This window comes from Reyranella sp., from assembly GCF_965249915.1.
Classification (GTDB): Bacteria; Pseudomonadota; Alphaproteobacteria; order Reyranellales; family Reyranellaceae; genus Reyranella.
The window spans coordinates 1,222,502-1,279,441 of sequence record NZ_OZ252257.1 but is presented as its reverse complement, the minus strand read 5'-3'; the positions used below and the strand labels follow the sequence as shown (position 1 = coordinate 1,279,441).

Sequence of the window (56,940 nt, the reverse complement as noted above, 5' to 3'; positions counted from 1 at the left end):
GCCAGGTTGCTGGGGGCCGGCTAGCGCTTTTCGAGTTTGCGCAGTTCCTGGAAGACGCGGTTCGCGGCGATCTCCACGCCTTTGTCCGTCCAGTGGGCATCGCTGCGGCGATAGGCGCCGCGCACGCCCTCGAAGTCCTTGCGCAAATCGACGTAGCGGATCGACGTGCTGGCCAAGGCTTCCAGCAGCCGGTCCTGTCGGTAATCGGCGATCACGTTGAAGGCATAGAAGCGCGGCCAAGGCTTCCAGTAGGCGACATAGTCGGGATCGACGCTGCCCGGCGGCACGATGAACAGGACCAGCGGCACGCCGCGCTCGCGGGCCGCACGATCCATCGCCGTCAGCCACGACAAGGTGGCCTGTATGTCGACGTCCTTCACCAGACGCGCCGCCTGTTCCCTGGTCGTGGCCTCGAAGTAGGGAGACTTCTCGACCTCGGCCTTGGTCATGAGGTTCAGGAGCCAGCCCTGCAGCGACTCGTCGTCCGCCTTCCCCGACGCGTAGGCCTGCCAGAAGGCATCGCTGTCCCGGCCGAAGATGGCCATGATCTGCTGCTCGGTCAGGTCTGGGTAGTAGTAGCGCCTGACGTGACGGGCGAGCGCTGGCGTACGCTCCGCCGGCGGCAGGCGGGCGATCTTCGTCAGCGTGTCGAACTCTTGCGGCACCGGCTTGTTGGTCGTCAGCATCTCCGACAGGCGCAGGCGGTTGACCAGGACCCAATTGGCGTTCGGCATGATGCTGCCGAGGACCGAACCGCCCGGGGCCTCGCTGACCAGATCGGGCAGGATACCCTGACCATAGCCCTGCCCGTCGAAGACGAAGTCGTTGCCCGAGAAAAAGAACACGGCGAGCGCGTCGGGCGACAGGGCGAAGGCCACGTCGCGCAGGCGGTAGTAGTAGCTGCGCGGACCGGTGGCTGAGATGCCGAGGTTGATCATCTCGGCCTTCGGCTGGCCGGCCTCGATGAAGCGTCGCTCGACCTCTCCCGGCACGGTGAGGCGCGTGAGCTGGAACTCGAGATAGCTGTCGCCGATGAAGACACCGCGGAAGCCGCCACCCGCCGGCTTGGCGATGCTGCGTTCCTTGTCGCGCATACCCCATGAATTGTGCGGCTCGAAAACCCAGGGTTTGTCGGCCAGACCGGCGAACTCGCTCGACTGCACGGTGCCCGGCGGAGTCGAGCGCAGCGCCCGCGCGGGCCACGACGGCGCCTCGAACGAGGCCAGCACCTCGAGGCCAGCCAGCGTGATCCCGGTCAGGATCAGGCCAAATACGATCGCGTAGATGCGCTTGCGGCCGTTCTCAGTCATTGCCCGGCGTAATATAGGGCGAATTCGATACGGTCCAGCGAGCGGGTCGTTCCTGCCGGAAGATCTGCCGGAGATGGACTTCGTCCGGCCCGTCGGCAATGCGCAGCATGCGCGCAACCGCAAAGGCACGATGGACCGGCGCATCGTCGCTACCGCCCATCGCGCCGAACAGCTGCATCGCCCGATCGGCAATGCGCTGGGCCATTTCCGGCACCGCGACCTTCACCATCGAGACGTCGCGCCAGGCGGCCTGATGCCCGTCGCTGTCCAGCCGCTCGGCCGTGCGCAACACCAGCAGGCGGGCCTGCTCGATCTCGATCCGGGAGCGTGCGATCGCCTGCTGAGTGGAATCGTAGTCGATCACCGCCCGACCGAACGTCCGGCGCTCGGCGGCACGTGCCATCATGAGCTCGACCAGGACCTCGCAGGAACCGATCGCGCGCATGCAGTGATGCAGCCGCGCCGGTCCCAGCCGCACCTGCGCCGCCGCAAAGCCCTCGCCTTCCTCGCCCAGCAGATTCTCCGCCGGTACGCGCACATCCTTGAAGTCCAGTTCGGCGATGGGCGCGATACTGTCCTCCCAGCCGAGGAAGCGCAGCTCGCGCACGATCGTGAGACCGGGCGTCGGCATCGGTACGATCACACAGGAATGCCGGCCGGTGCGCGGCGCGTCCGGTTGCGACACGCCCATCACGATCACGAAGGCACAGTCGGGATGGGCGCCGCCCGTGATGTACCACTTGCGGCCGTTCACGACCCAGTCGCCACCGTCGCGCCGCAGGGTCGTGGCAATGTTGGTCGCGTCCGACGAAGCGACGTCGGGCTCCGTCATGCCGAACGCCGAGCGGATGCGACCGTCCAGCAACGGCTCGAGCCAGCGCTTCTTCTGCTCCGCGTTGGCCGCGTGCTGCAGCATGATCATGTTGGGCACGTCGGGTGCCTGGGCGTTGAACACTTCAGGCGCCCAGGGCAGCCGGCCGGTGATCTCCGCAATCGGCGCATAGGCGCGATTACTCATCCGGTCCGGCAGGCCGAGGTTCCACAGGCCGGCAGCGCGCGCCTTGGCCTGCAGTTCGGCCATGAACGGAGGCGTGCCCTTCCCCGCCGAGGCATGAGCCGCCCATTCGCGATGGCGCGGCAGGATCTCGCTGTCGAAGAAGCGCTCGACGGCAGCCAGCAGGTCGGCGGTCATTTCATCTGGTTGGTGAGAAGGGCCGCGATGCCGCCCTGGTCCTTGCCGTACTTGAGCAAGGCCGAGCGTCCACCGGCGGCATAGGCGGCGACCGCGCCGAGCAGGCGCTTGAGCTGGTCGGGGCTCGACCGGTCGAACCTGCAGTAGGCTCCGCGCGTCAGCTTGGCGATCTGGGGGAACAGGCGCGACGCCGTACGGTCCTGGCCTTCCTGGAACACGAACACCGGCAGGCCGAGCAGCCCCAGCTGGCCGGCATCGTGGCCGACCGCATCGACATCCTCCTCGCAGCAGTCGCCGACGAAGACGACGGCATCGAGGCGGCTCTCGCGGCGCTGCTCACCGGCGTAGCGCAGCAGACGCGCGATCTGGGTGCGGCCGGCCGCGCAGCGCACGCTGCTCATCAGACGCGCGAGTTCGCGGCCGTCCGACGTCCACTTGCTGACTTTGAACTCCTCGAAGCCGCGATAGAAGGCGAGCCGGACATCGAGGCCGCCCAGCGCATCGGCGGCCACGAACATCTCGCCCTGGATGGCGCAGGCATGATCCCAGGTCGGTTCGCGGCTCGCCGTCGCATCCATCGCGAACAGCAGCCGGCCCCGTCCGCCCGGCCGGTGATCGACCGGCAGCTTGCCGACCTCGCGCACGAACGCATCGACCGCATTCGCACCTGCGGTAGACGGGACGTTGCGATCTCCGGCGCGATCCTCGGCCATGTCCTTTGACCCTCTGCGATGCGTTCAATATGGTGCAGCCGCGCGTTCGCGCCAACATTGAAGCATGACCGGAAACGCCCCCACCTTCGCCACGCTGCTGCTGCGGGTCTTCGTTCCGTTCGCGCTCGCCTATTTCCTCTCCTACATCTTCCGCGGCGTGAACGCGGTGATCTTTCCGTATCTCGAACGGGACGTCGGAATCAGCGCGGGCGACCTCGGCCTCCTCACCTCGGCCTTCTTCCTGTTCTTCGCCGGCTGCCAGCCGATCCTCGGCGTCATGCTCGACCGCTACGGGCCGCGCCGCGTACAGGCGCTGCTGCTGGCGATGGCGGCGATTGGCTCGGCCCTCTTCGGTCTGAGCCTTTCGCTCGGCGAGCTGATCGTGGCGCGCGTGCTGATCGGCTTGGGCTTCGCCGGCGGGCTGATGGCCGCCATCAAGGCGATCACGCTCTGGTATCCACCCGAGCGCTGGGGCCTGATCACCGGCTTCCACATGATGGCGGGCGGACTGGGCGCAATGGCCGCAACGCTGCCGATCCAGTGGTCGCTCTCGGTCATCAGCTGGCAGGGCCTGTTCTTCTGGCTGGCCGGGGTCTGCCTCGTCGTCTCCGCGATCCTGTTCACCGTCGTGCCGGAGCGCGGCGCGCCGGCGGCACCAGGAACGCTGCGCGACCAGTTCCGCATCACCGGCATCGTGCTGACCAATGGCTTCTTCTGGCGCATCCAGCCGCTGCTCACCTTCCAGCAGATGGCGTTCATCGCCGCGATCACCCTGTGGATCGGCCCGTGGCTGCGCGATGTCGGCGGCTTCGCCAGCAACGAGACCCGCGCCGACATCCAGCTCTACACCACGGCCGTGATGACCGCGGGCTTTGCCCTGAGCGGCGTACTGTCCGGTGCCTTCCGCCGCATCGGCATCAGCGACTTCGCCTCGGCCAACCTCGTCAGCGCGCTCTTCACCCTGGTCTGCGCCTGGCTGGCGTTCCTGCCCTCTTTCTATCCCGTCGTGGCCTGGCTGCTGTTCGGCTTCCTCGGCGCCTATCCGATCCAGTACATGCCGCTGCTGGCGCGCTCCTTCCCGCCGCAATATGCCGGGCGGGTCAGCACCAGCTCCAATCTCGTGGTCTTCACGGTGATCTTCGGCGGCCAATGGGCGATCGGCAAGGTCGTCGACCTGTGGCCGCGCACCGCCACGGGCTACTCGCCGGACGGCTATGCCTGGTCGTTCGGCCTGCTGTTCATTCTGCAGGCGGCGGGGCTTCTATGGCTTCTTCTGTCGCGGGCACGTCCACTTCTGCAGGAGCGACCCCCGGCAGGTTGAGCGAGGCCACGAGGTCGCGCACTTCCTGACGCGCCGCGACGTGGCTCAGGGTCAGGGACGGCCCACTGCCGCCGCTGCCGCGCTTCAGGTCGAGCAGCGTCAGACCGCTCAGGAAGAGTTCCTTGTAGATCACGCGCTCGCTCAGGCCCGCGGCGACCCGGAAGCCGATCCGCTTGGCCAGCGCCTCGATCACGTTGCCCATGTCGCGCTTGTTGCGCGCCGCCAGCGACGACAGGCGGTTGCGCATCACGATCCAGTCGACCGGCCGGCCGCCCTCGATGGCGCGAATCTGCCGTTGCTTCCACACCGCCTCGGCATAGATCGACGGCCGCACGATCTTGAGCGTGTCGGGATCGACGCGCGCCAGCAGATCGAGATCGATGAAGCTGTCGTTCAGCGGCGTCAGCAGCGTGTCGGCCCAGGTGTGGGCCAGCCGGCTGAGATGGGTGTCGCTGCCCGGCGTGTCGATGATCACGAAGTCGGCCGCCCCGACCGCCGGTTCGAGCGCGGCCGCCAGCCGCGCACGCTCGTCGGCCTCGGCCTCGCGGCGATCGTTCAGCGACGAGATCATCACCGGCGTGTGCAGCGGCATCGGCAGCTCGACGCCGTTCTTCTTCACATAGGCCGCGCGGTTCTCGATATAGCGGCTGAGCGTTCCCTGCCGCGCATCGAGATCGAGCGTCGCGACGCGCGCGCCGTCCCGCATCAGCGAGACGGCGATGTGCAGCGCCGTCGTCGACTTGCCCGAGCCGCCCTTCTCGTTGCCGATGACGAGAACATGGCCGCGGCCCTCGATCCGAGGGGCCTGCGTCTGGGCGATGCTCGGATTGGGCGCTGGTTGGAATGCCTCGCTCACGCGACCTTGCGGATCCAGACGGCGGTGTCGTGGAACACCGCACCACCATTGGGCCAGCCGGGATCGGCCGAGGTCAGCGCATTGATGCCGATGCCGGTCTCGAAGTTGCGGTTGGGCCAGATGCCCTCGACCACGACGACACCCTTCTGCTGGCCTGCGCGGGGCTTGGCATTCACGACGGTCTTGCCGCGCTCGTTGCCGATCTCCAGCCGCTCGCCCTCGACGATGCCCATGGCGATGCAGTCGTCGGGATTCATCAGCGCGGTCGGCCGGACCTCGCGCTTCTGCGAACTCGGCGTCTCGGTGAAGGTCGAATTGAGGAAGGTGCGCGCCGGCGCCGCGACCAGCCGGAACGGCTTGTCGTCGGTGGCATTCTCGATCACGTCGAAATGGTCGGGCAGCACCGGCATTTCCTTGCCACGCGGTCCATAGGCTGCCCAGTCCGGCTTGAAGCGAAACTTCTTGTCGGGCCAGGCGAAGCCATCGAGGAAGTGCGACGTCTCGAAGCCCAGGTGGAAATCCTGGCCGCCCTTCTGCCAGTTGGTCTCGGCGTCCCACATGCCCGAGACCTTCAGCGTCTCGTCCATGATCTCCCACGGTGTCATGTCGAAGCCGCGATGCTTGGCACCCAGGCGCTTTGCGAGTTCAGCAATCACGAAGTGGTTCTCGCGGCACTCGCCCGGCGCGTCAATCACGGCTTTGGCCACCTGGAAGAAAGTGTGGCCGCTGGCTGTGTAAAAGTCGTCGTGCTCGAGGAACATGGTGGCCGGCAGGACGATGTCGGCGAAGGCCGCCGTCTCCGTCATGAACTGCTCGTGCACGCAGACGAACAGGTCGTCGCGCTTGAACCCCTTGTGCACCAGTTCGAGTTCCGGACAGACCATCGCCGGGTTGGTGTTCTGGATCAGCATGCCGGTGACCGGCGGACCGTTCTTCAGCGCCACGGGATCGTTGGTGAGGATCGGGCCCAGGCGCGACTGGTCGAGATCGCGGATCGACGGATCGGCCATGTCGAGTCCCTCGATCAGCGTCTTGTCGATCGGATACATGCCGGTGTGGCCGTAGAGCGCGCCGCCGCCCTTGTACTGCCAGGCACCGGTCACCGCCGGCAGGCAGGTCACGGCATGCATGTTGGCCGCGCCGTTGCGGCTGCGGCTGAAGCCGTGATGGCAGCGGATGAACGACGCCTTGCTCTGTCCGTAGAGGCGCGCGAAGGACACGATCTCTTCGACGGAGAGGCCGGTGATCTTCGACGCCCATTCCGGCGTGCGCGTCGCCACATGCGCAGCCAGTTCGTCCGGCGCGTCGGTGTATTTCCGGAGATAGTCCCAGTCGGCATAGCCCTCCTTGAAGAGGACATGCATCACGCCGACCGCCAGCGCGCCATCGGTGCCGGGACGCACGGCGAGATGGATGTCGGCCTGGTCGGCCGTTCCGGTGCGATAGGGATCGACGACGACGAGCTTGGCGCCGCGCTTCTTAGCCTTCATCGCATGGGTCATCACGTTGACCTGGGTGTTCACCGGGTTGCCGCCCCAGATCACAACCAGCTCGGCATGCTCGTCGATCTCGCGCACGTCGGCACCGCGCTTGGCCCCGACGCCCGCAATCCAGCCGGTGTCGGACAGGGTCACGCAGATGGTCGAGAACCAGCGCGAGTATTTCATCGCGTTGCGCAGGCGGTTGATGCCGTCGCGCTGCACCAGGCCCATGGTGCCGGCATAGTAATAAGGCCAGATCGTCTCGCTGCCGTGCTGGCGCGCCTTGGCGATGAACTGCTCGGCCACGATGTCGAGCGCGTCGGACCATGAGATTTCGGCGAACTGCTTCGAGCCTTTCGGCCCGACCCGGCGTAGCGGCTTCATCAACCGGTCGGGATGGTGGATGCGCTCGGCGTAGCGCGCGACCTTTTCGCAGATCACGCCCGCCGTATAGTCGTTTCGCATCGAGCCGCGGACACGGCCGATCTTCGTGTTGTCCAGCCGTTCGACGTCGAGCGCGCAGGTGCTCGTGCAATCATGTGGACAGACCGACGGTACGGTGGTCGCGCCCGACTCCCCGCTCCGGGCGCGGGCGATCGGCGGGTAGGCATGATCGTCGGGGGACATCTGGACGCTCCACGAGAAGTACCGCAGCATACAGACCGGTCACCGCCCGTGAAAGCGGCCTCAGGGAGTGGAAAGTCAGCGTGTTTTCTCAGGATCGGGTCTCCGTGGGCGCCGTTCGGCGCGCCATCGCTGCCGATGCTGAGGGCATCGTCCGACTTTTCCCCAGCTTGCCGCCTGTCGCCTCGACCAGCGATACGCGCGCGATCTTCGTGATCGACGGCGAGACCGCGCCGCTCGGCGCCGTGCTGCTTGAGCAGGCCCCGGACCACCTTGCCGTCGGCCCCCTGGCGACCGCGTCCGGTGGCGAACCTCAAGTGGCGCGCGCGCTGATCGGCTTCGCCGAGATGGCCGCCCGCTCGATCGGCTTGCGCGAGGTGCGGCTTGCCGCTGACAGCGTCCCGTCCGACCTCGCCGCGTCGCTCGGCTACCGCGACGGCGTGAAACGCATCCGGACCGGCAAGCTCGCCGCGATGACCGATTATCTCGAGGCACTGGGCGTGCCGCTGTGGCGCGACGGGGCGGCGCCGTTCGATCTCACGCTCTACTATCGCGGCGTCTGGGCGGCGATGGCCTTGCTTCTCGGATTCGGCAGCATCACGCTCGCCGTCTTCGGTCCCGGCGAGGTGACCCTGGTGCATGTGCTCGGCCCCGCCCTGCTCTGCCTGGCCGCCTCCGCCTTCGCCTTCGTGCAGGTCTGTCTCATCGCGATCGCGGCCCGGCGGCGAGCTCCCGTCGCGATTGCCGTCGGCATCTTCGTCGCCGCCGCGCTGTCGATCGCCGGCATCGGCGGCCTGTTCTACGAGCGGGCCGTGCCCTCGATCGGCGAATTGTGGGCGATCTATTCCGGCGACGAGGCGCTCGACACGCTCGCCGTCACGGTGAGTCCCGATGGCACGGCGCTCAACGTCGAGGGCGCCTATGGCACCGGCAGCGCCGACGCGGTGCGGCGAGCGCTGGACAAGCATCCAGGTGTCCGCCGCGTCGTCCTGGCCGGTCCCGGCGGGCGCATCGGCACCGCCTTCGAGATCAACCGCATGATCCGCAACCGCCGGCTGGCGACGCGCGTCGAGAGCGGCTGCGCCTCCGCCTGCACCATCGCCTTCCTCGGCGGCAACGATCGCTCGATCTCGGCCGGCGGACGCCTGGGCTTCCATCAGGGCAGCTTTCCCGGCCTGGGGCCCAACGACCTCTACGAGAGCAACCGAGACATGCGGCGCTTCCTGGTCGCGAGCGGCGTCACGCCCGAGTTCGCGCAGCGCGTGATCGACACGCCGCCGAACGAGATCTGGACGCCGACGCCGCAGGAGCTGCTGGCCGGCCGCGTCGTGCAACGCATCACTCGCTAACGAAGGTCACCGGGCATGATCCCTCGCGGTCTCGGCTACGACGACGCCATGCGGCAGTTCCGCTGGCCCACGCCCCAGCGCTTCAACATCGGTCGCGCCGTCTGCGAACGCCATGCGCCCGACACGCTGGCGATGATCGTCGAGAACGCCGACGGCTCGGTGCGCAACTGGACCTTCGGCCAGCTCCTGGCCGCCAGTTCGCGGCTGGCCAACGCGCTGGTCGCACGCGGCATCAACAGAGGTGACCGCGTCGCGGTGTTCCTGAGCCAGGGCGCCGAGCTCACGATCTGCCATCTCGCCGGCTATCGCATGGGCGCCGTCGTGCTGCCGCTGTTCACCCTGTTCGGCGAGGAGGCGATCGAATACCGCCTGGCCAACGCCGAGGCCTCGGCCATCGTCACGGACATGAGCCAGCTTCCGAAGCTGCTGGCCGTGCGCGACCGCCTGCCCCATCTGAAGACGATCATCGTGATCGGCGCCGGCGCGCATGGCAGCGCGTTCCTGGACTGGGACCGGCTGCTCGGCGCCGCCTCCGACCGCTTCGCCACGGTCGACACGGCGGCCGAGGATCCGGCGCTGCTGATCTACACGTCGGGCACGACCGGCCAACCCAAGGGCGCGCTGCACGCGCATCGCATGATGCTGGGCTGCATACCCGCCGTGGAACAGTGGCTGGGTCACTGGCCGCGCGGCAACGAGGTGATGTGGACGCCGGCCGAATGGGCGTGGATCGCCGGCCTCTACGACGCGCTGTTCCCCGCCTGGTACTACGGCACGCCGGTGCTGGCCCACCGCTTCGCCAAGTTCGATCCGGAACGCGCCTTCGCCATGCTGGCCAAGCACCGTGTCGGCGTGAGCTTCATCCCGCCGACCGCGCTCAAGATGATGCGCCAGGTCCACAGGCCGCAGGACCGGTGGACCTACGACATCCGCGCGATCTCGACCGGCGGCGAAGCCATGGGCGAGGAGCTGCTGAGCTGGGGCCGCGACACGTTCGGCACGACGATCTCGGAGGGCTACGGCCAGACCGAAATGAACCTGATGCTGCTCAACTCACCCGACTGGTTCGAGGTCCGCCCCGGCTCCTGCGGCCGCGCCTGCCCCGGTCGCAAGGTGGCGGTCGTCGATGGCGACGGCAACGTCCTGCCGCCCGGCCAGGAAGGCCAGATCGCCGGCTGGCGGCACGATCCCATCGTGATGCTGGAATACTGGCGCAATCCGGAGGCTACCGAGCGCAAATATGCCGGCGACTGGCTGCTGACCGGCGACCTCGGCACCATCGACGAGGACGGCTACGTCTTCTTCAAGAGCCGCGACGACGACGTGATCACCTCGGGCGGCTACCGGATCGGCCCCGGCGAGATCGAGGAATGCCTGATGAAGCATCCCGCGGTGGCGATGGTCGGCGTCGTGGGCGTGCCCGACCGGGTCCGGACCGAGATCGTGAAGGCTTTCGTGCAGCTCAGGCCCGAGATCGCGCCCACCGAATCGCTCAAGACCGATCTGGCGAATTTCGTGAAGACCCGGCTGGCGGCGCACGAATATCCGCGGGAGGTCGAATTCGTGCCGGAACTGCCGCTGACCACGACCGGCAAGATCCTGCGCCGCGAACTCAGGCGCCTGGATGCCGAAAGCGGCGACGTCGTACGACTTCGTTAGGTCAGGAGCGTCTGGACGCTTTCAGCAAGGCTGTTCAGGAGTGTGGCCAAGCCGATCAGGGCTGCCGGCCACCACGAAAAGAGTCGGGTCGCAGGGTCGTTGGAAAACATGGTCTCTTCAGATCCAAATGAAGTTCGGAATATGGATTAAATATAGCCGTCACTTCATTGAATTTCAACGATTTTGCCCCTCCTGTTAAAGTGCGATATCAGCTTGCAGCCGCCGAGACGTTGAACTGCAGCTCCGCCAGCCGCGCATAGAGGCCGCCGCGGCGCACCAGCTCGGCATGGGGGCCGACATCAACCACCCGTCCGTGATCGAGGACGACGATGCGATCGGCCTTCTGCACCGTGGCGAGGCGATGGGCGATCACCAGGGTCGTGCGGTTGCGCATCACCCGGTCCAGGGCCTGCTGGACCGCCAGCTCGCTCTCGGCATCGAGGGCACTCGTCGCCTCGTCGAGCAGCAGCACGGCGGGGTCGCAGAGCAGCGCCCGCGCAATGGCGATGCGCTGGCGCTGGCCGCCCGAGAGGCGCACGCCGCGTGCCCCGAGGTCGGTTGCAAAGCCGTGCGGCAGGGCCTCGATGAACGCCAGCGCCGAGGCCGCCTCGGCCGCCGCCCGTACCTCGGCATCGCTGGCGTCGGGGCGTCCGTAGCGGATGTTCTCCGTGACCGACGTGCTGAACAGGGTCGGGTCCTGCGGGACGACGGCCAGCGACCGCCGCAGGTCGCCCAGCGCGAGGTCCCTTATGTCGATACCGTCGAGACGGATCGTGCCCTTCTCCGGATCGTAGAAACGCAGCAGCAGGTTGAAGGCGGTCGTCTTGCCCGCGCCCGAGGGACCGACGATGGCCACCGTCTCGCCGGGCACGATCGTGAGGTCGAAGCCATCGAGGGCGAGCGCATCGGTGCGCGTCGGATAGCGAAACGAGACCTGCTCGAAGGACACCGCGCCCTGCACCGGCCTCGGCAAGGACCTGGGATGGGCCGGCTCGGCGATCGACGGCGCTTCGGCGCGCAGTTCGGCCAGCCGCTCGGCCGCGCCGGACGCGCGCTGCAGGTCGCCGATGGTCTCGCTGATCGCGCCGCCCGAACTGGCGACCAGGACCGCGTAGAAGACGAAGGCCGAGAGATCGCCGGCGCTGATGCGGCCGGTCAGCACGTCGTGGCCGCCCATCCACAGCAGGAAGCCGACGGCCGAAAAGACGATGAAGATGACCAGCGTGGTCATGATCGCCCGGCGCGACACCCGCCGTGTGGCGGCGACGAAGGCCCGCTCGGTCGCCTCGCCGAAGCGCTGCGCGGCCCGGTCCTCCTGGGCGAAGGCCTGGACCGTGCGTACCCCGTCCAGGGTCTCGGCACCCTCCGAGACCATCTCGCCCATGCGGGCCTGCGCCTCGCGCGAAAGCGCCCTCACCTTCCGGCCGAATACGACGATGGGCACGACGGTCAACGGCACGACCGCCAGCGTCCACAAGGCGAGCTTCGGGTTCGTCACCACCAGCATGACTACGCCGCCGAGGCACATCAGCGTGTTGCGCAGCGCCACCGAGGCCGAAGAACCGATCACCTGCTCGATGAGCTGGGCGTCGGCCGAAATCCGGCTCATGACGTCGCCCGAGCGCTTGATCTCGAACCAGGCCGGCCCCAGCCGCACCACATGGTCGAAGAGATCGCGGCGCAGGTCGCTCACCACCCGCTCGCCCAGCCAGGAGACCAGATAGAAGCGCGCACCCGAGGCGATGGCCAGCACCACAGCCACGGCCAGCAGCGAGGCCAGGGCATAGTTGAGGATGTCCGGCCGGCCCTGGGCGAAGCCGCGGTCGATGAGGGCGCGCAGGCAGGCGCCGAAGGCCAGCACCGTTCCCGCCGCCACCAGCAGCGACAGGAGGGCCAGGATCGTGCGCCCGCGATAGGGCCTCAGATAGGGCCCGAGGAGAGCAAGGCCGCCGAACCGGTTCATGATGCCTGCCAGTTCAGCTCGACGCCCAGTTCGGTCGCGAGAATGACCAGAAGCCCGTCGCCGCCCCGCGTGTCCTGCCACTGTCCCGACGTCGCATCGAACGCGTAATGCCGGGCGCCGCTCACCGGCGAACTGAGCCATATCTGCCGGGTGGGCGCATGTTTGTTGACGATCCAGGTGCCCGCATCACCCTCGACCGTAAGGATCCCCCCCTGGAGTTCGGCATCGACATGGTCTGCCAACGCCTCCTCGAGAGTCGCGAGCAGGCTGTCGGCAAGGGTTTCGAAGGCTGAATCGCTCATGGCGGCCGGTCTACAAGCCATGGGAGGGCCGTACAACCAGCTTGTCGCCGCGCCCCGGGGACTGTATACCCCCGCCCCTGTTGCGCCGGCCGGTCGGAATCGGCCCTGAAGCGCTGGAGAGAGATCATGCAAGAGAAGATTCACCCCGACTATCACACGATCACCGTGGTGATGACCGACGGTACGACCTTCGAGACGAAGTCGACCTGGGGCAAGGAAGGCGCCAGCATGCGCCTCGACATCGATCCGAAGACGCATCCGGCCTGGACCGGCGTGCGCCAGAGCATCGATCGCGGCGGCCGCGTGCAGCGCTTCCGCAATCGCTTCGGCATGATCGGCAGCGACAAGACCGACACGCCCAAGGAAGCCGCCAAGCCCGAAACCGAGAAGTAAGTCCGCTTCTTCTTTCGGCGCTTCTGCTACATTACGGCCGCGATACCCTTCGGGAGGCGGCGTAGTGAAATCTGTCAGAGTTGTTTGTGCTCACGATTGTCCCGACATGTGCTCTCTCATCGCACATGTCGACAACGGTAAGGTCGTGCGCATCCAGGGTGACCCCGACCAGCCGTACACGGCCGGTTTCGCCTGCGGCAAGGTCAACCGCGACAGCGACCTGGTAAACTCTTCCGAGCGCATCGCCACGCCGCTGCGCCGCACCGGGCCCAAGGGCTCGGGCCAGTTCGAGCCCATCACCTGGGACGAGGCGCTCGATGAGATCTCGCAGCGCTGGAAGTCGATCATTGCCGAGAGCGGTCCGCTCGCGATCCTGGGCTACGCCTACTCCGCCCATCAGGGCCTGATGAACCGCGGCCTGGTGAACGGCCTGTTCCACGCGCTCGGCACGTCGCGGCTTCAGGCCGGGACGGTCTGCGACACGTGCTGCGAGACCGCCTGGGAAATGACGGTCGGCCCGGTGGGCGGCGCCGATCCAGAGTCGGTCATCTATTCCGACCTGATGATCTCCTGGGGCGCCGACCTCGCCGCCACCAACGTGCATTTCTGGGCCCTGGCCGAGAGCCAGCGCAAGAAGACCGGCATGCCGATCGTGGTGATCGACCCGCGCCGCACGCGCAGCGCCCGCGCCGCCGACCTCTACCTGCCCATCCGGATCGGCACCGACGCCGCCCTGGCGCTCGGCGTCATGCACATCCTGGTGCGCGACGGTCTCGCTAACCTCGACTACATCGACGTTCACACGCTGGGCTTCGACAAGGTCGAACGCGAGGTGCTGCCGAAGTTCACGCCGACGCGCACGGCGGAGATCACCGGCCTCCCCGTCTCCGACATCGAGAAGCTCGCGGCACTGTACGGCAACGCCAAGGCCGCGCTGATCCGCCTCGGCGAGGGCATGACCCGCCTCACCCATGGCGGCCAGGCCTTGCGCACCGTGGCGCTGCTGCCGGGCGTGACCGGCCACTACGGCGTCAAGGGCGGCGGCGCGCTGCTGCTGACGGCCGCCTCGTGCGATCTCAACTATGCCGCCGTGCGCAAGCCCTCCGGGCCCGCGACGGCGCGCATGATCAATCACCTGCGCCTCGGCGAGGAGCTCCTCAACATGCAGGACCCGCCGCTCCGCGCGCTGTTCGTCGCTGCCAACAATCCCGTCGTCACCTGCCCCGAAGTGCACAAGGTGCAGAAGGGCCTGATGCGCGAGGACCTGTTCACAGTCGTGCACGACCCGTTCATGACCGACACCGCGCGTTACGCCGACATCGTGCTGCCGGCCGCGAACTATCTTGAGACCGACGATCTCTACCGCGCCTACGGCGCCTACTGGATGCAGTGGGGCCAGAAGGCGGTCGAGCCGGCGGGCGAGGCCCGCTCCAACTTCCACGTCGCGCAGGCGCTGGCGCAGCGCATGGGCGTCACCGACGCGATCTTCAGCCTGTCGCCGCGAGAGGCCGCCGAGGAGTTCTTCAAGGGCTCGACGGGCCCGGCCTCGAAGGTCGACCGCAACGAGCTGTTCGCCGGCGTGCCGCTCAACATCAAGCACGACTGGGACGGCCAGCCCTTCAAGACGCCGTCGGGCAAGCTCGAATTCTATTCCGAGCAGCTGGCCAAACAGGGCCTGCCGCCGATGCCCGATTGGGAGCCCGATCCGATCGAAGCCGAGGAAGCCTCCCGGTGGCCGCTGCGCCTGCTCACGGCGCCCGGATACTTCCAGGCCCACACGGCATTTTCCGGCGTCGGCTTCCTGCGCGAGCGCGAGGGCAAGCCGTTCTGCATCCTGCACCCCGACGAGGCGGCCAAGCGCGGCCTCAAGGACGGCGACCCCGTGCGCCTGTTCAATGACCGCGGCGAGATCGGCCTGGTCCTCAAGGTTGCCGACGAGGTCCAGCCGGGCGTCCTGCTCGTGCCGGGCCAGCGCCCCGTGGGCGAGGCCGTGTCGGGCACGATCAACATGCTCTGCTCGGACCGCTACACCGACATGGGCGAAGGCGCGACCTACCAGAGCACCTGGCTCGAGGTCGCGCCCTGGAAGGATGCGGTCGCGGCCTGACGAAGGCCCGACCTCCCGCTAAGACACCTGAGAGATCCCTCGCCCCGCTCCAGGGCGGGGGTTCCCCCGCCCGCGATGACAGCAGTCGTCGGATCGGCGCACTGCGCATATCCAGCACTATTGTCATGCCGAGCGGAGCGAGGGACCTTTCCGTTCCCTCAGGCCGTGGCCGCTTGAACGAACCGGTGCTGCGTGCGCTCGCGCTTGGTAAGCTTCGGCAGGGCCTGTTCGACGATCAGAGCCTTGAAGTGCGGCGTCTCCTGGTGGGAGGCGAAACCCGCCTCGTCGCGGAACACTTCGTAGAAGAAGAATTTCTCGGGTTCCGCGATCGAGCGGTGGATCTGGAAGGCCTGGACCCAGGGCTCGCGCTGGGCCTGGGGCAGGTACTCGCGGACGATGGCCGCGACGGCATCGGCCTCGGACGGTCTGGCCTCCCAGAACGCCGTGACGATGAGCCCGTCTTTCAGGGCGTGAAGGTCGACCATGTGGTTTCTCCCGTGCGGTTGATGGGAGAGCGTTCTAGGCCTTCGCCCAAAGCCGTCGCTTCGGCCAGCGTCGAAGCGACTACTTCACCATCTCCGGCGCCGCGACCTTGATGCGCCCCGTCCGGCGCGCCTTGTCGAGCGCGTCGTAGTCCTCCTCCGTCTGCTTTGAATAGGCCATGGCGAACTTGCCGATCGCTTCGTCAAGCGTGTCGCTGTTGCCGCAATAGCCGGCGATCATCGCCGGATTGCCTGACTTCGCATGGGCCAACGCAAGCGCCCAGCCGCACAGTCCGCAATATTCGAGGAAGCCGTCGAGGGTGCTCGTGTCGCTCTCGTTGAACTTCAGGCTGCCCTTCATGTCGGCGAGCTGGCGAACGTAGAAGTCCTTTCCGTCGACCTGTCCCCAGCCGAGGAAGATGTCGGGCGACCCTTGCGCGAGGCGCTGCCCGACGACGACGCGCCGTCCCTGATTCTCGAACCTGAGCTTCTGGTCGACATAGGGCGCGATGACCGATGTCTGCGCCTGCTTCACCTGCAGGAACAGCGGATCGTCCGAATCGACGCCCTGCAGCAGAACGACCCAGCACCCGGTCCCGACGCTGCCGACGCCCACGACCTTTCGCGCCGAATCAACGATCCGATAGCGTGACAGCAGCACGCGCCGGTCGATCGGCAGCGACTGGATATAGGCCTGCAACATGTTGTCGAGAGCGACATTGGTCGGCGTACCCGCCGCCGTTTCCGTCTCGCGCACGATCAGCGGCACTTCCTCGATGATGCGATGCTCGCCGCCGACCTCCTCGGTCAGCTTCTCCAGCACGGCGACATGGCTCTTGGTCCGCGCCTTGTCCATCAGCCGCTCGGCACCGCGCCGCGCCCGCGGTGACAGCGTGTCGAGCACGGCACGCTCGTCGATTCGGTCGTACCAGATCTCCAGGTAACCCATCTCGGCGTAGCGGCGCATGCGCTTGCGGTACGACCGCACGATGGCCCGCGCCGCCCCCTCCGCCGCCACGCGGTCGCCGCCCATGAAGCGCACGGCGACGGCCGCGCTGGCGGCGAGGCGCTTCAGGTCCCATTCCCAGGGGCCGGGATGGACCTCGTCGAAATCGTTGATGGCGAAGATCAGATTGCGCTCCGCCGAAGCGAACACGCCGAAATTCGAGACATGCATGTCGCCGCAGGCGCCGACCGCCATGCCGGTGACGGGCGTGGTCGAGAGGTCGGCCGCCATCACCGCCGCCGAGCCGCGCAGGAAGGCGAAGGGCGACGCCAGCATGCGGGCGAAGCGCACCGGCACCAGCTTCTGCACCCGGCTCTCGTTCTGCGCCTCGAGGATGGCGACCGGATCCGGCCGGTTCGCCGCCTTTTCGAAGGTGGCATGCGAGGTGCGCGGCACCTTGGCCCGGACCGCCTTGCCCGCCTGCAGCCGCTCGGCAACCGTTGCCCGGGGCGCCACGAAGCTTTCGAGCAACGTCATGTCGTCGATCGCCGTGTTCATGCGTTCGAACGTACGATCGATATTCGTGTTGATCTTCACCACTGTCATCTGACCACCCTGCTCCCCGCCGGCCATTCAACGTCGCGCCTTCGCGGCGGTCAAAGAAATTGACGGCGGTGGCGCCTCATTCAGTTTGTCTGCGTTTACCGGCCCTTCGATCTCTTCAGAGTGCCCATACCGTCCTGATCGAGATTCTCCAGGGTGACCTGGGAAGCTCTTCCGTCCGGACCGATTTGAAAGGTAACGGCGGCCATCCAGCCCGGACTTTCCGCGAACGGGGCATAGAGGAAGAGGTCGCGATTGAAATGCTTCAAGGGAAAGCGCTTGCCGGCCGGTCCCAGCGCCAGCGACAGCACGCCGCCGGCCTCCGAGACACGGACGTCGCCGACATAGTCGTTGCTGTAGAAGCCGGTATAGGCGCCGAGCGGCATCGGTGGCGCCGGCGGCACCGGCGGAGATGCGTAGGGCACCATCGCCGTCTTCTGCGCAACGGCTCCGAATTGCGCATCGTAGATCTCGTTCCAATGCGCGATCCAGTCGCGTGACGGCCTTCCGGTGAACACTTCGTCGAGAAACGTCGCGGCCAGCCCTTCCGGAACGCCGGTCGGGAACGCGTTGCTCAGGATCACGATGCCGAGCTTTTCCGTCGGTAGCAGATGCACGAGCGTGCGGGCGCCGGCGCTGAAGGCACCGGCATGGCTCCATTCGACGCCGCGGTCGCGGAAGTCGACGTTCCAGCCCATGCCGTAGAAGCCGACCATGCCGGTCTTCGGATCGACGTTGCGGATGATGTTCGGCAGGCGCGTCTGTTCGAGCGCGGCCTCCTTGATCAGCGGCCGGCCGGCATAGCGGCCATTGCCGAGTTCCAGTCGCAGCCACTGGACCATGTCCTTGGCGCTGGAACTCACGCCGCCCGCCGGGGCCTGCGCGTCGGCGTTGCGCTTGACCAGCGGCGTCCACTTGCCGTCGATCCGTACATGAAGCGACGAACGATTGGGCTGGAGAACGAAATCCTTGGCCCGCGAGCTGGTCGACTGCATCCCGAGAGGCCGATAGACCTTCTCTTCCGCCAGCTCCTCCCAGCTCTTGCCCGTCGGCCGGGTGGCGGCGATCGCGCCCGCGGTGAATCCGAAATTGCTGTAGGCGTAGTCGGCCCGGAAACTGCCGCCGGGCCGCGTGTAGCGGATACGCTTCAGTATCTCCTCGCGGCTGAAGCCCAGATCCTCGATGTCGTTGCCGGCACTGGCCGCCAGGCCGCTGCGATGCGAGAGCAGGTCGCGGATCGTGACCTGGGCCGTCGGATAGGATTCGGGGAGCGCGAAATTCGGATCGAGATCGCGGATGCGCGTATCCCATGTCACGACGCCGTCGCTGACCAGGGCCGCCACGACGGTCGCGGCCAGCGGCTTGGAAACCGAGGCCACCTGAAAGACCGTGTCCGCCCCGACCGTCTCGGCTTGCCCGGCCTCGCGAACACCGAAGCCTTCGAGGAAGACGACCTCGTCGCGATAGACGATGCCGATCGAAAGGCCGGGGACTTCGCCCTTCGCCACGACCTGCCGCGCCAGCTCCCGAAGCTTGGGAAGGGCGGCGTTCAGTTTCTCCCTGGTGACCGTCTGGGCCTGGACCGCGACGGGCGCGAGGCAGGTCAGGATCAGTGCCGCGAGCAGCCGTATCATTTCATGTTCCCTTGGAAGTGCCCTGCTTCTTATCACCGGCGCGGCGGGCCAGCAGCGCCAGACGCCCGCCGACGACGGCCGCGACGAAGGCCACCGGGACGAAAGCCGCCGGCACCCAGAAGGCCGCGCTCGCCAAGCCAGGCGTCGTGAGCCCCCGCGACAGCCCTGCCAGTGTCGCCACGATCCCCGCCGCGGCGGCGCCCAGCGCAAAGCCGGTCTGCTGTACGGTCGCCACCGCGGAGGCGGCCAGATCGCCCTCACCCGGCCTCGCCCCGCCCATCAGTCTCTGAACGCCGAAACCCCAGCACGCGCCGATGCCGAGACCGACCAGGGCGATCAGGACCGGCAGGACGAGGACCGGCTGCGTCGTCATCAGCAGCGCCACGCCGGCCAAGCCCACCGCCATCGCAAACGGACCCGCGACGAGCATGCGTCCCGCCGACCGCAACGACCAGCCGGAGACGACGATCGACGAGACGGTCCAGCCCATCGAGGCCCCCGCCACCGTATAGCCAGCGGCCAGCGGATCGAAACCATGCAGGCTCTGCAGGAAGATCGGCACGAAGATCGACAGCGGACTGTAGGCAATCGACACCAGCAGCGCGAACCACATGGCAACGCCGGTCATGGAGCCGAGCGAGAAGGCATCGCTCGGGAACAGCGGTGCCTTGGAGCGACGATCCAGCAGGATCATCCCGACCAGCAACGCGACGGCCGTGAGGAACAGGCCCGCCTTGGTGAGCGGCAGGGAAACGACGCTGGCCGTCGACATGACCGCGATGGCCAGACAGATCAGCACGACGCGCCCGCCGGGGATTGCCCGCACCGGTCCGCCCTTCGCCGCCCGCGCCCGCGGCAACGCCCGTGCGGCGACGACCGCCAGCAACGCCGCAAGCACGGTCACGGCATAGAAGGCGCCGCGCCAGTTTCCCCAGGTCGCGAACGCTCCGCCCACCATGGGGCCGACCAGCACCGCCATGCTCCAGGCGCCGGACAGCAGCGCCGCCACCCTCGGCCACATCGGCTCGGGAAAGGCGTTGCCGACCAGCACGTAGGCCATGGCCGACAGCACGCCACCGCCGAATCCCTGCACGAAGCGTCCGGTGACCACGACGCCCATCGAGGGCGCCAGCGCGCAGATCAGCGCGCCGATCCCGAAGACCAGTGCCCCCGCGCAAAAGGCCGTGCGCGCGCCGAGCCGCGCCGTCAGATGGCCGGTGCAGGTCGCCGCGACGATCGATGACGCCAGGAAGGCCGTGGTCGGCCAGCTCATCATCGCCGTGCCGCCGACATCCTCGACGATGCTCGGCAGCACAGTCGCCAGCATCAGCACGTTCATCGAGTGCAGCAGAACGCCGCCCACCAGCGCCACCAGAAGAGGCAGCCATTCGCGCCTCAGTAGCGCCGACCAACCGACCGTTGCCGTCATGGCCGGCGACTGATCATTTTCTTGGCGCCCGGTCAAACGATGCCCCCAGAAGGCGTGTGAGTACGCGGGCGACTGTCGGGTCCGAAAACCGCGAGCGCTGCGTGCGCCTGCATGGAAATATGGGCCCATGGAGCTGCTCGACCGTCGGACCTACTACCGCGCCTTCCAGAGCCACGACGCCCGGTTCGACGGGCGCGTGTTCGTCGGCGTGACCTCGACCGGCATCTATTGCCGGCCGGTCTGCCCGGCGCGGACTCCCCGGTTCGAGAATTGCCGTTTCTTCGCGTCGGCCGCCGCCGCGCAGGAGGCCGGCTTCCGGCCCTGCCTGCGCTGCCGGCCCGAGATCGCCCCCGATCTCGCCTTCTGGCGCGGCACCGCCAATACGGTGAGCCGTGCGCTGGCGCTGATCGCCGACGGCGCTCTCGACGAGGACGAGGCCGGCGTCGAGGCGCTGGCCGAGCGGCTGGGCGTCGGCGGCCGGCAGCTGCGCCGACTGTTCCAGCGCCATCTCGGCGCCTCACCCATCGCGATGGCCCAGACGAGACGCGTGCTGTTCGCCAAGCAGCTCCTGCACGACACGCGCCTGCCGATGGCCGAGATCGCCCTGGCGTCCGGCTTCGGCAGCGTCCGACGCTTCAACGAGACGTTCCGCACGCTGTTCGACCGGCCGCCAGGCGCGCTGCGCCGCAAGAGCGGCGCCGATACCTCCGCGCGTGACGGTGTCACGCTGAAGCTGGCCTATCGGCCACCCTATGACTGGCCCGGCATGCTGACGGCGCTCGCGGCCCGCGCGACGCCCGGCACGGAATGGATCGAGGGCGGAATCTGGCATCGTCGCATCGATGACGACGGCGCGCAGGGCAGCGTCGCCGTCGCACACCTGGCCGAGCGAAATGCCGTCGCCGTCACGATCCACTTCCCAACGGTCAAAGCATTGCCCGCCATCGTCGCACGCGTGCGGCGCGTGTTCGACCTGGGCGCCGACATCGCGACGATCGACAGCCATCTCGCGCGCGATCCTGCGCTCGCGCCGCTGATCGCCCGGCGGCCGGGGCTGCGCGCGCCGGGAGACTGGGACGGCGAAAGCAGGGAGATGCCGCTCGACGACAAGGCGCCGCCCGCCTGGCGACCCTGGCACGCCTATGCCGCGCAGCATCTGCGGATGGCGCAACATGGCTGAGCCTCTTGATTTCAGGGTCGATCGTCTCGCGACGCCGGTCGGCGAACTGGTGATCGTCGCCGATGGTGAAGGCCGCCTGCGTGCCATCGACTGGACGGACCACGAGGCCCGCATGCGCCTGCTGCTCGACCGCTACTACGGAAAAGGGCGCTACGCGCTTTCGGCCGCGCGCGACCCGGGCGGGCTCACGAAGGCGATGGGCTCGTATTTCAGAGGCGATATTGCGGTCATCGACACGCTTCCGATCGAGACGACCGGCACGCCGTTCCAGAGAAACGTATGGCAAGCCCTGCGCAAGATCAGCCGCGGCACGACGATTTCGTACGCCGAGCTGGCGGCGCGGATCGGCAAGCCCCGCGCGATCCGCGCCGCCGGCCTGGCCAACGGCCAGAATCCGATCGGCATCGTCGTGCCCTGTCACCGGGTGATCGGCAGCAACGGTACGCTGACCGGCTATGGCGGCGGCCTGCCCCGCAAGAAATGGCTGCTCGAACACGAAGGCGCCCTGTAGACGCCCGGCTTCCCACCGGCGACGGGCGCGGTCAGTCCAAAGAGACGCCCGTCTCCGTGGCCACCGTCTTCCATTGGCGCACTTCGCCGTCGAGGAAGCGCGCCATCTCGGCGCTGCCCTGCGGCATGGGATCGAGAAAGGCGGCGTCGAACTTCTCCTGCACGTCCGGCAGGACCAGCACGCGGGCAATGTCCGCCGCCAGCCTTTTCGTCACCTCGGGCGGTGTCCCCGCCGGCGCCAGGAAGCCGTACCAGTTGTAGACGACGACGCCCGGCGCACTCTCGGCATAGGTCTGCACCTCGGGCAGGCGCGGATGGCGCTCGGCCGTGGCGATCGCCAGAGCCTTGAGCTTGCCGGACTGCAGATGGGGCATGACGGGCGCCATGGCATTCATCACCAGCGGGATCTGGCCGTTGATCGCGTCGTTGAGTGCCGGTCCGCCGCCCTTGTAGGGCACATGGACGAGGTCGAAGCCGGCCTTCGCGCGCAGCAGCTCGTAGGTGAGATGCGGACCGCTGCCCTGCCCCGGCGTGCCGACGGCGATCTTCTGCAGCTGCTCGCGCGGCATCGCCAGCAGCTCCTTCAGTGAATTCGCCGGAAAGGACGGGTTGGCGACCAGCACCTGGGGCGAGGCACCGACCAAGGTGATCGGCACGAAGCTCTTCACCGGATCGTAGCGCGCCTTGGAATAGACCGCCGGATTGATGCCGTGCGCAACGTCGGCATAGAGCAGCGTGTAACCATCGGCCGGAGCACGCGCGACGATCTCGGTGCCCAGCATGCCGGCGGCCCCGGCTCTGTTGTCGACGATCAGCGTATAGCCGGCGATTTCCTGAAGCTTCTGCGCCACCAGGCGCCCGGTGAAGTCGGAGCCGCCGCCCGGCGCATAGGGCACCACCAGACGGATGGTCTGCGATGGATAGGCAGCCTGTGCGCGGGCGGCCGGTGCGAACAGGCCGACGGAAGCGCCGGCGGCCAGGAAAGCGCGTCGTGAAACGGATGTCATGGCCGAAGATCATACACACTTCGTGCCAGAACAGTTCCACCTGGGCGAGCGCCGTCAACGCCCCGCCAATCTGGCGATCCTCAAGCCTGGAGGATCGCCACCGCCTGTTCGTAAGCCGCCTCGGCCCGGACCTTGAGCTCGGCCAGGGTGCAGCTGCCGATCGGATGCTGGACCTTCACGAACGGATAGTCAGGAATGCCGAGGACGCGGGCGATGTTCTTCACGGTCACCTCGAAGGGCGTCGTGCAGATCACCACGGCGCGCTTGCCGAGTTGTTCGAAGCTGATGCTGTCGTGCAGACTGCACGTTGAACAGGACCCTCAATCCCCCAGGCCGGTGATGAGGAAATCCACCTCCTGCGCCACCTGGGTGAGCGTCGCAGACGGCGCGGGAGCGCTGGCGTTCCGCTTCGAGGCGACGGTGCGGACGGTGCAGCCGTGACGCTCGACGAACAGCGCCGCGACTTCCTTCAGCATCTCGTCGGCGTTGAGCTTGCCGTTCTCCAGCAGGCCGATCCGCAGGCCATCGAGGCTGGCGAGCGGCGGTGCGCGGAAGGCCTTGCGCTTCGGCGTCGTCGACATCGGTGAATAGAGCTGCATTGGAAACTCCCTCTGTTTACGGGTGCGCGCCGGCAGGCGGCGGCGTGATGGCCTGATGCTGCATGATCGAGGCCCGTCCTCGGCTCCAGGACGGGATAAAGCAGGAATGGCCGCCGGCATCGCCGCCGCCCATCGTCACGAGGATGTCGTCCGGCCGCATGCCGCGATGCATGAAGCCCTCCATGGCCAGCGCATGCGCACCCTCGCCGTGCTGGGCCTCGTATTCGCGGTCGCGGTATTTGCCCGCTTCCTTCATGCCTGCAACCGAGCGCCTGGCCATGACGAACAGGAACTCCTGAACCTTCTCGCGCGACCAGCCGGCGTCAGCCACGATCTTCATGTGCTCGGGCGCCAGGATCACCACGCTCTGGCCGAGGCTGATGCAGCCATAGTTGGCCATCGAGTCCGCCACCGAGGTCAACACCTCTTCCGGCGTGTTGCCGCCATGGTTCTCGACGTTGAAGAAACCGCCGCCGGCAAAGCATGTGACGCTCGACACGCCCTTTTCATAGCCCTGCGCCTCGCAGAGCAGCGGCCAGGGATTGCCGCGCGACCGCTCGGCGATGCAGAAGCTGTACTTGCCCGGATTGCCCTGCGTGGACTTGTCGGAAATGCCTGGCAGCATCTGGAACACGTTGCGCAGGATGAGGCGGGTGGCGCGGCCGATCGTGCCGTTGGCGCGGTTGCCGGGACCGAACAGGTTCACATCGGCGTTCATGCCGATCTCCTCGGCATAGGGCCCGCTCACCACGAGCAGCGGTGCCGAACCGCCGGTGCTGGCGGTCGATCCGTGGAAGTTGAAGTCCTGCCGGTTCATCGCCTCGAAAGCCGCGGCGATCACGGGAAAGTATTCAGGCAGGCAGCCCGCCATCACGGCGTTCACGGCGGCGGCATGCAGCGACAGGTCGAGACCCGTCGCGGGATGATGGGCGATCACCGTCTCGCGGGGGCGGGCATCGGCCGCCAGCATCGCATCGACGCGGGCGACGACCGGCGGCACGACGGGAAGACCGTCGGTCCATCCCTGCTCATAGCACCAGTCGATGGCAGCCAGGAGATCGTCGGGGACTTCGTGGATACGCGGCTTGGTGGCGACGGCCATGTGCACTTCTCCCCTATTCGACCTTCGCGCCGACGCCTTCGACGAGCTTGCGCCATTTCACGAGTTCGCCGGGGAGGATCGCGCCGAAGTCGGGGCCGGCACGGAAATCGACGTCGGAGCCGCCGCTTTCGAGCTGCTCGCGGAAGGCCGGGTCCTTCAACGCATTGGACAGGGCGGCCACGATGACTTGCGTGACTTCAGGCGGCGTGCCGGCCGGGGCGACGAGACCCAGCCAACCTTCGAGGCTGAAGCCGTCGGGCAGCGCTTCGAGCAAGGTCGGCGTATCGGGAAGCTGTCGCGAGCGCTTGGAGCCGGTCGTGGCCAGCGCGCGCAGCGTGTTCTGCTGGACCAGTCCCAGCGCCGTCTCGAAGGTCGGGAAGCCGACCTGCACCTGGTCGGACAGCAGCGCGCGCACGATCTCGGGCGCGCCCTTGTAGGGCACATGGACATAGTCGATGCCGGTAGCCTGACGGAATGCCTCCGCAGCGAGATGCGCGGGACTGCCGGCACCGCCCGAGCCGAAGTTCAGCTTTCCGGGGTTGGCCTTCGCCATGTCGATGAATTCCTTCACGGTCTTCGCCGGGCTGTTGGCCGGCACCACCATCATCGAGGCGCCGCGCACGAGCAGGCAGATCGGCGTGAAATCCTTCACCACGTCGTAGTTGATCCTGGCGTAGAGCGCCGGATTGATGACGTGGCTGTTGGCCATGATCATCAGCGTGTAGCCGTCGGGCGCCGAACGCGCGACCGTCTCCGCGCCGATATTGCCGGCGGCCCCGGGCCGGTTCTCGACGACGAACTGCTGCTTCAGTTCCTGCGTCAGGCGCTGCGCCACGCGCCGCGCCGTCGTGTCGGGCGAGCCGCCCGCGGTGAAGGGCACAACGAGGCGAACCGGCCTGTCCGGATACTGCGCCGCCGCCTCGCCCGCGAAGCCGGCGGCAATCGCTGTCGCAAGCAACAGCTTCCCGCACAGGCCCGTCAGGCTGTGTCTTCCAGCCATGGATCCTCCATCGGCTTCATCTTCTTGTTCTACTCCCTAAAGGCGCCCGATCCGGGTCCGGTGACAACCGTCCAAATCCGAATGAGCCATAGCCCGCAGGCATGCCCCTGCCCTTGCCGGGCGGCTAGAGGCGGGGCGTCTTGCGGCGCATGGCGGCCCGCGCGAAGTCGGCGACCTTCTTCACCACCGGCAGGCGCCACTTGGCCTCGGTGGTGAGCATCCAGCACTCGTAGCCGATCTCCACGCGAAGCTTCAGCTCGACCAGCGTGCCGTCACGCAGCTCCTGTTCGAACACGAAGCGCGGGCCCAGGGCGACAAAGTCGGACTCGAGTGGGCGGCTCTTCACCAGCGCATAGTCGTCGGAGACGAAGGCGTTCATGTTCCGAGCAGCTTTCGCGCTCATGGCCCCCAGCCATTTGCGGAAGCTTGGCACGGCGCCAACGCTGGCGAGAGGATATCTCAGCAGAATTTCCGGCGTCAGCGGTGCCTGACGAAGGGCCGGATGACGCGGCCGCACCACGGCGATCCGCAGGTCGTCGCAGATCTTCACGCGGATGAAATCCGACTGCTCGTCTGGCGCCTCGAAGTAGCAGAAGACCAGGTCGAGGCTGCCCATGCGGAGCGAACGCATCAGCGTCTGGACATCGTCGTACCGCGCCTGGAGTTGCAATTCCGGAAAGGTCTTTCCGACCTGCCGGACGACCTCGGGCAGAAGCTTGATGCGCGTCGCCGGCCCGACGCCGATGCGCAAGCTGCCGGTCTCGCCCCGGGCGAGTTCCTCCAGTTGCTCGCTCATCCTCGCCACGCCGGCCAGCAGCATCGCCGCGTGCTCGGCCGCCGCGTGCCCGTAAACGGTCGGCCGGGCACTGCCGCCGCCGCGGTCGAACAGCTTCAGTCCAAGATGCTTTTCCAGCCGAGCGATACTCTTGCTCAAGGTCGGCTGGGAAATCCCCAACCGCTTGGCCGCGCCGCTGAAACTGCCCGCACCGCAGACGGCCACGAGATGCTCGAGTTGCTTCAACTCCATCGCGGCAGGGTAACAGGCCGCGACAGGCCGGCAATCAGTAGGTCGCGAAGATGCGCGCGATCTCCACCGGGTCGTTGGTCCGGGTGAGTGCCAGGGCGAGGAGCAGCCGCGCCTTCTGCGGATTGAGATTATCGGCGGCCAGGATTCCGGCCTTGGCGAGCTTCTGGCCGCGAAAGATGCGGCCCGAACCGGCCCGCGAGGACTGCACGACGACGATGCCCTGCTTCACCGCCTCTTCCATCGCGGCGAGATCGGCGGCCGGCGGCATGCCCGGCGCGAAGCCGGCCGAAACCAGCCCCTTCGCCCCCGCCGCGATGAAGGCCCGCATCGCGCTGCCGTCGGAGCCGGCATAGGCATAGGCGATGTCGACCCTCGGCAGGGAGTCGAGGCCCGCGAGGTCGAATTCGGTGTCGGGCATGTGCCGGCGCTCGGGCCGCCGGTAATAGGCGATGCGATCGGCATCGGCATGGCCCAGCACGCCGAAATCGGGTGTGCGGAAGGTTTGCATGCGCCAGTTCGAGGTCTTGGTGACTTCGCGCGCCGCCTGGATCTCGTCGTTCAGCAGCACCAGCACGCCCCGGCCCCGGCTTTGCGGGCTGGCGGCCGTGCGCACGCCGTTCACGAGATTGATCGCGGCATCGGTCGACAGGCCGGAGGCCGGCCGCTGCGAGCCGATCAGCACCACGGGCACGTCGACCTTGAGCACCAGGTTCAGAACCCAGGCCGTCTCCTCGAGCGTCGCTGTGCCGTGACCGATCACGATACCGGACAGGTCCGGGTGCTCGGCCACGACGCGATGACACAGGGCCGCGAGTTCCTGCCATTCGGCGAAGTAGATCTCCGGGCTGGGCACGTTGCGGAAATCGACCGCAATGATCTCGGCGATCTCCTCGACCACCGGAAATCGCGCGACGATCTCGCTGGCGTGCATGCGGTTCTCGTGCACGCCGTAATCCTGCAATTCGAGCGGGTGGACGCCCAGCGAGGCCATGGTGCCGCCGGTGCCGATGAAGGCCACCTTGGGCCGGTTCGTGCTGCTCACCCTATGCTCCTGCGCTGATCGTCCATCCGGGGAACCACGCAAGATCGATGCCGCCGCAATGCCGCCGACCGGCGACATTGCGCGCAGCGAACGACGGGGCGCCTAGCCCTTGGCGCCGATCTTGTCCTGCGTCTTCAGGTCGAAGTCGCTGGCGTCGTGGCGCTCATGGAGCTGAGCCGCCGGATCGCCCTGCAGGCGATTGACGATGCGGCCGCGCTTGACGGCCGGGCGCGCGCCAACCTCGTCAGCCCAGCGATTGACGTTCTTGTATTCGTGCACCGCGAGGAACTCGCCCGCGCCGTACAGAAGACCCTTGGCCAGGCCGCCGTACCATGGCCAGACCGCAATGTCGGCGATCGTGTAGTCGTCGCCGGCCAGGTACTTGCTCTCGGCGAGCCGCCGGTCGAGCACGTCGAGCTGCCGCTTGGTCTCCATCGCGAAGCGGTCGATGGCATACTCGATCTTGGTCGGCGCATAGGCGTAGAAATGGCCGAAGCCGCCGCCCAGATAGGGCGCGCTGCCCATCTGCCAGAACAGCCACGACAGGCATTCGGCCCGCTTGGCGCTCTCCGTCGGCACGAGCGCGCCGAACTTCTCCGCGAGATAGAGCAGGATCGCGCCCGATTCGAACACGCGCACCGGAGTGGGGCCGCTGCGATCCACCAGGGCCGGGATCTTGGAGTTCGGATTGGCGGCGACGAAGCCGCTGCTGAACTGGTCGCCCTCGCCGATCTTGATCAGCCAGGCGTCGTATTCGGCGCCCTTGTGGCCGAGCGCCAGCAGCTCCTCGAGCATGATGGTGACCTTCTGGCCGTTGGGCGTGCCCAGCGAGTAGAGCTGCAGCGGATGCTTGCCGACCGGCAGCTCCTTCTCGCTGGTCGGACCGGCGATCGGCCGGTTGATGTTGGCGAACCGGCCCCCGCTGGCCTTGTTCCAGGTCCAGACCTTCGGCGGGGTGTAGTCGGATGCGTCGCTCATGCTTCGAATATCCTGTGATGTGGCTTCGTCGATGGCGCCATCCTAGCCCCCTTTGAGCCGCCCTGCTCGCCCCCGTGCCGCCGCAAGGAGGGGTTAGAAGCCGAATCGGAACATATGGTAGGTACGGAGAAGTTCCCGTATTTCAGGCGTTTCCTGAAGCAAGGAGGGGCGAGCCTGCTCGCTTCGTAATGGCCCCATGAGAATTCTTGTTACCGGCGGTGCCGGATTCATCGGCTCGGCCGTGGTGCGTCACATCATCCGCGATACCGACTGGACGGTCGCCAACGTCGACAAGCTCACCTACGCGGGCAATCTCGAATCGCTGGCAGAGGCGCAGACCAGCAACCGCCATCGTCACTACAGGACCGATATCTGCGACCGCGCCGCCATCGACGCCATCCTCGCCGAGTTCCGACCCGACGCGATCCTGCACCTGGCTGCCGAAAGCCATGTCGATCGCTCGATTACCGGCGCGGCACCGTTCATCGAGACGAACGTAAACGGCACCTTCAGCCTGCTCGAGGCCGCGCTGGCCTACTGGCGGACGCTCGACGAGACCGCGCGCGGCCGATTCCGCTTCCAGCACATCTCGACGGACGAGGTCTTCGGCTCGCTGGGCGCGACCGGCCTGTTCACCGAGACCACGCCCTACGCCCCCAACTCGCCCTACTCCGCCAGCAAGGCCGCCTCCGACCATCTGGTGCGCGCCTGGCATCACACCTACGGCCTGCCGACGCTGGCGACCAACTGCTCCAATAATTACGGCCCCTATCACTTCCCCGAGAAGCTGATCCCGCTGGTCACCATCCGTGCCCTGCGCGGCGAGACCCTGCCGGTCTACGGCAAGGGCGACAATGTGCGCGACTGGCTGCATGTCGAGGATCATGCCGAGGCCCTCACCCTCGTGCTGCGCAAGGGACGGCCGGGCGAGACTTACAATATCGGCGGCAACAGCGAGCGCCGGAACATCGACGTCGTGCGCGGCATCTGCCGACTGCTCGACGAGATGCAGCCCGACGCCACCCATCGCCCGCATGAGTCGCTGATCCAGTTCGTGACCGACCGGCCGGGCCACGACGCCCGCTATGCCATCGACGCGTCGAAGATCGCGACCGAACTTGGCTGGCGGCCACGCCACGATTTCGAGAGCGGCCTGCGCGACACGGTCCGCTGGTACCTCGACAATCGCGGCTGGTGGGAACGGGTGATGAGCGGCGAATATCGGGGAGAGCGACTCGGCTTGACCGCCGCCTGATCGACGCGACGCGCTATTTCAGGAGATCGAGGAGGCTGTCCGGCAGGTCGCCGCGCTGGCGCCGGACTTCGATGGCCAGCAGGGCGGCGCTTCCCGGAAGGTTCGAAATCCTGCCCGTCAGGGCCATGCTGACGGCCTCGGCGAACGGCACACGGCGGCGCGATAGTATTTCGGTGGGATCGGGCTGCGGCGCGCCACGATCCAGCCCCCACGCAACGAAGGCCGGCACGGCCTCGTCGGAGATGCCCGGCGACACGGCGCCCTCCACGACCTTGAGCCAGTGCTCGGCGGTGCAGCCGGTTTCCTCCTTGAGTTCCGCCCGCGCGACCGTGAGCGGATCCTCACCCACCCTCGCGCCACCGCCCGGGATTTCCCAGGAGAAGCGGTCCACGACATAGCGATACTGACCGATCAGCGTCACGCTGCCGTCCCGATCGATCGGAACGATGCAGACACCGTAGTACTTCATCCGCACACTGTGATAGCTGCGCGGCTCACCATCGGACAACGTGACCCGATCATGACGGATCGAGAAGTACCGGCAGTCGTAGCCGGTTTCCGCGTTCAACACTTTCCAGGGATTGGCTTCGTCCGGTTGCTCCATCGCCATCCCCTCCCGAGACGCCACGCTAGGCCGTCGTGCAGGTCAGGTACCGGGCAACCGCCTCGCATTGCTTGCGGATGTCAGGCACTGCCGTCGTCTCCCAGAGGTTACCCCGAATGGGCGGGCCGAGGGCAAAGAGAACGTCCGATGCGACGCCGTCCCTTCCGATCAGGCGATAATCGTCCCCGAGGTCGAGACCGAGGGACAGCGCGTCCGGTCGCGCCAGGCCGGCATCGAACAGCGATCGTATCAGGGGATCGCTGATCCGGTCGTAGTCGAGCTGAGGACCGGAGCAGTTCACCAGCCAGGTCCCCTGGATCCGCTGCACCGTCGTATCCCCACGCGCTTTCACGGTCATGGACACGCCTTCCGCAGCGAGCTCCACGTCCTGCAGCCTGCCGGCCATCACGACCAGTTTCCCCGAGTGTCGAAGTTCCTCGATCTCGGCCGCGACCGGCTGTGCCACACGGTGGCGATGCACTTCCCAGTAGGGCCGCACATGACGCAGGAACCGCCGGCGCTCGGCAATCGACAGGCCACGCCATAGAGCCTGTGTCTGCGGTCGCATCGAATCGAGGACGGAACGCCAGTCGACGCCGCTGGCCGATGCCGCATCGACTTCGCGACGGACCATGCGCATCAGCGTCCCGATGGTGTTCGGCAGGGCGTCCGGTGCCAGGAAAGCCTGGTAGGGACCGACATCCCGATGGGGCAGCGGCATGAAGCCCCGGCGCGAAACCGCCGTGATCTTTCCCCGGTGGCCACGCGACTGCAGATCGAGCACCACGTCCACCATCGTCAGGCCCGTCCCCACCAGGACGACGCTGTCGTCGTTCTGGATACGCGACAGGCCGCCACTCCAGGGGTTGGCGATGTAGTGATCCTCCCCACCGTCGGTCGCCCGGGGCTTGACCGGCAGCGCCGGAGGAAAATTTCCGACGCACAAGGCGACGCGATCGACCGTGTGCCGTGCGCCGTCCGACGTCTGCAGCTGGACGGATTTTTCGCCAGCCTGCAGGCTGGTCACCTCTGAGTCGACCCCGATCATCGAAGATGCGGGGTGCGCGGCAAGACAGGCCGACAAGGTCGAGCGGAGGTACTGGCCGTACAGGCCTCTCGATACGAAGGGACCCCGCGGCTCCGCGTCCGGGGCCTGAGGGCAGGCCTCCAGCCACTTGATGAAATGCTCGGGCCGCGAATCGTAGGCGCTCATATTGCCGACGCGGACGTTCAGCAGATGCCTGTCGTTCGGCGTCGAATAGGCCACGCCGCTGCCGAACGCCGCCGCGCGGTCGAACAGAAAGATGCGCACCGGGACCTGAGACTGTTCGATCAGGTGAACGGCCAGCATCGTACCGCTGAAGCCTCCCCCGACGATGCCGAATGTGGGCCGTGCATCTTCAGTCACTGTCGACCTCACGAACCTGGCGTGCGCGCGTGCAAGCAATTGCTGGGCATGGCGTTCCTCCGTCAGCGTGTTGAGAACAGTCGCATGGTGAGCAGGTTCAGATGAAGTTCTTCGCCTTTGACCACCGCGTGCTCGAGCGGGAGCGTCACCTCGACCGACGGCAGATTCTCTGCCAGCACCAGTTCGGCGCGCCGCGACGAGCCCACACGTCGTGTGCCGACGACCCTGCCCGAAAAAGTGCCGTGCCCCGTCGCATGGGCCAGCGTGAGATCGGACGGACGGATGAACAGCTCCGCGGCGCCTGCCGGAAACTGGAAAGGCGCCGGTACTTTACCTCCGCCCAGAGAGATCCATCCCGCCTCGACGTTGACCGGCAGCCGAACAGCATCCCCGACGAAACCCGCGACGAAGGGCGTCGCGGGCCGATCGAGGATGTCGTCCGGAACGCCGAGCTGTTCGAGGCGGCCGCGATTGAGGATCGCGACCCGGTCGGCCAGCTCCAGGGCTTCTTCCTGGTCATGGGTCACGAACAAAGTGGTATGGCCGGTGCGGCCGTGCAGCTCGCGAAGCCACCGCCGCAGATCCCGGCGCACCTGCGCGTCGAGCGCGCCGAATGGTTCGTCGAGCAGCAGTACGCGCGGCTCGACGGCCAGCGCGCGGGCAAGCGCCACACGCTGGCGCTGACCGCCCGACAGTTGGGCCGGATAGCGCTTGCCCAGGCCTGGCAGCTGGACGAGCTCCAGCAGGCTCTCTACCCGCTTCCGGATCTCAGCGGCCGGCGGCCGCAGGCGGCGAGGCCGGACGCGAAGACCGTAGCCCACGTTCTCGGCGACACTCATGTGCTTGAACAGCGCATAGTGCTGGAACATGAAGCCGACACGACGCTCCCGGACGGGAACGTGGGTGGCATCCTCGTCGCCGAACAGGATGCGCCCCGCCGTCGGTGACTCCAGTCCGGCAAACAGGCGCAGCAATGTCGTCTTCCCGGATCCCGAAGGTCCGAGAAGTGCCATGAGCTCGCCCGGCTTCACCTGAAGGTCGATGCCGTTGACGGCAGCGACGCCCGCGAACGACTTGGCCAGCCCCTCCGCCGTGATGGCAATCGGCACGCCCGTGCCGAGATCGACTGTGTCGTTCGTCATGTCAGTGACGTCGCCCCGTCGAGAGGCCCTCCGCGTGTCGCCATTCGAGGAGCGACTTCGCCGCAAGCGTGACGAGTGCCAGTCCGGCCAGAAGGGCCGCGACCGCGAACGCGCCGACGAAATTATACTCGTTGTACAGAATCTCCACCTGGAGCGGCATGGTGTTGGTGAGTCCCCGAATATGGCCCGACACGACAGAGACGGCGCCGAATTCACCCATGGCGCGCGCGTTGCAGAGAAGAACGCCGTACAGCAGCGCCCAGCGAACATTGGGCAAGGTCACTGTCATGAACGTCCGAAAGCCCGAGGCACCCAGCGTGAGCGCGGCCTCCTCCTCCGCCGTCCCCTGCTCCTGCATCAGCGGAATGAGTTCGCGGGCGATGAAGGGAAAGGTAACGAAGATCGTCGCCAGCACGATTCCCGGGACGGCGAAGATGATCTTGATGTCCCAGGCATCGAGCAACGGACCGAAGACGCCTTTCGCGCCGAACAGCAGGACGAAGGTCAATCCCGAAACGACGGGCGACACGGAGAAAGGCAAATCGATCAAACTGATCAGGAGGCTCTTGCCGCGAAACTCGAACTTCGCGATGGCCCAGGCAGCGGCGACACCAAAGACGAGGTTCAGCGGCACCGTGATCGCCGCGACGATGAGCGTGAGATAGACCGCGGCGACGGTATCTTCATCGGTGTACGAGGCCAGAAGCGGCTCGATGCCCTTGCGGAGCGCCTCCACGAAGACGGCCGCCAGCGGCAGGACCAGGAACAGGGCCAGAAACGCCACGGCCGCGCCGATCAGCAGCCATTGCAGCGGCCGGCTCTCGCTGAGTGCCGTCTCACGCACCGTCGTATCTCCGCCGGCTCAAGGCCTGGACAGAGTTGATGAGCAGCAGCGCGACGAACGAAATCGCCAGCATCACGACGGCAATCGCCGACGCGCCGGCATAGTCGAACTCCTCGAGACGGGTCACGATCAGCAGCGGCGCAATCTCCGAGACGAAGGGAATGTTGCCGGCGATGAAGATCACAGAACCGTATTCTCCTACGGCGCGCGCGAACGCCAGGGCCACGCCGGTCACGAGCGCCGGCAGAAGCGCCGGCAGCACGACGCGGAACACGGTTTGCATCCGCGTCGCGCCCAGGGTGGCGGACGCCTCCTCCATCTCGCGTTCGAAATCCTGCAGGACGGGCTGGACCGTTCGGACGACGAAGGGCAAACCGATGAACACCAGAGCGATGAAGATACCCCAGGGAGTAAACGCAATCTTGATGCCGAGCGGCGCAAAGAACGCGCCAATCCAACCGTTGGGCGCGTAGAGCGCCGCAAGCGCAATGCCCGCAACCGCGGTAGGCAGCGCGAACGGCAGATCGACGGCGGCATCGAGCAGTCGCCGACCGGGAAAATCGTAGCGGACGAGCACCCAGGCGACGAGCGTACCGAAGACGGCATTGAGCAAGGCGGCCAGCAACGAGGTGACGAAGCTGACCTCCAGCGCCGCCATGACGCGCGGCGTCGTCGCCACGTGCCAGATGCCTTCAAGACCAAGACCGCTTGCCCGCCATATCAGCACCATCAGCGGCAGCAACACGATCAGCGACAGATAGGTCGTGGCGAACCCCAGCGTCAGCCCGAAACCCGGCAGGGCACTCGGTTTGACGAAGGCGAAGCGGCCTGCGGTCACGCGAGCGACCGTCACCGAGGGGCCTTGCCCGCCGGCTTGTAGATCTGATCGAAGATGCCGCCGTCGGCGAAATGCTCGGCCTGCGCCTGCTTCCAGCCACCGAAGACCTGATCGATCGTGACCAGCTTGATCTTGGGGAACCGCGCCAGATCAGCCGGATCCGCATCCTCCGGCTTGAACGGCCGGTAGAAATTCCGGGCAATGATCTTCTGGCCGGCGGGCGAATAGAGGAAGTTGAGGTAGGCCTCGGCCACCTTTCGCGTCCCCCGCTTGTCGACCACGGAATCGACGACGGCAACCGGCGGCTCCGCCAGGATCGACAGCGACGGCACGACGATGTCGAACTTGTCGGCGCCGAACTCCTGCAGAACGAGGAACGCCTCGTTCTCCCATGAGATCAACACGTCCCCCACCGCGCGCTGGGCAAACGTCGTGGTCGAGCCGCGCGCTCCGGAATCGAGGACAGGGACGTTCCTGAAGATGGCTTCGACCAGCTTGCGCGCGGCAGCCTGGTCGCCCTTCGTCCGTTCGAGTTCATCGGCCCATGCGGCAAGGTAGTTCCAGCGTGCGCCGCCCGACGTCTTCGGGTTGGGAGTGACGACCGAGATGCCGGGCCTGGCGAGATCCGTCCACTCCCGGATGCCCTTGGGATTACCCTTGCGCACGAGGAACACGATCGTCGACGTGTACGGGCAGGAATTATTGGGCAGACGAGACTGCCAGTTCTCCGGCAGACGCTTCGATTCGCGGGCGATGGCGTCGATGTCGCCGGCCAGCGCCAGGGTCACGACGTCGGCCTCCAGGCCGTCGATCACCGAGCGCGCCTGCCGCCCCGAACCGCCATGAGATGTCCGGACCGTCAGTTTCTGTCCGGCACTGCGTTGCCACTCGCTTGCGAAGGCGTCGTTCACCGCACGATAGAGCTCGCGTGTCGGATCGTAGGAAACGTTGGTCAACACTGCCGGAGCCGGTGTCTGGCCGAGGGTCGGCCTGGAGGCAGTCGCGACGCCGAGCGTGGCGCCTGCTGCGAGAAACGAACGACGGTTCATAGTCATCATCGCGTCTCCTACAGTCGATCCGGTGGCTGACCAGATCAGGCTAAAGGGCCACTGTCTTTGTCGACCAGACCGGTAGAGATTGTCAACTCCGCGGCCGGACCCGAACCGGGGACTTCGGCGCCCCCTTCGCTAAGTCCGACGCGTCCCGGCGCTTCCTCTTCTTCGACGCTCCTTGCCCGACCGCATCGTCCGCGTTCATGGCGTCGGCAAGACTCGTGTTATCCAGAATATCCCGGCTCGCGTTCGCAACCTGAGCGAACACGCGTCGAATTTCACACGTCGCTTCGTCCAAACAGTCCACGCACCGCCGATAGGATATCTTCGAAAGGCAGGGCAACAGCGCGATCGGACCATCGACGATCCGCAACACTTCGCCGAACATGATCTGCGAGGGCTGCTTGTTGAGTAAGTATCCTCCGAACTTGCCGCGCTTGCTCCGCACCAGGTCGTGATGCTTGAGGTCCAGCAATATCTGTTCCAGGAATTTCTTGGGAATGGAGCAGGAGGTCGACAGCTCCATGATCATGGTCGGCCGACCGGACTCGGCCCGCGCCAAGGCGACGAGCGCCCGCAGCGCGTATTTGGCCCTTTGCGAGATCATTTCAAACCCAATGCCGATGCAGGCGCGACAAATCGAAGGGGCGGCAATCTTGGCATATCCAGGGATGCAGACGAAGCCCGTCCCCAAGAACTGACTTAAGGGTGAGCGGCCCGCGGCCGCAAACCGTCCCGCGACGTTTGAAGGTGCCGCCTTTCTTCTGCAACGGCCTGCCGCTATCGTCGCGCGGCTCAGGCGTTTGGGAGACAGGCATGTTCGAACTCGAGAAGGATGAGCGGATTCGTGGCATCGACTCGAATACTGCCGCTCTCGCGATGGCGATGGCTCACGACTTCATCCTGGAAATTTTGCTTACGCGCGAAATGCTCGAAGGAGGAGATGAGGAAGCGCGCAAGCTCGCCCGTCTCGCGATCGAGCGTTGGGAACGCAGATACGGCCAGGATGCCAGCTCGGGTGTCCTCCGCGAGGACGACCGCGGTCGCCTCCACAGCTCCGGCAAGGCCTTCGTCGACCGCTTGATGAGGAAGGCGCTCGCTCGCTCCGAACACATCCGCGAGCAACTGAGTGAGACCGCTACAACCGGAAATTGATCCACGAAAGCCGGCCGTCGCCTGTCGCGCTGTTCAGGACTCCGACACTCGAATCGACTGCCGAGACTGTTGATTGCCGTCGCAATGCGAACATCCGCGTGCGGAACGCCGGACGCGACAACGCGCGCCATCGGCATAGCCGTTAATCTTGCCAATGCCCCGGCCTCGTTTCTATACAATGCGGCCGTGCGGTTTTCGGAATGGGCAGGCATGCAGACTTTCAAGACGACACTGCCAGGAGTGCTCCTGTTCGAGCCCCGACGATTTGGCGATTCACGCGGCTTCTTCGTCGAAACGTTCCAGACCGAACGCTATGCCGCCCTGGGCGTGACCGGACCCTTCATTCAGGACAACCTGTCGCGTTCATCGTATGGCGTGCTGCGCGGCCTGCATCTCCAGAATCCCAATCAACAGGGCAAGCTGGTGAGCGTTCTCCGAGGCAAGGTGCTCGACGTTGCCGTCGACGTCCGCCGCGGCAGTCCGACGTTTGGAAAATCCTGCGCCATCGAACTCAGCGAGGAGAACGGACGGCAGATGTTCATTCCGAGGGGTTTCGCGCACGGTTTCGTCGTCCTCTCGGAGAGCGCGGATTTTTTCTACAAGTGTGATGGCTTGTATAGTCCGAAGGACGAAATCGCCGTGAGCTGGTGCGATCCCGAACTCGGCATCGACTGGCAGATCTCCGATCCCAAAGTCTCCGCCAAGGACAGCGCGGCGCTCCCGCTGTCGAAAGTCGATCGCCTTCCCCTGTATGAAGGCTGACCGTTGAAAATTCTGGTAACAGGCGTGACGGGCCAGGTGGGATCGGCGTTGATCTCGCGCCTCTCACCCTTCGGAACGGTGATCGCGGCCGACCGCAAGCTGATCGACCTGACGAGGCCCGGCGATATCGCCGCCCGGCTGAAGGATCTGGCGCCCGACGTCATCGTCAATCCTGCCGCCTATACGGCCGTCGACAAGGCGGAGGACGATCGCGAGGCGGCCTTTCTGGTGAACGAAGCCGCGCCGCTCGCCATGGCCCGGTGGGCCGCCGACGCGAACGTTCCCCTCATTCATTTCTCGACCGATTACGTCTTCGATGGCAGCGGGACGACGCCGTGGAGGGAAACCGATGTCCCCGCCCCCCTCTCCGTGTATGGGGCCAGCAAGCTCGCCGGCGAAAGGGCGATCCGGACCGTCGGCGGGGCCCATCTGATCGTTCGGACCTCCTGGGTTTACGCGCCCGGCGGCGCCAATTTCTTTCGCACCATCATGCGACTTGCGCAGGAACGCGAAGAGCTGCGCATCGTGGCCGACCAGCACGGCGCTCCGACCTCGTCCGCCCTGATTGGCGATACCATCGCGGCATTGTTCGCAGCCCCCGGCGGCCTTTCCGAGGTGATCGGCCACGCCGGTGGCCTGCTTCACCTGACGGCATCGGGCAGCACCAGCTGGCACGGATTTGCGACGGCGATCGTCGAAGGTCTGCAGTCGAGAGGCGTTGCCTTGAAGGCCACGCGAGTCATGCCCATCGCCACCAGCGAGTATCCCGTCAAGGCTCAGCGTCCGCTCAATTCACGTCTCGATCTCGCGAAGCTGTCGCGGATCCTGGGCGCGGCGCCCCCTCACTGGACCTCCGGGCTCGATAGCGTGATCGCCGAGGCGACCGCAGCAGGTCAGTAGACCGCTTGACCATGCTGCGGTGCGCTTCGGGCGGCGCCCATCGCGCTCGCTAGTAGTTCGTGCTCCGGGTGAGATCGTAGTAGGCGCCGGTGATCGAACGGACGACCTGCATGATCTTCAGGAACTGCACGGAATCGGCGTTCGTGACGAGGACGACGTCCTTGTCGCGAAGCTGTATCTGCTGGGCGAAGAAGTAACCGTCAGCCTGCGTGAGATCGATCCGATAGATGACCGGCGCATCCATGCCGCCTTCCAGGGCAGCCATGCGTGCATTCACATAGGTCGTATCGACGGCCTGTCTGTCCGCAGCCAGCAAAGTCCGCGCGAACCGGGCGGGCTCGTAGCGAAACAGGAAGACGCCCCCGAGATTGGCTTGCACGTCGATGCCACCGCCGGCCCGAGCGATGGCTTCAGCGAGCGTCACCTGCTCGGTCTCGAACGGATACTGTGCGACCTTCTGCGTCGCGCCCATGACAAGGAAGGTCTTGGGATTTCGCACCAGAACGATGTTGTCGTTGGGCTGAGCCACGACATTGTCGCCGGGATTGGACATCACCTGCTGCAGCGGGAGCGAGACCACTTGCTGGCCGCGCATCAACCGCAGGTCCGTCTGGACCGCGGGGAACTTGGGCCCTCCCCCCCACGCAACGGCGTCGAGCAGCCTCTCGCCGCGCAGCGTGAGCGGCATGAGGCCGGCCTTGTTCACTTCGCCGCCGACCGAAACCGTGTTGGCCGTATTGCCCACGAGCGACACGACCACCTGGGGCCGGACCGTCTGGGACGCGAGGCCGTCCTGGATCACTGCCGCCGCCTGCGACGGGGTCCGGCCCGCGACATGGACGCGGCCGACATAAGGCACGGTGACCTTTCCGTCAGCCTCGACGATCTGGAGGGGCAAGGTCGACGCCTGCGGCGCCGGCATCCCGGGCGTGCCCGTCATCATGGGCGGAACGGTGCCCTGGAACAGCGTAGACCCTGCTGTTTCATAAACGGTGATGCCAATCGTGTCGCCCGGCTTCAGCGCCACGCTGGGCGTATACTTGGCCAGTCGAAAGGCCTGTGGAAAACTCGGAGGCTGGTACTGGCTCAGTGCCCGAGTGACCAGAGAGGTCACCTTGACGACGAACACCTCCCAATTCTCATCCTGGGTACGAACGAGTTGCGCCGTCGTGGGCGCGGCCGCCGGCACGCTGCTGCATCCCGCCGCCGCAAGGGCCAGGAGACTGGCGGAAATCCTGAGCGTCCGTACGGCCTTCGCCTTGACCGCAGCAGCAACGCCGCTCTGCCTCCTGCCGGCATGGTTCGATCCGCTTCTTTGCCCGACACGCCTATCGACAAATCGGTCCGGCAAAAAATCAAGGAGAGTCATGGGCCTAGGCACTTTCTCGACATCGACGGAACTGAAAGCGACAAATCGACGACAGGCTGCGTGACGAAGGGAGCGAATTGCTTCTGCGAAACCAAGGCGTATCTGCGAAGCAAACAATGGTCAATCCGTCAGCGGTGGGCAATCTGTGCCATCTCACATCGCCGGATTGCGGCGGGCAAGGCTACGTCCGATAATGTTCACTTGATATCCACAGTCAGCATGCTGCCCGACCTCAAGACTCTCCTGCGGCGGGTCGTTCCTTCGACGCGCACGACCGTCGCCGGAGGGATCGACGGCGTACACCGCGGATACATACGCGGCTGGGCGTTCGACAAGGCCAATCCCGCCTCCCGTCTTTGGATACGAATGGTGGACGCAACCGGCCGCGTGATCGCCGAGGCTCTGGCCGACCGGTATCGCGCCGACGTGCAAAAAGCGGGCTACGGCGACGGGCACCATGGCTTCGCCTTGCCGGTCTCCGATCCCGCCCTCGTCGCGACAGCGCGGTTCCTGTGCGGCAAGACGGGTGCGGAGCTGCCAAGGCCGAGGCCGAATACCGGAAAACCCGCAGGCAGGACCTTCGACCGCGGAGGCTATGTCCTTCGACTCGACCAGCATCCCGCCGGTCCCGCTCTCACCGGCTGGGCCATCGACCGGCACCATCCCGAAGAACGGCGGCTCCTGCGTCTGCGCGCCGGACCGCGGACGCTGGCCGAGCAACGGGCGACTCTCTATCGCGGTGACTGCACGGAAGCGAACGGCGATGGCTTCCACGGGTTCTCTCTCCCGCTCCCCCCGCACACCGGGTCGCTTTTCGTCGATGACCTGGGCAGTGGCCTGGAATTCAGGATCTCCTGACGGTGGCTCTCGAGATCGTCCTGGTCGATACGTCGGAGGGATGGCAGGGACCGTCCGGGCTTTTTCCAGCGGCCGCCCGGTCTCTGGCGATGCAAGGGCACGTCGTTCGCCTGATCGACCAACGCGCCCTGGCCGACCTGGCGCAAGACCCGCCGCTCCTGACAGGCCTCAATCGTGCGGTGGCGGCGAGCCCCATGACCGACAGCCATCGCCTGGCGCTCGAGCTGGCGCGAAAGCCCCCCGACCTGATGATCGCATCCCTGCGCGGGGGCATCGCGCAGGCAACCCTGATGGCCAGGGCATGCGGGGAGGCTTTCGCCGGCACCCGAATTGCCCTGTGGAGCAACGAGCCGACCCGTGAGCGCTTCCTGGCCAGCGACTCCGCGAGCTTCGACCTGGGATCGCTGATCTCGGACGCGATGGAACGTCAATGCCTCGCTCTCGCGGACACGCTCATCCTGCCGGACCAGACGATGGAGGGGCCGGCCCTGCCCGGCTTCGCTCTCAGCATTCCGCTCGTCCGCTGTTCGCGCACGGGCGCCGTGCCGCCTGTTCCGCCACGCGCACCCGTTCGCGAAATCGTATTCATGGGCGCGCTGCAGCGCGTCGCCGGTGCCGGCGAATTCGTCGAGGCGATCGAGCGCCTGGCTCGCAAGGGCATTCTCGGTGACCGGCTGGTAACCTTTCTCGGGCCGATGGCCGATTCGCTTTACGGCCTCAGCAAGGAATGGCTTGGACAGAAAGCCACGACGTGGCCGTTCCGCTTCAAGGTCATCGACGAAACCGACCGGTCGCGGGCGCTGCGCTACGCGGCCGAGCCGGGCAGACTGGCGGTGTCCGTATCAGCTGACAGGGGCGATCTTCACTCGCTTCGTGCCGGCACATCGAATCACCTGTTCCTCCATGCACGACCGATGGACGATCCGCATCTGGCGACCCGGCTTGCAGAGGGAATTGCCCGTGCCATCGCCGACGGTGGCGCAGTCTCCGCCGAAGGCAACGACGTCGACTGGGCAAAGCTGCTGGCGGACCTGACCCGCCTCAATATTCGCTCTCGATCTTCCGGAACACAGACCGTCACGGTCTGCGTCCTCCATCACAATCGCCTGGGCTTCCTGCGTCAGGCACTGGCCTCCATTCCCTCGACAGTCGACGGACATGAAGTCGAGGTCATGGTGATCGACAATGCGAGCCCGATCGCCGACGTGGAGGGTGCGATCCGCGACGCCGCCGGCGCTCGCCCTTCCCTGCGCGTCCTTAGCCTGGCCGAGCCGCTGCCTCAGACGTCCGCCTACAATCGAGGCCTCGCGGAGGCGCGATCGGAGATCGTGGTATTCCTCGACGACGATAACTTCTTCCTGGAGGGCGGCCTGGAACGGCTCGCACGGGCCGCATCGACCGGAGCGCACGACATCGTCGTCTCCTCTCTGGACGTGTTCGACGACGCGGACGGCGATCCGCGATCACTTCCAAGCGCAGGGAGACTTCTCTTTCTGGGCACCGCGCACTCGGCCGGTCTGTTCTTCAATGCGTTCGGCGACACCGCCATGGCGGTCCGCCGCAAGGCTTTTACCACCCTGGGAGGCTTCCATGACCTCGGATACGATTATCCGAGCCTGGATTGGGTAAGCCTTGCCAAGGCACAAGGCGCAGGACTGCGCATCGGGGCCTTGCAATGGCCGGCCGTCCGATACCGCCGCAACACGGCGCGGGCCGACGTCCAGGCGGTCAAGCTCGACGAAGCGGGAGCCCGCACGCTCGTGTTCAAGGCCTGTGGCGATTCCATCGACGCCGCGCTGGTGGCCCGATACGCCCAGAAGCTTCTGCTGCTCGACCTCTGAAGGCGCAGCGCCTCGAGGTCATTTCGCCGAGATGAGCTTGTCGCCCACCAGATGCAGGCGGCCGCGATTGAGGAGAACACCCGAATCGGCAACGACGACATCGACACGATGCGGCGTGCCATCGCGCAGCTGGCGCGGGATCGATATGGCAAAGCCATAGGCGCCGGTCCCGATCTGCAGCGAGCGCAGATCGTCTCGAACGTAATTCGCCGTGGTGCGTCCCAGGAATTTCCCGTCGACGAACGCGGCGATGTCTATCGAGTTGTCAGGATGCGCGGGCTGCCAGGCCCAACCACGGATCGTTGAATCCACCAGGTCGCAGTGGCCCTCGTAGCCGCTGGCTTCGAGCGCGTGCGGATTTGCCGGAACCGACAGCTCGCCGATCGTCAGATCTGTTCCCTTGACGCGCAGCACGACATCGGTCGATCGCCAGTCTCCCGGGAAGCCATGGAGTCCCCGCCAGATGGGCAAGGCGAAACCATGTCCGAGTATGCCCGCGCGTGCCGGCAGAATCGCCGCAGATCTGATGTTGGCCGGCACGATCCGCTTGCGGCCCTCTCCGAAATCGCCCTCGACTTCGACCGTCTTGTCGGGGTGGTCTTCGTCCCTTACCCAGCCGTACACCACCCCGCGGTGAACACCGAAGAGACGACCGACGTACCGTTTTCCGTCCGCGTCGGACTGCCAATGTATGGCGAGGTTGCGGACGGCCAGCTGAGACGCCGGGTCGTGCCGCTGCCCCGCCGGTTGGTCGTTGACCAGGTGAACGAGGCCTGTCCCGTGCGATGCGGCGCGGGCCGCCAGACGCTCCGCGCGCCGCTTCGCCTTCGCCTTGTCCGGTCGCTCGCGACCGATGAGCTTCGGCGCCAGGGCGGCGATCAGCTGCATGAGGTTGCCGGCCGCGCTGTCCCTCTTGGCGCGCATGGGCAGGGCCATCGTGCCTCCGAGCCGGCCGCGGCGCCCCAGGTTCTTCTGCAATCCCTTCGCCATGATCAGCAGTTCCCGGAGCGCGAGCGGTGCAGCGGAGAGCTGTGGGCGCGCGGCCCGAAGTTCCGACACGGACCGGTCGTAACCTCTCTCGCGCAGCCGCTCCGCACTCCAGCCGTCGACCGTGCCGAGTTCCCGAAGGACGGACTGGCAGCGCAGCCCCGCCAACTGGGCCTTGGAGACGAACTCGTGGTCGTGTCCCAGGACGCGATAGTCGCGGGTGAAGCCGCCCAGCTCGAGGAAGGCACTCCGCCGCACGAACAGGGGAAGCGGCGTCACGTCGGTGTGGAAGAAGGCCTGCGCAAAATCGCCGAGGAGAGCGACGTTGAGGTAGGGGCGGCTCGCCTCGGTCTCTCGATAAACAACGCGAAAGAAGTAGGTCAGCAGATCGGCGCCGCAGCGTCCCGCCACATCCGCGAGCGTGGACAGGGCGGCGGCATTCAGGGTCGAGCCCGACCACAGGAAGAATACGAACTCGCCCGTTGCTTCGTCGGCCAGCGTGTTGAAGCCGAGGCCGGCATCGAAGTCGAAGGTCGGGATGATGGTGGCGGAAAGGCCGATCTCCTCGACCTTCGCGCGCGCACGATCGACGGCTTCATTGTCGTCCGTGTCGACCGCGATCAGCACTTCCAGCGGTGCATCCTTCTGCGCCTTGAGCGAGGCCAGGGTCGCGGCAAGTCGCTCATCGTTCTCCGGGTGGTAGATGCACACCGAGATCTTCGTCGGCGGCGCGGAGGCATAGGAGTCCGGGGGCAGCAACTCGGCCAGCAGGCCGCGCCCGAGATCCTGGTGGAAGCGCCGCCACTGCTCGAGGTTCTCCTCGTTGTCGAAGCTGGGCGCCGCCACATAGCCACCGCGCTCGAGCGCCAGCGCGAGCCTGTCCGCCAGCGGGACGGGATGGGCGGCACAGAGAACGCTCGGACGGTCGGCCGGATCGACGAGTTCGGGCGTTCCGCCCGAATCGGAGGCGATGAACGGCACCTTGCAGATCAACGCCTCGTAGACGGCAAGCGAGGAGTTCTCGATCAGGGACGGCATGACGGCCAGCCGGTTGCCCCCCAGCAGATACTCGACTCCTTCGTCCTGCTGGAAGTCGGAGAGGATCTCTACCCTGGTCGGCCAGGAGGCGCTTTCCGCCCTGATGTAGCCCACGACGTCTTCGCCCGTCCGTTCGAGCACCGGCTCGCCGGGTTTGCCCATGAACGAGATCTTCGGAGGCAGCTTGGTGCCCTGGCGAATCAGGCGCTTGATCGCCTGGATGAAGATCAGAAGCCCCTTGCGCGCCTCGAGACGGCCGAAGAACACGATCTCGTCGATCGGGCGCCGACTCCCCTGCTCCCAGTTCCGGGTCAGGGCGAGGCGGGCGAGATGCTCGAAGGTCGCCACGTTCGGCTGCACGAAGATCCGCTCGCGCGGCATGTCATAGCCCTGGCTGTGCATCCAGCGCAGCAGGTGGAGGCTGCCCCCGATCACCATGTCCGCGAGCTCGACGCTGCGGCGTTCGGCGTGCACCTTTGCGAGATCGTCCAGGCGCTGGAATGGCTGCAGGCCGTAGAGCCTGTTCCACAGCCAGGGCGACGAGGTCTTCACGATGAAGAGCGTATCGCGGAAGGCAAGCCCCTGCCGCTTGGCGAGAAGACTGAAATAGCCGGCCGCGCGCCACTCCGAGACATGCACGACATCCACCGGATGGTCCGTGAGGTATCGGAACATGTTGTACGAGGCATGGGCCCAGCGATCGCCGCCAACAGGATATCGATCGAGGCGCGCATAGTTGGGCACCGGCACGAACCGGATCTTCTTCGCGGCGTAGTAGTCGCCCCAGTGCTCGATCGTCTCGTTCTCGACCTCGTGTCCCTTGAGGTAGAGAATCGTCACCTCGTGGCCGAGATTGGCCAGGAGCTCGGCCAGCGCGGCATAGGTCGTGCCGATGCCGCCATTGCGAACCGGACCCACGATATCTTCGGTAGCGATGCAAATGCGAAGTCGCCTCGCCTCTCCCTGGAAGGTGAGAAGCGAGTCCAACCCGGGATAGGTGACGGTCCAGGCGTCAGGCGATCGCCGCACCAGATCGTCGATCCTGCCGAGCGGAGTGGAATGGCAGAGAATTTCCTCGACGGCAGCGCTGGCTAGTTTTTCACTCTCGATATCCCTGCCAGCCATTCAATCCCCTTGCGAACTACACAGAAGAGCCGTTTTTATCATACTGTCAATTACGGCGACTCTGCAGCGGCCGGAGCCAATGACTTCATCGAATGAAAATAATCCTCACGCTGAGCAACCGGCGGGTTGGAGCGGTTCCTCGAACACGCGCACGCTCGGCCGACGCCATCTCCTCGCATCGGTAGCTGCCGGGTGCTCGACCCTGCCGTTTTCGGCCTATGCGCAAACCGCGACCGGCCTGCCCGTCCGCGTCTCGAAACAGCGGCTCGACGCTCTCGCCGCGAAATTCTATCCCGCGTTCAACCAAGGCGACATTCTCGCGCCATTCTCCCCCGACAGACACGCCGCGCGCTACGACGTGGAGTTGAGACGTCTTACAACCTCTACACGCCTGCCGGAAACCGGTGAGCAGGTCGAGGTGAGCGGGCTCCTCGCCCTTCCCGTGGGAATCCAGGGGACAGTGCCTGTCGTTTCCTGGCAGCACGGCACCATCCTGTCCTTCGACCAGGTCCCGTCGAACCTGATCCGGCTCGGGTCCGACAGCTATGAGCCGAGCGACAATGCCGATTCGCTCGAAACCCTGTTCAACGTCCAGCGCTTCGCGGGGAACGGTTACGCCGTCATCGCGGCGGACTATCTCGGCAAAGGCCCGCTGCGCGACGGCCGCGACGAGGCCTATGGGGTCAAGGACGCCACCGTCCGCTGCTGCCTGGACATCCTGCAGGCCGGCGTGCGGGAGCTGGAGAAGTCGAGCCTGCGCCCCTCCGCCCTGTTCCTGAACGGCTGGTCGCAGGGTGCCCTGAACACTCAATGGCTGAAACAGGACCTGCAGCGACGCGGCACCAAGGTGGTCGCCGCGGCCGCCCAGAGCCCGTTCAACGATTTGCCGGACACGTTCCACTACTGGTCCGACCCGCCCTCCTTCATCCCCGCGACGGAGACATCCTATCCGCCACCGCCGGCCTGGATCGTGCCCTGCCTGATCATTCTTCTCGGCAGCTACCGGCGCTATTATGGCCTGACCGATCTCTTCGAGACCGCGATCAAGCCGCAACACCGCGCCTTCGCCGAAAAATATTGGTCCGACTACAAGCTCGATGCGGAGGTCGCGAAGACGATGCCGCCGGTCGCCGACTTCCTGACCGACGGCTTCTTCGAGCGCTTCACGCACGACACCAACAGCAAGCTCCTGCGCCGCCTCGCCGACAACAGCACGACCTTCTGGGACTACGACTCGCCGATCCGTTTCTACTACGGGCTGGCCGACGAGGCCTTGTACCCGCGCCTCGTGAAGATGGCGCTGGCATCGGGAGGACGCGACATGAACGGCGTGCCGGTGAAGGGAGCGAGCCATCGCGCCACTTTCCTGGCGAGCCTCTACGGCGACGGCGCCGTCCTCGACGGCAAGTCCACCGTCCTCGACTGGTTCAATTCGCTGCGCTGAAGTCGCCCCTTCGCGGCGTGCGCGGCAGGGCGGAGCGAAGCTCCACTCCTGTTGCGCCATCCCCTGTCGACGATGCGGCTCAGGCCAGACTCCGGGCCATCATGAGCAGCGGCACCAGCAAGACGTTGAGCAACCCGACCATCACCATCACGAGGCCGGCGACGGCGCCCTCCTCCTGCCCGATCTCGTGGGCCTTGGCGGTGCCGGCGCCATGGGCGGCAACGCCGAGCAGGGCACCAAGGGCAAGGCTCGAGCGGATGGGCCATCGCAGCAGCAGGACATCGCCAATCGCCGCGCCCACGACTCCCGTGACGATGACGAACACGGCCGTCAGATCGGGCGCGCCGCCGATCTCGCCCGACACCGTCATGGCGAACGACGTACTCATGGACCGCGGCAAGAGGCTCAAGGTCAGCGTGTCGTTCAATCCGAGCAGCCGCGCCAGCCCCCAGGCGGTCAGCATCGAGGTGGCGCTGCCCAGGACCATGCCCGCGGCCAGAACGCGCCAGTGCCGGCGGATGAGGCCGCGCTTCTCATAGATCGGCACGGCGAAGGCGACCGTGGCCGGCCCCAGCAGGCTCACTAGCCAATGGGTTCCACGGCTGTAGTCGCGATAGCTGGTATGAAGGGCGAGCGCCGTCACGATCAGCGCCAGCGGCGCGATCGCCAGGGGCATCAGCCACCAGCGCGGCCAGCGCCGGTAGATCGCCCTCGCCCCCAGATAGAGGGCGATCGTCGCCGACGACCAGAAGATCGCCTGAAGGGTGGGATCAATCCCCGCTGGCATGAACCGCGGCATCGCGGGCCCCCCACCTGGTGCAGAGATCGACGATGAAGCCGGTCACGAGCATGACGCTGAAGGTGCCGCCCACGATCACGGCCAGAATTTTCAGGCCGAGCAGACCGATGAGTTCGCCGTGATCGAGCAGCGCCATCACGGCGGGCACGAAGAACAGCACCATGTAGCCGATGAACCACTCCGCGCCCCGCCGCAGGCTGTTCACGCTCAGTCTTCGTGTGGCCAGCAGCGCGAGAACCAGCAGCATGCCGATCACGCTGCCGGGAACAGGCAGGCCGGCCAGCTTTGCGAGGCCCTCTCCGGCGAGCCAGAACCCCACGACCAACCCGATCTGCAGGGGCGGGCTGCGGCGAACGCCATGACGGACACGGACCATGATCGAAGAAACGCTCATCGGCTGCTCCTCTCGCAGCGAAGATAGGATGCAGCAGCCCATTCTCTAAATGAATTGAATGACTACAATCTATTCTGATATGGAATGTCATGGAGATTCGCACGCTGCGCGCTTTCGTCGAAGTGGTCCGCCAGGGGGGCTTCTCGCAGGCCGCCAAAGCCGTCTCCGCCACCCAGTCGACGATCAGCAAAGCGGTCAAACAGCTGGAGGACGAGATCGGCGTGCCGCTGCTCGACCGGATCGGCCATCGCAGCAGGCTGACGGCCGCCGGGGAGATCGTCCTGCACCGGGCCCAGCGCATCCTCACCGAGCGGGAGGACCTGATCGCCGAACTGGGCGAACTGCGCGGCCTCAAGCGCGGCACGCTGCGCCTCGGCCTGCCGCCGGTCGGAAGCGACGTGCTCTTTGCCCCGCTGTTTGCCGTCTACAGCAAGCGCTACCCCGGCATCGACATCCGGCTGGTGGAGTACGGCAGCGACCGGCTGGAAGAGGTCCTGATGTCCGGCGAGATCGAACTTGCCGCCTCCCTCCTCCCCGTGTCGGACGGATTTGAATGGCAGGAGGTCAAACGCGAGCCTCTGACCGTCCTGCTGGCGCCGGACCATCCGCTGGCGCGCCGGCGCTCTCTCGACCTCGCAGCCTTGCGCGAACAGCCGTTCATCCTGTTCGAATCGGGATTTGCGCTCAACCGCATCATCCTCGAGGCGTGCCACCGGCGCGGCTTCGAACCGACCGTCGTCGCGCGCAGCAGCCAGATCGACTTCATCGTCGCGCTTGCCGCAACCGGCATGGGGGTCGCTTTCCTGCCGCGGATGATTGCCGAGCAGCGCAGGCACCGCTCCGTCGCCCGCGTGCGCCTGGCCGAGACGGACACGGACTGGCGCATCGCCATGATCTGGCGCCGCGGCGCCTTTCTCTCGCACGCCGCGCGAGTGTGGCTCGATCTCGTCGCCACGACTCGGGCCCCGCCCCTCGTCCCGGCGAAGCAGAGGCACGCGGCGGCAAAGCGGTGAGACGCGCGACGGGAGTCGCGCACCCCCGGCGTCTCACTCCAGGTCGGACATCTCGTAGAGCGGCCGGATCTCGATCTCACTCGGTCCCGGCATGGGATTGGGGCAGCGCTTCACCCAGGCCACCGCCTCGTCCATGTCCTTGACCTCCCACAGCCAGAAGCCGGCCAGCTGTTCCCGAGCCGGGGAGAACGGCCCCTGCCGGACCGTGCGGCCCGCACCATCGAAGGCGACGCGCCGGCCCTCCGACGTGGGCTTGAGCCCATCGCCGTCGCGCAGGATGCCGGCCTTCTGCAGCTCCTCGTTGAAGCGGCCCATGGCCTCCATCAACGCTGCCGTCTCCGGCGAGCGGACGAAGCCCTTTTCGCTATCCTCGGTCGCCTTCACCAGCACCATCACGCGCATGTCCGTCTCCCTGCTGAAGCCGGCTCGACCGGCCTTGTCATGGAACGACGAACGAGGGTCTCCGGAACCGACAGGGGGCGCGAATTTCTCGTAGCTGCGGGAAGCCTGGCGAGATCAGCACTCCGCGCAATTCCGCGTCAGTCCCACCAGAAGGACCACCACTCCTGGACCATCAGGCCGGCAGCCATCCCGCTCAAGGTCTCTCCGCCTTGCGCAAATTCACTGCAATAAGCACTGTGAATACGCGCCAGTTCGAGCGCTTCTTCCCGCGTCGCCGGCTTTCGGGCGACCCGCAGTTCGAGCGTATCGCTTCCCAGGGCTACGAGTTCCGCACCATAGCGGTCCCGCCAGTTGCGAAGTGCAGCGACATGGTAGGGCGCCGGCAGGCAACCGTTGAAATTGCCCCAGTGCAGATAAGCCGGAACAGTGGTCGGGTCATCGGTCGGGATCAGGACGACGTAGACGCGGGGCATGGGCGTCTGCGACCGGGGATCCAGCGCGGCCGAAAAACCGACCGGCTCCGGCCTCTCGGCCGGCCACTCGCCCAACGCCACGTCGTCGTCCCCGGCTCCCAGACCCTCGGGAAAACGGATTGCGTCCGCCGCGGCGAGTTGCTCGCTCACCGGGATCAGTGGCTCGGATGCATCGGGATAAAAAGGACGCAGGACGTTGTCGACATCGTCCCCCACGATGACGGGGACGCCGCGGCCGGCCGACTTCAGCTCTTCCCATTTCGCAAGTGCATTCTCGCCGGTCGTCTCGACGATCTCGTATGGAAAACGGGCGCGTGCCTCGGCGCGCTGATCGATCGATTGGCGTGCCGCAGCAGACTCCCGGCTTCCAAACCCCAGGGCTGACAAAAACCCCTTCAGCATTGGCCAGCTTCCCCAGATTCAGCCCGGATGGAGACCCGGCGCCTCCCTGCCCGTCGAGGACACGTATTCCGTGTATCCACCGCCATATTGATGCACGCCTTCGGGCGTGACTTCCAGCACGCGGTTCGAGAGCGCGGCGAGGAAGTGGCGGTCGTGGCTCACGAACAGCATCGTGCCCTCGAAGTCCGCCAGCGCCGCGACCAGCATCTCCTTGGTCGCCATGTCGAGATGGTTGGTCGGCTCGTCGAGCACCAGGAAGTTGGGCGGGTCGAACAGCATCTTGGCCATCACCAGCCGCGCCTTCTCGCCGCCGGACAGGACGCGGCAGGGTTTCTCGACATCGTCGCCGGAGAAACCGAAGCAGCCGGCCAGCGACTTCAGCGCGCCCGTGCCCGCCTGCGGGAACGAGGCATCGAGGGATTCGAAGATCGTCTCGTCGCCGTCGAGCAGGTCCATCGAGTGCTGGGCGAAGTAGCCCATCTTGACGCTGGCGCCGACGGTCACGCTGCCCTCGTCCGGCTCGGTGGTCCCCGCCACCAGCTTCAGCAGCGTCGACTTGCCGGCACCGTTGGCGCCCAGCACGCACCAGCGCTCCTGGCGGCGCAGCCGGAGGTCGAGCCCCTGGTAGATCGGCTGGGTGCCGTAGCCCTTGTGGACGCCGCGGAAGCTCACCACGTCCTCGCCCGAGCGGGGCGGCGCGCGGAACTCGAACCGCACCGACTGGCGGCGCCGCGGCGGCTCCACCTTCTCGATCTTGTCGAGCTTCTTCACCCGGCTCTGCACCTGGGCGGCGTGGGAGGCGCGCGCCTTGAAGCGCTCGATGAACTTCATCTCCTTGGCCAGCATCGCCTGCTGGCGCTCGAACTGCGCCTGGCGCTGCTTCTCGGAGAGCGCCCGCTGCACCTCGTAGAAATCGAAGTTGCCCGAATAGGTGATGAGCGTGCCGCCGTCGATCTCGATGATCTTGCCGACGATGCGGTTCATGAACTCGCGATCGTGCGAGGTCATCAGCAGCGCGCCCTCGTAGTTCTTGAGGAAGTCCTCCAGCCAGATCAGGCTTTCGAGATCGAGATGGTTGGACGGCTCGTCGAGCAGCATGCCGTCGGGCCGCATCAGCAGGATGCGGGCCAGCGCCACGCGCATCTTCCAGCCGCCGGACAGCAGTCCCACGTCGCCGTCCATCCGCTCCTGGCTGAACGACAGGCCCGCCAGCACCTCGCGCGCGCGGGCGTCGAGCGCGTAGCCGTCGAGCTCCTCGAAGCGGCCCTGCACTTCGCCGTAACGCTCGACCAGCGCGTCCATGTTGTCGGCCTGCTCCGGATCGGCCATCGCCGCCTCGAGCTGGGCGATCTCGACCGCCAGCGCGCTCACCGGTCCGACGCCGTCCATCACCGCGGCGACGGCGCTCATGCCCGACATTTCACCGACGTCCTGGCTGAAATAGCCGATGGTCATGCCGGCATCGATCGTCACCTGGCCGTCATCGGGCTGTTCCTGGCCCGAGATCATGCGGAACAGCGTGGTCTTGCCGGCGCCGTTGGGCCCGACCAGTCCCGCCTTTTCCCCCTTCTGGAGGCCCATCGACGCGTCGATGAACAGGATCTGGTGGCCGTTCTGCTTGCTGATGTTGTCGAGACGGATCATGCGGGCGTTGCTGGCGGGAAAGCCTGGGCAACGCAAGCAACAGGCCGGTGACGGTCTTGCGGCCGATTGTCTCCCTGCTCCGGACCGCCAACCCGTCTTTTTACCTCGCTTAACCGCTCGTGCCGGGGCCTGTGATATGCTGGCCCGGTCTCGTGACGGGAGAAAACCATGACCCAGCACGTTCTGTTCGTTGTCACCAACGCGGCCGTGATCGGTCCGCACAATCGCAAGACCGGCTTCTTCTTCGCCGAAGTCGCCCATCCCTTCGACGTGCTCGACAAGGCGGGGATCGCTATCGAGTTCGCCTCGCCGGCCGGCGGCTGGACACCCTACGACGCCTACGACGAGAAGGATCCCGCCCAGAAGGCGTTCTTCGAGAGCAAAGCCTTCCGCCGCCTCAACCACAGCCGCAAGCTCTCTGAAGTGGACGCCGCGGACTACGACGCCATCCTGGTGCCGGGCGGCCTTGGCCCGATGGTCGACATCGCGCGCAACAGGGACGTGCAGCGGGCCGTCGTGCGCGCCTGGAGCACCAACAAGATCGTCAGTGCCGTCTGCCACGGTCCCTGCTCCTTGCTGGGAGTCGACCTCGGCGACGGGACGCCATTCGTGCGCGGCAAGAAGCTCACGGGGTTCTCGACCAAGGAAGAATTCGACTACGCCCGCGAGGACGTGCCCTATGAGCTCGAGGAAGCGCTGCGGGCGGAAGGCGCCGACTACTCGTCCGCGGCCAACTGGCAACCCCACGTCGTCGTCGATGGCCGCCTGATCACCGGCCAGAACCCTGCCTCGGCTGGCCCCCTGGCGAAGGAGTTGCTCGCCGCGCTCAAGCAGACATGACCTGAAGGACCGTTCGCCGCCGGGAACCGTCCAGCGACAGGCAGGCGGCTCCCGGGCCTGTGAACGGCTTTCACAAGTCCTGCGATGCTCGGCCGCCTACTGTCCGGCGGCTGTCGCCACCATTTCGGAGGGTGTGGCGCAGACATCCGCGCCGATCCGACGAAATGGAGCCCGAGATGAAATTGACCGATATCCTTCCGAGCCGTCTGGGCTTCGGCGCCGCGCCGCTGGGCAACATGTTCCGCGCCATCCCCGAAGACGAGGCGCAGGCTACCGTCGAGGCCGCGTGGGCCGACGGCATCCGCTACTTCGACACCGCCCCCTTCTACGGCGCCGGCCTGGCCGAGATCCGCCTGGGGGCGGCGCTGCGCGGCAAGCCGCGCGACCAGTATGTGATCAGCACGAAGGTCGGCCGCCTCATCCTCGACGAGGTCGAGGATGTCTCGGCGCGCGACAACGGCGAGAAGGGCGATGTCTTCAAGCACGGGCGCCCCAACAAGGTCGTGAACGACTATTCGGAGGACGCGACCTATCGCTCGATCGAGGACAGCCTGAAGCGGCTGGGCACCGATCATGTCGACATCGTATTCGTGCATGACGTCGCGCAGGACTTCTACGGCGACGAATGGCTGGGCGTATTCGAAAGCGCGCGCAAGGGCGCCTTCCGGGCCCTCGACCGCATGCGCAACGAAGGTGTCATCAAAGGCTGGGGCCTCGGCGTGAACCGCGTCGAGCCGATCGAAATTCTGCTCGCGCTCGATGAACCGCGGCCGGATGCCTTCCTGCTTGCGGGCCGCTACACGCTGCTGGATCACAGCCACGCGCTGCAGCGCGCCCTGCCGATGGTGGCGGAGCGCGGCCTCGGCATCGTTGTCGGCGGGCCCTACAGTTCCGGCGCGCTCGTCGGCGGGCCGAACTTCGAATATGCGCCGGCGACGCCCGCGATCCTTGCGAAGGTGGCGGCGATCAAGGCCATTGCCGACCGCCACGGCATCTCCATGAAGGCCGCCGGCCTGCAGTTTTCGCTGGCCCATCCCGCGGTCGCGGCGGCCATCCCCGGCGCCAGCCGGCCCGGCCGCATCGCCGAGGACAGCGCGGCGCTGCAGGAGAAGGTCCCCGCCGCCTTCTGGCGGGATCTGCGGGAGGCGCAACTGGTCGATCCGGCGGCGCCGCTGCCGATCGGCGGCTGACGGTCAGCGCGCGACGGTCCGGGGCCGCGAGCGGGTCACCGCCAGGAACTGCGCCATCCGGGGGACGGTGAAATCCAAAAACACCGTCACCCGGGCCGGCAGCAGCTGGGCGCCGCGGTACACCGCATGGATCTCGTCCCAGGTTTCGAGACCCTGGTCGGCCAGCACCTCAACCAGCTCGCCGCGGTCGATCGCCTCGCGCAGATGGTATTCGGCGACTCGCGCGATGCCGACGCCGGCAATCGCCATCCGGCGCAAGGTCTCGGCATTGTTGGCCAGCAGAGAGCCACTCAGCATGCGCTCGACGATGCGGCCGCCCTCGCGCATCGGCCAGACCGGCTGGGAGCGGCGGAAGTTGAAGCCGAGGCAATTGTGCGCCGCCAGCTCCTCGGGCGTGCGCGGCGTCCCGTGCCGCCTGAGATACGCCGGCGAGGCCACGATGCAGCGCCGCGTCTCCCCGATCCTGCGCGCGATCAGGGTCGAATCCGGGAGCGGGCCGACGCGGATCGCGACATCGGTGCGGTCGAGATAGAGATCGACCCGCTCGTCCGACAGCGACAGGTCGACCACGACGCCGGGATAGGCTTCGAGGAAGGCTGCCAGGATCGGCTCCAACGCCGCCGATCCGAAGGTCACGGAAGAGCTGACGCGGATCAGCCCTTCCGGCTTGGCGTTGCCCTGCGCCAGCTGCTGCTCGGTCTCGTCGATCTGGGCGACCAGCGACCGGCTGCGCTCGTAGTAGAACTGCCCCTCGCTGGTGAGGACCAGCCGGCGGGTCGAACGCTCGATCAGCCGTACGCCGATGCGGGCCTCCAGCCGCGCGATCAGCTTCGAGACCGTGGACGGGGTCATCATCAGCAGCCGCGCCGCCTCGGAGAAGCTCCCCGCCTCCACGACCCGGACAAACACCATCATCTCGCCCGCGCGATTGTCCATGACGCCCCTGTTCGTTCGTTTCGACTGTGGCCGATGCGGTTCCGCCGCCGCAAGCCCGGCCCGTCGCCGGACTACCGGCTGGCGTCGCGCGGCAAGTCGGCCGACGCCCGCCCCTTACGGCGCAGGTCGCCCTTGCAGCGCTCCGAGCAGGTCTTCACCTGGTCCCAGTCGCGCGCCCACTTCTTGCGCCAGGCGAAGGGGCGGCCGCAGGCGGCGCAGATCTTCTGCGGCAGGGTCGACTTGGTGTAACGCTTGGCGGTCACAGGCCCGCCAGGAAGGTGGCGGCGCTGTCGGCGATGCGCTGTTGCTCGTCGGCCGGGAACTTGTCGTAGGTGCGAACCATCTGCGCCATGCGGGGATTGGTGCCGATCGCGCTGCGATGGCGCGAGATGAAATCCCAGTAGAGCGCGTTGAACGGGCAGGCCTTGGGCCCGGTCCGCTGCTTCACGTCGTGTTGGCAGCCGCCGCAATAGTCGGACATGCGGTTGATGTAGGCGCCGCTCGCCGCATAGGGCTTGGAGGCGAGCAGGCCGCCATCGGCGAACTGGCTCATGCCCACCGTGTTCGGCAGCTCGACCCACTCATAGGCGTCGGCATAGACCATCAGGTACCATTCGTGCAGCTCGTACGGATCGATCCCGGCCAGCAGCGCGAAGTTGCCGGTGATCATCAGCCGCTGAATGTGGTGGGCATAAGCGTGCTCGCGCGTCTGCGTCACCGCCGCGCGCACGCAGGCCATCGAGGTCTCTCCCGTCCAGTAGAAGCCCGGCAGCCTGCGCGTATGGCCGAAGAAGTTGCTGCGCTCATAGCCCGGCATCTTCAGCCAGTAGATGCCGCGCACATATTCGCGCCAGCCGATGACCTGCCGGATGAACCCTTCCGCCGCGTTCAGCGGCACCCGCCCCGCCCGCCACTCCGTCTCGACCCGCCGGCAAACGTGCAACGGATCGAGCAGGCCGCAGTTGAGATACTGCGCGATGACGGCGTGATAGAGGAACGGCTCGCCCGCCAGCATCGCATCCTGATGGTCGCCGAACTTCGGCAGCGCCTTGTCGACGAAGGCATCGAACGCCGCCTCGGCATCGCCGCGGGTGACGGCGAATCCGAACGGCGCGAGGTCGCCGAAATGATCGCCGAACTGCGCCTCGACCAGCGCCAGCACTTCCCGCGTGACGGCATCGGGCGCGAACACCGGCGGCCGCGGCATGAACAGATCCGCCTTCGCGGGCTTGCGATTCTCCGCATCGAAGTTCCAGCGGCCGCCGGCGGGTTCGTCACCGTCCATCAGGAGCCCGGTACGCCGGCGCATCTCACGATAGAAATACTCCATGCGCAGCTGCTTGCGTCCCGCTGCCCACTGCGCAAACGCGGCAGTCGAGCAGAGGAAGCGCTCGTCGGGCAGTATCTTCACCGGCA

General features: G+C 66.5%; 52 protein-coding genes and 1 pseudogene (2 of these 53 only partly in view). 18 read left to right on the top strand and 35 right to left on the bottom strand.

Going from position 1 to position 56,940, the window contains the following annotated elements; genetic code table 11:
• Positions 1-24, top strand: the 3' end of a protein-coding gene (locus tag ACP15H_RS06305; RefSeq protein WP_425065348.1) for an SDR family NAD(P)-dependent oxidoreductase. Its footprint begins 729 nt before the window's first position; the window shows 24 of its 753 coding nt (coding positions 730-753); the start codon falls outside the window, past its left edge; the stop codon is at positions 22-24.
• Here the strand turns inward: ACP15H_RS06305 and ACP15H_RS06300 are convergent.
• From ACP15H_RS06300 to ACP15H_RS06290, 3 genes are read right to left on the bottom strand one after another with little or no spacing between them, the layout of a single operon-like run.
• Complete coding sequence (locus ACP15H_RS06300; protein ID WP_425065347.1) at positions 21-1,310, bottom strand: alginate O-acetyltransferase AlgX-related protein; 1,290 nt, start codon at positions 1,308-1,310, stop codon at positions 21-23. The genes ACP15H_RS06305 and ACP15H_RS06300 overlap by 4 nt on opposite strands.
• Positions 1,303-2,502 (bottom strand): acyl-CoA dehydrogenase family protein, encoded by a 1,200-nt coding sequence (locus ACP15H_RS06295; protein ID WP_425065346.1) that lies wholly within the window; start codon positions 2,500-2,502, stop codon positions 1,303-1,305. The genes ACP15H_RS06300 and ACP15H_RS06295 overlap by 8 nt, the downstream gene beginning before the upstream one ends.
• Positions 2,499-3,215, bottom strand: coding sequence for a VWA domain-containing protein (locus ACP15H_RS06290; protein ID WP_425065345.1), 717 nt, complete (start codon positions 3,213-3,215; stop codon positions 2,499-2,501). Before ACP15H_RS06290 ends, ACP15H_RS06295 begins: the two co-directional genes overlap by 4 nt.
• A 64-nt stretch (positions 3,216-3,279) precedes the next feature.
• Here ACP15H_RS06290 and ACP15H_RS06285 point away from each other — a divergent pair, with 64 nt between their 5' ends.
• Positions 3,280-4,536 (top strand): MFS transporter, encoded by a 1,257-nt coding sequence (locus tag ACP15H_RS06285; protein WP_425065344.1) that lies wholly within the window; start codon positions 3,280-3,282, stop codon positions 4,534-4,536.
• On the opposite strand, the gene ACP15H_RS06280 is transcribed toward ACP15H_RS06285, so the two are convergent.
• Together ACP15H_RS06280 and ACP15H_RS06275 are read right to left on the bottom strand one after the other, a co-directional pair.
• On the bottom strand, positions 4,454-5,392 hold the full coding sequence (locus ACP15H_RS06280) for a division plane positioning ATPase MipZ (protein WP_425065343.1): 939 nt from the start codon (positions 5,390-5,392) through the stop codon (positions 4,454-4,456). The two genes, ACP15H_RS06285 and ACP15H_RS06280, sit on opposite strands and share 83 nt — an antisense overlap.
• Positions 5,389-7,500, bottom strand: coding sequence for a molybdopterin-containing oxidoreductase family protein (locus tag ACP15H_RS06275; protein WP_425065342.1), 2,112 nt, complete (start codon positions 7,498-7,500; stop codon positions 5,389-5,391). Before ACP15H_RS06275 ends, ACP15H_RS06280 begins: the two co-directional genes overlap by 4 nt.
• A 104-nt stretch (positions 7,501-7,604) precedes the next feature.
• Here ACP15H_RS06275 and ACP15H_RS06270 point away from each other — a divergent pair, with 104 nt between their 5' ends.
• Both ACP15H_RS06270 and ACP15H_RS06265 read left to right on the top strand, forming a co-directional pair.
• Positions 7,605-8,846, top strand: coding sequence for a hypothetical protein (locus ACP15H_RS06270; RefSeq protein WP_425065341.1), 1,242 nt, complete (start codon positions 7,605-7,607; stop codon positions 8,844-8,846).
• A gap of 15 nt (positions 8,847-8,861) precedes the next feature.
• Positions 8,862-10,505: an AMP-binding protein gene (locus ACP15H_RS06265; protein ID WP_425065340.1), complete on the top strand. Its 1,644-nt coding sequence runs from the start codon at positions 8,862-8,864 to the stop codon at positions 10,503-10,505.
• Positions 10,506-10,713: 208 nt separating this feature from the next.
• On the opposite strand, the gene ACP15H_RS06260 is transcribed toward ACP15H_RS06265, so the two are convergent.
• Positions 10,714-12,468, bottom strand: a complete 1,755-nt coding sequence (locus tag ACP15H_RS06260) for an ABC transporter transmembrane domain-containing protein (RefSeq protein WP_425065339.1) — start codon at positions 12,466-12,468, stop codon at positions 10,714-10,716.
• Positions 12,465-12,770 (bottom strand): iron donor protein CyaY, encoded by a 306-nt coding sequence (gene cyaY, locus ACP15H_RS06255; protein WP_425065338.1) that lies wholly within the window; start codon positions 12,768-12,770, stop codon positions 12,465-12,467. Before cyaY ends, ACP15H_RS06260 begins: the two co-directional genes overlap by 4 nt.
• Before the next feature lie 126 nt (positions 12,771-12,896).
• On the opposite strand from cyaY, the gene rpmE reads away from it, so the two are divergent.
• Positions 12,897-13,163: a 50S ribosomal protein L31 gene (gene rpmE, locus ACP15H_RS06250; RefSeq protein ID WP_425065337.1), complete on the top strand. Its 267-nt coding sequence runs from the start codon at positions 12,897-12,899 to the stop codon at positions 13,161-13,163.
• A gap of 64 nt (positions 13,164-13,227) precedes the next feature.
• Positions 13,228-15,270, top strand: a complete 2,043-nt coding sequence (locus tag ACP15H_RS06245; RefSeq protein WP_425065336.1) for a molybdopterin-containing oxidoreductase family protein — start codon at positions 13,228-13,230, stop codon at positions 15,268-15,270.
• A gap of 158 nt (positions 15,271-15,428) precedes the next feature.
• Here the strand turns inward: ACP15H_RS06245 and ACP15H_RS06240 are convergent, their stop codons facing one another.
• The 4 genes from ACP15H_RS06240 to ACP15H_RS06225 form a co-directional block, all read right to left on the bottom strand.
• A complete protein-coding gene (locus ACP15H_RS06240) occupies positions 15,429-15,755 on the bottom strand; it encodes a putative quinol monooxygenase (protein WP_425065335.1) in 327 nt (108 codons plus the stop codon).
• A gap of 79 nt (positions 15,756-15,834) precedes the next feature.
• Positions 15,835-17,304: a DUF2252 domain-containing protein gene (locus ACP15H_RS06235; protein WP_425065334.1), complete on the bottom strand. Its 1,470-nt coding sequence runs from the start codon at positions 17,302-17,304 to the stop codon at positions 15,835-15,837.
• A 95-nt stretch (positions 17,305-17,399) separates the two neighbouring features.
• Positions 17,400-18,935 (bottom strand): serine hydrolase, encoded by a 1,536-nt coding sequence (locus tag ACP15H_RS06230; RefSeq protein WP_425065333.1) that lies wholly within the window; start codon positions 18,933-18,935, stop codon positions 17,400-17,402.
• A gap of 1 nt (position 18,936) precedes the next feature.
• On the bottom strand, positions 18,937-20,364 hold the full coding sequence (locus ACP15H_RS06225) for an MFS transporter (protein ID WP_425065332.1): 1,428 nt from the start codon (positions 20,362-20,364) through the stop codon (positions 18,937-18,939).
• 127 nt (positions 20,365-20,491) lie between these two features.
• Here ACP15H_RS06225 and ACP15H_RS06220 point away from each other — a divergent pair, with 127 nt between their 5' ends.
• Together ACP15H_RS06220 and ogt are read left to right on the top strand one after the other, a co-directional pair.
• Entirely contained in the window at positions 20,492-21,544 is a 1,053-nt protein-coding gene (locus tag ACP15H_RS06220; protein WP_425065331.1) for a bifunctional transcriptional activator/DNA repair enzyme AdaA, read from the top strand.
• On the top strand, positions 21,537-22,055 hold the full coding sequence (gene ogt / locus ACP15H_RS06215) for a methylated-DNA--[protein]-cysteine S-methyltransferase (protein WP_425065330.1): 519 nt from the start codon (positions 21,537-21,539) through the stop codon (positions 22,053-22,055). Before ACP15H_RS06220 ends, ogt begins: the two co-directional genes overlap by 8 nt.
• 31 nt (positions 22,056-22,086) lie before the next feature.
• Here ogt and ACP15H_RS06210 read toward each other — a convergent pair whose 3' ends face one another.
• The 7 genes from ACP15H_RS06210 to yghU form a co-directional block, all read right to left on the bottom strand.
• Positions 22,087-23,061, bottom strand: coding sequence for a tripartite tricarboxylate transporter substrate binding protein (locus ACP15H_RS06210; RefSeq protein WP_425065329.1), 975 nt, complete (start codon positions 23,059-23,061; stop codon positions 22,087-22,089).
• An 80-nt stretch (positions 23,062-23,141) separates the two neighbouring features.
• Positions 23,142-23,660 carry a UGSC family (seleno)protein gene (locus tag ACP15H_RS06205; protein ID WP_425065328.1) on the bottom strand — a complete coding sequence of 173 codons (519 nt, stop codon included), beginning with the start codon at positions 23,658-23,660 and terminating at the stop codon, positions 23,142-23,144.
• Between the two features lie 16 nt (positions 23,661-23,676).
• Complete coding sequence (locus ACP15H_RS06200) at positions 23,677-24,762, bottom strand: hypothetical protein (protein WP_425065327.1); 1,086 nt, start codon at positions 24,760-24,762, stop codon at positions 23,677-23,679.
• 13 nt (positions 24,763-24,775) lie between these two features.
• Positions 24,776-25,762 (bottom strand): tripartite tricarboxylate transporter substrate binding protein, encoded by a 987-nt coding sequence (locus ACP15H_RS06195; protein WP_425065326.1) that lies wholly within the window; start codon positions 25,760-25,762, stop codon positions 24,776-24,778.
• A gap of 124 nt (positions 25,763-25,886) precedes the next feature.
• Positions 25,887-26,789 carry a LysR family transcriptional regulator gene (locus ACP15H_RS06190; RefSeq protein ID WP_425065325.1) on the bottom strand — a complete coding sequence of 301 codons (903 nt, stop codon included), beginning with the start codon at positions 26,787-26,789 and terminating at the stop codon, positions 25,887-25,889.
• 34 nt (positions 26,790-26,823) lie between these two features.
• Positions 26,824-27,831 (bottom strand): asparaginase, encoded by a 1,008-nt coding sequence (locus ACP15H_RS06185; RefSeq protein ID WP_425065324.1) that lies wholly within the window; start codon positions 27,829-27,831, stop codon positions 26,824-26,826.
• A 102-nt stretch (positions 27,832-27,933) separates the two neighbouring features.
• Positions 27,934-28,809 carry a glutathione-dependent disulfide-bond oxidoreductase gene (yghU, locus tag ACP15H_RS06180; RefSeq protein WP_425065323.1) on the bottom strand — a complete coding sequence of 292 codons (876 nt, stop codon included), beginning with the start codon at positions 28,807-28,809 and terminating at the stop codon, positions 27,934-27,936.
• Positions 28,810-29,005: 196 nt separating this feature from the next.
• On the opposite strand from yghU, the gene rfbB reads away from it, so the two are divergent.
• Complete coding sequence (gene rfbB / locus ACP15H_RS06175) at positions 29,006-30,064, top strand: dTDP-glucose 4,6-dehydratase (protein WP_425065322.1); 1,059 nt, start codon at positions 29,006-29,008, stop codon at positions 30,062-30,064.
• A gap of 13 nt (positions 30,065-30,077) precedes the next feature.
• Here the strand turns inward: rfbB and ACP15H_RS06170 are convergent, their stop codons facing one another.
• The 7 genes and pseudogenes from ACP15H_RS06170 to ACP15H_RS06140 form a co-directional block, all read right to left on the bottom strand.
• Positions 30,078-30,668: an NUDIX domain-containing protein gene (locus tag ACP15H_RS06170; RefSeq protein ID WP_425065321.1), complete on the bottom strand. Its 591-nt coding sequence runs from the start codon at positions 30,666-30,668 to the stop codon at positions 30,078-30,080.
• A 25-nt stretch (positions 30,669-30,693) separates the two neighbouring features.
• Entirely contained in the window at positions 30,694-32,076 is a 1,383-nt protein-coding gene (locus ACP15H_RS06165; RefSeq protein WP_425065320.1) for an FAD/NAD(P)-binding protein, read from the bottom strand.
• Between the two features lie 62 nt (positions 32,077-32,138).
• Entirely contained in the window at positions 32,139-33,179 is a 1,041-nt protein-coding gene (locus ACP15H_RS06160) for a sulfate/molybdate ABC transporter ATP-binding protein (RefSeq protein WP_425069868.1), read from the bottom strand.
• 40 nt (positions 33,180-33,219) lie between these two features.
• A complete protein-coding gene (cysW, locus tag ACP15H_RS06155) occupies positions 33,220-34,062 on the bottom strand; it encodes a sulfate ABC transporter permease subunit CysW (protein ID WP_425065319.1) in 843 nt (280 codons plus the stop codon).
• Positions 34,055-34,915, bottom strand: coding sequence for a sulfate ABC transporter permease subunit CysT (cysT, locus tag ACP15H_RS06150; RefSeq protein ID WP_425065318.1), 861 nt, complete (start codon positions 34,913-34,915; stop codon positions 34,055-34,057). Before cysT ends, cysW begins: the two co-directional genes overlap by 8 nt.
• A complete protein-coding gene (locus ACP15H_RS06145) occupies positions 34,912-35,955 on the bottom strand; it encodes a sulfate ABC transporter substrate-binding protein (RefSeq protein ID WP_425069867.1) in 1,044 nt (347 codons plus the stop codon). Before ACP15H_RS06145 ends, cysT begins: the two co-directional genes overlap by 4 nt.
• Before the next feature lie 202 nt (positions 35,956-36,157).
• Positions 36,158-36,559 (bottom strand): annotated as a pseudogene (locus tag ACP15H_RS06140) (RrF2 family transcriptional regulator); the annotation flags it as partial.
• Positions 36,560-36,768: 209 nt separating this feature from the next.
• Here ACP15H_RS06140 and ACP15H_RS06135 point away from each other — a divergent pair.
• The 3 genes from ACP15H_RS06135 to rfbD all read left to right on the top strand — a co-directional run bounded on the left by ACP15H_RS06135 (position 36,769) and on the right by rfbD (position 38,769).
• Entirely contained in the window at positions 36,769-37,107 is a 339-nt protein-coding gene (locus tag ACP15H_RS06135; RefSeq protein ID WP_425065317.1) for a hypothetical protein, read from the top strand.
• 210 nt (positions 37,108-37,317) lie between these two features.
• Entirely contained in the window at positions 37,318-37,869 is a 552-nt protein-coding gene (rfbC, locus tag ACP15H_RS06130) for a dTDP-4-dehydrorhamnose 3,5-epimerase (RefSeq protein WP_425069866.1), read from the top strand.
• Positions 37,870-37,872: 3 nt separating this feature from the next.
• Positions 37,873-38,769, top strand: coding sequence for a dTDP-4-dehydrorhamnose reductase (gene rfbD, locus ACP15H_RS06125; protein WP_425065316.1), 897 nt, complete (start codon positions 37,873-37,875; stop codon positions 38,767-38,769).
• A 49-nt stretch (positions 38,770-38,818) separates the two neighbouring features.
• On the opposite strand, the gene ACP15H_RS06120 is transcribed toward rfbD, so the two are convergent.
• Positions 38,819-39,898, bottom strand: a complete 1,080-nt coding sequence (locus ACP15H_RS06120) for a polysaccharide biosynthesis/export family protein (RefSeq protein ID WP_425065315.1) — start codon at positions 39,896-39,898, stop codon at positions 38,819-38,821.
• Between the two features lie 168 nt (positions 39,899-40,066).
• On the opposite strand from ACP15H_RS06120, the gene ACP15H_RS06115 reads away from it, so the two are divergent.
• Together ACP15H_RS06115 and ACP15H_RS06110 are read left to right on the top strand one after the other, a co-directional pair.
• The gene (locus ACP15H_RS06115) at positions 40,067-40,996 is read left to right on the top strand and encodes a hypothetical protein (RefSeq protein ID WP_425065314.1); all 930 of its coding nucleotides are present in this window, start codon (positions 40,067-40,069) and stop codon (positions 40,994-40,996) included.
• Between the two features lie 2 nt (positions 40,997-40,998).
• Positions 40,999-42,837 (top strand): glycosyltransferase family 2 protein, encoded by a 1,839-nt coding sequence (locus tag ACP15H_RS06110; protein ID WP_425065313.1) that lies wholly within the window; start codon positions 40,999-41,001, stop codon positions 42,835-42,837.
• An 18-nt stretch (positions 42,838-42,855) separates the two neighbouring features.
• Here the strand turns inward: ACP15H_RS06110 and ACP15H_RS06105 are convergent, their stop codons facing one another.
• Complete coding sequence (locus tag ACP15H_RS06105) at positions 42,856-45,987, bottom strand: glycosyltransferase (RefSeq protein ID WP_425065312.1); 3,132 nt, start codon at positions 45,985-45,987, stop codon at positions 42,856-42,858.
• Positions 45,988-46,447: 460 nt separating this feature from the next.
• Between ACP15H_RS06105 and ACP15H_RS06100 the strand changes: the two genes are divergently transcribed.
• Entirely contained in the window at positions 46,448-47,431 is a 984-nt protein-coding gene (locus ACP15H_RS06100) for an alpha/beta hydrolase family protein (RefSeq protein WP_425065311.1), read from the top strand.
• Positions 47,432-47,510: 79 nt separating this feature from the next.
• On the opposite strand, the gene ACP15H_RS06095 is transcribed toward ACP15H_RS06100, so the two are convergent.
• Complete coding sequence (locus tag ACP15H_RS06095; RefSeq protein WP_425065310.1) at positions 47,511-48,218, bottom strand: LrgB family protein; 708 nt, start codon at positions 48,216-48,218, stop codon at positions 47,511-47,513.
• Entirely contained in the window at positions 48,202-48,624 is a 423-nt protein-coding gene (locus tag ACP15H_RS06090) for a CidA/LrgA family protein (RefSeq protein WP_425065309.1), read from the bottom strand. The genes ACP15H_RS06095 and ACP15H_RS06090 overlap by 17 nt, the downstream gene beginning before the upstream one ends.
• Positions 48,625-48,713: 89 nt before the next feature.
• On the opposite strand from ACP15H_RS06090, the gene ACP15H_RS06085 reads away from it, so the two are divergent.
• The gene (locus tag ACP15H_RS06085; RefSeq protein WP_425065308.1) at positions 48,714-49,637 is read left to right on the top strand and encodes a LysR family transcriptional regulator; all 924 of its coding nucleotides are present in this window, start codon (positions 48,714-48,716) and stop codon (positions 49,635-49,637) included.
• 33 nt (positions 49,638-49,670) lie between these two features.
• Here the strand turns inward: ACP15H_RS06085 and ACP15H_RS06080 are convergent, their stop codons facing one another.
• The 3 genes from ACP15H_RS06080 to ACP15H_RS06070 all read right to left on the bottom strand — a co-directional run bounded on the left by ACP15H_RS06080 (position 49,671) and on the right by ACP15H_RS06070 (position 52,558).
• Positions 49,671-50,039: a YciI family protein gene (locus tag ACP15H_RS06080; protein ID WP_425065307.1), complete on the bottom strand. Its 369-nt coding sequence runs from the start codon at positions 50,037-50,039 to the stop codon at positions 49,671-49,673.
• Positions 50,040-50,176: 137 nt separating this feature from the next.
• Positions 50,177-50,914 carry a DUF4253 domain-containing protein gene (locus ACP15H_RS06075; RefSeq protein ID WP_425065306.1) on the bottom strand — a complete coding sequence of 246 codons (738 nt, stop codon included), beginning with the start codon at positions 50,912-50,914 and terminating at the stop codon, positions 50,177-50,179.
• An 18-nt stretch (positions 50,915-50,932) separates the two neighbouring features.
• Positions 50,933-52,558, bottom strand: coding sequence for an ABC-F family ATP-binding cassette domain-containing protein (locus ACP15H_RS06070; RefSeq protein WP_425065305.1), 1,626 nt, complete (start codon positions 52,556-52,558; stop codon positions 50,933-50,935).
• A gap of 168 nt (positions 52,559-52,726) precedes the next feature.
• On the opposite strand from ACP15H_RS06070, the gene ACP15H_RS06065 reads away from it, so the two are divergent.
• Positions 52,727-53,398, top strand: coding sequence for a type 1 glutamine amidotransferase domain-containing protein (locus ACP15H_RS06065; RefSeq protein WP_425065304.1), 672 nt, complete (start codon positions 52,727-52,729; stop codon positions 53,396-53,398).
• 176 nt (positions 53,399-53,574) lie between these two features.
• The gene (locus ACP15H_RS06060; RefSeq protein ID WP_425065303.1) at positions 53,575-54,588 is read left to right on the top strand and encodes an aldo/keto reductase; all 1,014 of its coding nucleotides are present in this window, start codon (positions 53,575-53,577) and stop codon (positions 54,586-54,588) included.
• 3 nt (positions 54,589-54,591) lie between these two features.
• On the opposite strand, the gene ACP15H_RS06055 is transcribed toward ACP15H_RS06060, so the two are convergent.
• From ACP15H_RS06055 to ACP15H_RS06045, 3 genes are all read right to left on the bottom strand, one after another.
• Positions 54,592-55,524: a LysR family transcriptional regulator gene (locus ACP15H_RS06055; protein WP_425065302.1), complete on the bottom strand. Its 933-nt coding sequence runs from the start codon at positions 55,522-55,524 to the stop codon at positions 54,592-54,594.
• Between the two features lie 71 nt (positions 55,525-55,595).
• Positions 55,596-55,787, bottom strand: a complete 192-nt coding sequence (locus ACP15H_RS06050) for a DUF2256 domain-containing protein (protein WP_425065301.1) — start codon at positions 55,785-55,787, stop codon at positions 55,596-55,598.
• Positions 55,784-56,940, bottom strand: the 3' portion of a protein-coding gene (locus ACP15H_RS06045) for a cryptochrome/photolyase family protein (protein WP_425065300.1). 379 nt of this gene lie beyond the right edge of the window; the window shows 1,157 of its 1,536 coding nt (coding positions 380-1,536); its start codon lies off the right edge, out of view — the gene reads right to left on this strand; its stop codon occupies positions 55,784-55,786. The genes ACP15H_RS06050 and ACP15H_RS06045 overlap by 4 nt, the downstream gene beginning before the upstream one ends.

Coding starts and splice junctions, on each gene's coding strand:
- ACP15H_RS06300 (WP_425065347.1), bottom strand. CDS start 1,310: ATGACTGAGAACGGCCGCAAGCGCATCTACGCGATCGTATTTGGCCTG.
- ACP15H_RS06295 (WP_425065346.1), bottom strand. CDS start 2,502: ATGACCGCCGACCTGCTGGCTGCCGTCGAGCGCTTCTTCGACAGCGAG.
- ACP15H_RS06290 (WP_425065345.1), bottom strand. CDS start 3,215: ATGGCCGAGGATCGCGCCGGAGATCGCAACGTCCCGTCTACCGCAGGT.
- ACP15H_RS06285 (WP_425065344.1), top strand. CDS start 3,280: ATGACCGGAAACGCCCCCACCTTCGCCACGCTGCTGCTGCGGGTCTTC.
- ACP15H_RS06275 (WP_425065342.1), bottom strand. CDS start 7,500: ATGTCCCCCGACGATCATGCCTACCCGCCGATCGCCCGCGCCCGGAGC.
- ACP15H_RS06265 (WP_425065340.1), top strand. CDS start 8,862: ATGATCCCTCGCGGTCTCGGCTACGACGACGCCATGCGGCAGTTCCGC.
- ACP15H_RS06260 (WP_425065339.1), bottom strand. CDS start 12,468: ATGAACCGGTTCGGCGGCCTTGCTCTCCTCGGGCCCTATCTGAGGCCC.
- cyaY (WP_425065338.1), bottom strand. CDS start 12,770: ATGAGCGATTCAGCCTTCGAAACCCTTGCCGACAGCCTGCTCGCGACT.
- rpmE (WP_425065337.1), top strand. CDS start 12,897: ATGCAAGAGAAGATTCACCCCGACTATCACACGATCACCGTGGTGATG.
- ACP15H_RS06240 (WP_425065335.1), bottom strand. CDS start 15,755: ATGGTCGACCTTCACGCCCTGAAAGACGGGCTCATCGTCACGGCGTTC.
- ACP15H_RS06235 (WP_425065334.1), bottom strand. CDS start 17,304: ATGACAGTGGTGAAGATCAACACGAATATCGATCGTACGTTCGAACGC.
- ACP15H_RS06230 (WP_425065333.1), bottom strand. CDS start 18,935: ATGATACGGCTGCTCGCGGCACTGATCCTGACCTGCCTCGCGCCCGTC.
- ACP15H_RS06225 (WP_425065332.1), bottom strand. CDS start 20,364: ATGACGGCAACGGTCGGTTGGTCGGCGCTACTGAGGCGCGAATGGCTG.
- ACP15H_RS06220 (WP_425065331.1), top strand. CDS start 20,492: ATGGAGCTGCTCGACCGTCGGACCTACTACCGCGCCTTCCAGAGCCAC.
- ogt (WP_425065330.1), top strand. CDS start 21,537: ATGGCTGAGCCTCTTGATTTCAGGGTCGATCGTCTCGCGACGCCGGTC.
- ACP15H_RS06210 (WP_425065329.1), bottom strand. CDS start 23,061: ATGACATCCGTTTCACGACGCGCTTTCCTGGCCGCCGGCGCTTCCGTC.
- ACP15H_RS06200 (WP_425065327.1), bottom strand. CDS start 24,762: ATGGCCGTCGCCACCAAGCCGCGTATCCACGAAGTCCCCGACGATCTC.
- ACP15H_RS06195 (WP_425065326.1), bottom strand. CDS start 25,762: ATGGCTGGAAGACACAGCCTGACGGGCCTGTGCGGGAAGCTGTTGCTT.
- ACP15H_RS06190 (WP_425065325.1), bottom strand. CDS start 26,789: ATGGAGTTGAAGCAACTCGAGCATCTCGTGGCCGTCTGCGGTGCGGGC.
- yghU (WP_425065323.1), bottom strand. CDS start 28,809: ATGAGCGACGCATCCGACTACACCCCGCCGAAGGTCTGGACCTGGAAC.
- rfbB (WP_425065322.1), top strand. CDS start 29,006: ATGAGAATTCTTGTTACCGGCGGTGCCGGATTCATCGGCTCGGCCGTG.
- ACP15H_RS06170 (WP_425065321.1), bottom strand. CDS start 30,668: ATGGAGCAACCGGACGAAGCCAATCCCTGGAAAGTGTTGAACGCGGAA.
- ACP15H_RS06145 (WP_425069867.1), bottom strand. CDS start 35,955: ATGACTATGAACCGTCGTTCGTTTCTCGCAGCAGGCGCCACGCTCGGC.
- ACP15H_RS06135 (WP_425065317.1), top strand. CDS start 36,769: ATGTTCGAACTCGAGAAGGATGAGCGGATTCGTGGCATCGACTCGAAT.
- rfbC (WP_425069866.1), top strand. CDS start 37,318: ATGCAGACTTTCAAGACGACACTGCCAGGAGTGCTCCTGTTCGAGCCC.
- ACP15H_RS06115 (WP_425065314.1), top strand. CDS start 40,067: ATGGTTCGATCCGCTTCTTTGCCCGACACGCCTATCGACAAATCGGTC.
- ACP15H_RS06105 (WP_425065312.1), bottom strand. CDS start 45,987: ATGGCTGGCAGGGATATCGAGAGTGAAAAACTAGCCAGCGCTGCCGTC.
- ACP15H_RS06095 (WP_425065310.1), bottom strand. CDS start 48,218: ATGCCAGCGGGGATTGATCCCACCCTTCAGGCGATCTTCTGGTCGTCG.
- ACP15H_RS06090 (WP_425065309.1), bottom strand. CDS start 48,624: ATGAGCGTTTCTTCGATCATGGTCCGTGTCCGTCATGGCGTTCGCCGC.
- ACP15H_RS06085 (WP_425065308.1), top strand. CDS start 48,714: ATGGAGATTCGCACGCTGCGCGCTTTCGTCGAAGTGGTCCGCCAGGGG.
- ACP15H_RS06080 (WP_425065307.1), bottom strand. CDS start 50,039: ATGCGCGTGATGGTGCTGGTGAAGGCGACCGAGGATAGCGAAAAGGGC.
- ACP15H_RS06075 (WP_425065306.1), bottom strand. CDS start 50,914: ATGCTGAAGGGGTTTTTGTCAGCCCTGGGGTTTGGAAGCCGGGAGTCT.
- ACP15H_RS06070 (WP_425065305.1), bottom strand. CDS start 52,558: ATGATCCGTCTCGACAACATCAGCAAGCAGAACGGCCACCAGATCCTG.
- ACP15H_RS06065 (WP_425065304.1), top strand. CDS start 52,727: ATGACCCAGCACGTTCTGTTCGTTGTCACCAACGCGGCCGTGATCGGT.
- ACP15H_RS06060 (WP_425065303.1), top strand. CDS start 53,575: ATGAAATTGACCGATATCCTTCCGAGCCGTCTGGGCTTCGGCGCCGCG.
- ACP15H_RS06055 (WP_425065302.1), bottom strand. CDS start 55,524: ATGGACAATCGCGCGGGCGAGATGATGGTGTTTGTCCGGGTCGTGGAG.